The organism is Tsuneonella rigui (assembly GCF_003958625.1).
Classification (GTDB): Bacteria; Pseudomonadota; Alphaproteobacteria; order Sphingomonadales; family Sphingomonadaceae; genus Tsuneonella; species Tsuneonella rigui.
This window is the reverse complement of sequence record NZ_RSEL01000028.1, coordinates 1-57,671: the sequence shown is the minus strand read 5'-3', so window position 1 is coordinate 57,671 and position 57,671 is coordinate 1. Positions and strand designations below refer to the sequence as shown.

General features: G+C 63.7%; 51 protein-coding genes and 1 tRNA gene (1 of these 52 running past the window's edge). 31 read left to right on the top strand and 21 right to left on the bottom strand.

Features of this window, described 5'->3' with window-relative positions; genetic code table 11:
* The 4 genes from ELY12_RS11875 to ELY12_RS11860 form a co-directional block, all read left to right on the top strand.
* Positions 1-755 carry the 3' portion of a DSD1 family PLP-dependent enzyme gene (locus ELY12_RS11875; protein ID WP_126176926.1) on the top strand. The gene continues 388 nt to the left of window position 1, outside the view, so the window shows 755 of its 1,143 coding nt (coding positions 389-1,143); its start codon lies off the left edge, out of view; it ends in the stop codon at positions 753-755.
* 144 nt (positions 756-899) lie between these two features.
* Positions 900-2,975 (top strand): CHASE3 domain-containing protein, encoded by a 2,076-nt coding sequence (locus ELY12_RS11870; protein ID WP_206435825.1) that lies wholly within the window; start codon positions 900-902, stop codon positions 2,973-2,975.
* Positions 2,972-3,328 carry a response regulator gene (locus ELY12_RS11865; protein ID WP_126176924.1) on the top strand — a complete coding sequence of 119 codons (357 nt, stop codon included), beginning with the start codon at positions 2,972-2,974 and terminating at the stop codon, positions 3,326-3,328. The genes ELY12_RS11870 and ELY12_RS11865 overlap by 4 nt, the downstream gene beginning before the upstream one ends.
* Entirely contained in the window at positions 3,325-3,591 is a 267-nt protein-coding gene (locus ELY12_RS11860; protein WP_126176923.1) for an Hpt domain-containing protein, read from the top strand. The genes ELY12_RS11865 and ELY12_RS11860 overlap by 4 nt, the downstream gene beginning before the upstream one ends.
* On the opposite strand, the gene ELY12_RS11855 is transcribed toward ELY12_RS11860, so the two are convergent.
* The 9 genes from ELY12_RS11855 to ELY12_RS11815 form a co-directional block, all read right to left on the bottom strand.
* A complete protein-coding gene (locus tag ELY12_RS11855; RefSeq protein WP_206435824.1) occupies positions 3,588-5,030 on the bottom strand; it encodes a glycosyltransferase family 2 protein in 1,443 nt (480 codons plus the stop codon). The two genes, ELY12_RS11860 and ELY12_RS11855, sit on opposite strands and share 4 nt — an antisense overlap.
* Positions 5,027-6,058, bottom strand: coding sequence for a HEAT repeat domain-containing protein (locus tag ELY12_RS11850; RefSeq protein WP_126176922.1), 1,032 nt, complete (start codon positions 6,056-6,058; stop codon positions 5,027-5,029). The genes ELY12_RS11855 and ELY12_RS11850 overlap by 4 nt, the downstream gene beginning before the upstream one ends.
* Positions 6,055-7,071 (bottom strand): YaiO family outer membrane beta-barrel protein, encoded by a 1,017-nt coding sequence (locus tag ELY12_RS11845; RefSeq protein ID WP_126176921.1) that lies wholly within the window; start codon positions 7,069-7,071, stop codon positions 6,055-6,057. Before ELY12_RS11845 ends, ELY12_RS11850 begins: the two co-directional genes overlap by 4 nt.
* Positions 7,068-7,451: a response regulator transcription factor gene (locus ELY12_RS11840; RefSeq protein WP_126176920.1), complete on the bottom strand. Its 384-nt coding sequence runs from the start codon at positions 7,449-7,451 to the stop codon at positions 7,068-7,070. The genes ELY12_RS11845 and ELY12_RS11840 overlap by 4 nt, the downstream gene beginning before the upstream one ends.
* Positions 7,452-7,668: 217 nt before the next feature.
* Positions 7,669-9,747: a TonB-dependent receptor plug domain-containing protein gene (locus ELY12_RS11835; protein ID WP_126176919.1), complete on the bottom strand. Its 2,079-nt coding sequence runs from the start codon at positions 9,745-9,747 to the stop codon at positions 7,669-7,671.
* A gap of 10 nt (positions 9,748-9,757) precedes the next feature.
* Positions 9,758-10,492, bottom strand: coding sequence for a hypothetical protein (locus ELY12_RS11830; protein ID WP_126176918.1), 735 nt, complete (start codon positions 10,490-10,492; stop codon positions 9,758-9,760).
* 103 nt (positions 10,493-10,595) lie between these two features.
* Entirely contained in the window at positions 10,596-12,368 is a 1,773-nt protein-coding gene (locus ELY12_RS11825; RefSeq protein ID WP_126176917.1) for a M56 family metallopeptidase, read from the bottom strand.
* Positions 12,368-12,742: a BlaI/MecI/CopY family transcriptional regulator gene (locus ELY12_RS11820; RefSeq protein WP_126176916.1), complete on the bottom strand. Its 375-nt coding sequence runs from the start codon at positions 12,740-12,742 to the stop codon at positions 12,368-12,370. The genes ELY12_RS11825 and ELY12_RS11820 overlap by 1 nt, the downstream gene beginning before the upstream one ends.
* Before the next feature lie 112 nt (positions 12,743-12,854).
* Positions 12,855-14,762 (bottom strand): CocE/NonD family hydrolase, encoded by a 1,908-nt coding sequence (locus ELY12_RS11815; RefSeq protein ID WP_241229839.1) that lies wholly within the window; start codon positions 14,760-14,762, stop codon positions 12,855-12,857.
* A 490-nt stretch (positions 14,763-15,252) separates the two neighbouring features.
* Here ELY12_RS11815 and ELY12_RS11810 point away from each other — a divergent pair, with 490 nt between their 5' ends.
* The 17 genes from ELY12_RS11810 to ELY12_RS11730 all read left to right on the top strand — a co-directional run bounded on the left by ELY12_RS11810 (position 15,253) and on the right by ELY12_RS11730 (position 31,607).
* Complete coding sequence (locus tag ELY12_RS11810) at positions 15,253-16,581, top strand: site-specific DNA-methyltransferase (RefSeq protein ID WP_126176915.1); 1,329 nt, start codon at positions 15,253-15,255, stop codon at positions 16,579-16,581.
* The gene (locus ELY12_RS11805) at positions 16,581-17,408 is read left to right on the top strand and encodes a DUF5681 domain-containing protein (protein WP_126176914.1); all 828 of its coding nucleotides are present in this window, start codon (positions 16,581-16,583) and stop codon (positions 17,406-17,408) included. The genes ELY12_RS11810 and ELY12_RS11805 overlap by 1 nt, the downstream gene beginning before the upstream one ends.
* Before the next feature lie 498 nt (positions 17,409-17,906).
* Positions 17,907-19,151: a cytochrome P450 gene (locus ELY12_RS11800; RefSeq protein WP_126176913.1), complete on the top strand. Its 1,245-nt coding sequence runs from the start codon at positions 17,907-17,909 to the stop codon at positions 19,149-19,151.
* Positions 19,152-19,372: 221 nt separating this feature from the next.
* The gene (locus tag ELY12_RS11795; RefSeq protein ID WP_126176912.1) at positions 19,373-20,311 is read left to right on the top strand and encodes a LysR substrate-binding domain-containing protein; all 939 of its coding nucleotides are present in this window, start codon (positions 19,373-19,375) and stop codon (positions 20,309-20,311) included.
* 108 nt (positions 20,312-20,419) lie between these two features.
* The gene (locus tag ELY12_RS11790; RefSeq protein ID WP_126176911.1) at positions 20,420-21,223 is read left to right on the top strand and encodes an enoyl-CoA hydratase-related protein; all 804 of its coding nucleotides are present in this window, start codon (positions 20,420-20,422) and stop codon (positions 21,221-21,223) included.
* Positions 21,220-22,134, top strand: a complete 915-nt coding sequence (locus ELY12_RS11785) for a hydroxymethylglutaryl-CoA lyase (protein ID WP_338142064.1) — start codon at positions 21,220-21,222, stop codon at positions 22,132-22,134. The genes ELY12_RS11790 and ELY12_RS11785 overlap by 4 nt, the downstream gene beginning before the upstream one ends.
* Positions 22,135-22,154: 20 nt before the next feature.
* Entirely contained in the window at positions 22,155-23,327 is a 1,173-nt protein-coding gene (locus tag ELY12_RS11780; RefSeq protein WP_126176909.1) for an acyl-CoA dehydrogenase family protein, read from the top strand.
* Positions 23,328-23,479: 152 nt separating this feature from the next.
* On the top strand, positions 23,480-24,637 hold the full coding sequence (locus ELY12_RS11775; protein WP_126176908.1) for a CaiB/BaiF CoA transferase family protein: 1,158 nt from the start codon (positions 23,480-23,482) through the stop codon (positions 24,635-24,637).
* Between the two features lie 176 nt (positions 24,638-24,813).
* On the top strand, positions 24,814-25,458 hold the full coding sequence (locus ELY12_RS11770) for an RraA family protein (protein ID WP_126176907.1): 645 nt from the start codon (positions 24,814-24,816) through the stop codon (positions 25,456-25,458).
* The gene (locus ELY12_RS11765) at positions 25,455-25,853 is read left to right on the top strand and encodes a RidA family protein (RefSeq protein ID WP_126176906.1); all 399 of its coding nucleotides are present in this window, start codon (positions 25,455-25,457) and stop codon (positions 25,851-25,853) included. Before ELY12_RS11770 ends, ELY12_RS11765 begins: the two co-directional genes overlap by 4 nt.
* 280 nt (positions 25,854-26,133) lie before the next feature.
* Positions 26,134-27,468, top strand: coding sequence for a Rieske 2Fe-2S domain-containing protein (locus ELY12_RS11760; protein WP_164549495.1), 1,335 nt, complete (start codon positions 26,134-26,136; stop codon positions 27,466-27,468).
* Positions 27,465-28,658: a Gfo/Idh/MocA family protein gene (locus tag ELY12_RS11755; protein WP_126176904.1), complete on the top strand. Its 1,194-nt coding sequence runs from the start codon at positions 27,465-27,467 to the stop codon at positions 28,656-28,658. The genes ELY12_RS11760 and ELY12_RS11755 overlap by 4 nt, the downstream gene beginning before the upstream one ends.
* On the top strand, positions 28,655-28,936 hold the full coding sequence (locus ELY12_RS11750) for a 2Fe-2S iron-sulfur cluster-binding protein (RefSeq protein ID WP_126176903.1): 282 nt from the start codon (positions 28,655-28,657) through the stop codon (positions 28,934-28,936). Before ELY12_RS11755 ends, ELY12_RS11750 begins: the two co-directional genes overlap by 4 nt.
* Before the next feature lie 16 nt (positions 28,937-28,952).
* On the top strand, positions 28,953-29,942 hold the full coding sequence (locus ELY12_RS11745) for a DODA-type extradiol aromatic ring-opening family dioxygenase (RefSeq protein WP_126176902.1): 990 nt from the start codon (positions 28,953-28,955) through the stop codon (positions 29,940-29,942).
* 13 nt (positions 29,943-29,955) lie between these two features.
* Positions 29,956-30,615, top strand: coding sequence for an RraA family protein (locus tag ELY12_RS11740; protein WP_126176901.1), 660 nt, complete (start codon positions 29,956-29,958; stop codon positions 30,613-30,615).
* Entirely contained in the window at positions 30,612-31,271 is a 660-nt protein-coding gene (locus ELY12_RS11735; protein WP_126176900.1) for an RraA family protein, read from the top strand. The genes ELY12_RS11740 and ELY12_RS11735 overlap by 4 nt, the downstream gene beginning before the upstream one ends.
* A gap of 21 nt (positions 31,272-31,292) precedes the next feature.
* The gene (locus ELY12_RS11730; RefSeq protein ID WP_241229837.1) at positions 31,293-31,607 is read left to right on the top strand and encodes a 2Fe-2S iron-sulfur cluster-binding family protein; all 315 of its coding nucleotides are present in this window, start codon (positions 31,293-31,295) and stop codon (positions 31,605-31,607) included.
* Positions 31,608-31,667: 60 nt separating this feature from the next.
* Here the strand turns inward: ELY12_RS11730 and ELY12_RS11725 are convergent, their stop codons facing one another.
* Complete coding sequence (locus tag ELY12_RS11725) at positions 31,668-32,750, bottom strand: NAD(P)-dependent alcohol dehydrogenase (RefSeq protein ID WP_126176899.1); 1,083 nt, start codon at positions 32,748-32,750, stop codon at positions 31,668-31,670.
* Positions 32,751-33,137: 387 nt separating this feature from the next.
* Between ELY12_RS11725 and ELY12_RS11720 the strand changes: the two genes are divergently transcribed.
* Positions 33,138-34,136: an amidohydrolase family protein gene (locus tag ELY12_RS11720; protein ID WP_126176898.1), complete on the top strand. Its 999-nt coding sequence runs from the start codon at positions 33,138-33,140 to the stop codon at positions 34,134-34,136.
* A 40-nt stretch (positions 34,137-34,176) separates the two neighbouring features.
* Here the strand turns inward: ELY12_RS11720 and ELY12_RS11715 are convergent, their stop codons facing one another.
* From ELY12_RS11715 to ELY12_RS11705, 3 genes are all read right to left on the bottom strand, one after another.
* Positions 34,177-35,475 (bottom strand): MmgE/PrpD family protein, encoded by a 1,299-nt coding sequence (locus ELY12_RS11715; RefSeq protein WP_126176897.1) that lies wholly within the window; start codon positions 35,473-35,475, stop codon positions 34,177-34,179.
* 216 nt (positions 35,476-35,691) lie between these two features.
* Positions 35,692-36,975: a spinster family MFS transporter gene (locus ELY12_RS11710; RefSeq protein ID WP_126176896.1), complete on the bottom strand. Its 1,284-nt coding sequence runs from the start codon at positions 36,973-36,975 to the stop codon at positions 35,692-35,694.
* Positions 36,976-37,050: 75 nt separating this feature from the next.
* Positions 37,051-39,294: a TonB-dependent receptor gene (locus ELY12_RS11705; RefSeq protein ID WP_126176895.1), complete on the bottom strand. Its 2,244-nt coding sequence runs from the start codon at positions 39,292-39,294 to the stop codon at positions 37,051-37,053.
* 331 nt (positions 39,295-39,625) lie between these two features.
* Between ELY12_RS11705 and ELY12_RS11700 the strand changes: the two genes are divergently transcribed.
* From ELY12_RS11700 to ELY12_RS14365, 7 genes are all read left to right on the top strand, one after another.
* A complete protein-coding gene (locus ELY12_RS11700) occupies positions 39,626-41,839 on the top strand; it encodes a TonB-dependent receptor (RefSeq protein ID WP_164549494.1) in 2,214 nt (737 codons plus the stop codon).
* Positions 41,836-43,287, top strand: a complete 1,452-nt coding sequence (locus ELY12_RS11695) for an aldehyde dehydrogenase family protein (RefSeq protein ID WP_241229873.1) — start codon at positions 41,836-41,838, stop codon at positions 43,285-43,287. The genes ELY12_RS11700 and ELY12_RS11695 overlap by 4 nt, the downstream gene beginning before the upstream one ends.
* A 115-nt stretch (positions 43,288-43,402) precedes the next feature.
* On the top strand, positions 43,403-44,623 hold the full coding sequence (locus tag ELY12_RS11690) for an NAD(P)/FAD-dependent oxidoreductase (RefSeq protein WP_126176893.1): 1,221 nt from the start codon (positions 43,403-43,405) through the stop codon (positions 44,621-44,623).
* 68 nt (positions 44,624-44,691) lie between these two features.
* Entirely contained in the window at positions 44,692-46,188 is a 1,497-nt protein-coding gene (locus tag ELY12_RS11685; RefSeq protein ID WP_126176892.1) for a CoA-acylating methylmalonate-semialdehyde dehydrogenase, read from the top strand.
* Positions 46,189-46,613: 425 nt separating this feature from the next.
* Entirely contained in the window at positions 46,614-47,117 is a 504-nt protein-coding gene (locus ELY12_RS11680; RefSeq protein WP_126176891.1) for a DUF2924 domain-containing protein, read from the top strand.
* Positions 47,117-48,835, top strand: a complete 1,719-nt coding sequence (locus tag ELY12_RS11675; RefSeq protein WP_126176890.1) for a recombinase family protein — start codon at positions 47,117-47,119, stop codon at positions 48,833-48,835. Before ELY12_RS11680 ends, ELY12_RS11675 begins: the two co-directional genes overlap by 1 nt.
* Before the next feature lie 114 nt (positions 48,836-48,949).
* Positions 48,950-49,111, top strand: a complete 162-nt coding sequence (locus tag ELY12_RS14365; RefSeq protein WP_164549493.1) for a hypothetical protein — start codon at positions 48,950-48,952, stop codon at positions 49,109-49,111.
* On the opposite strand, the gene ELY12_RS11670 is transcribed toward ELY12_RS14365, so the two are convergent.
* Together ELY12_RS11670 and ELY12_RS11665 are read right to left on the bottom strand one after the other, a co-directional pair.
* Positions 49,112-49,330 carry a hypothetical protein gene (locus tag ELY12_RS11670; RefSeq protein WP_126176889.1) on the bottom strand — a complete coding sequence of 73 codons (219 nt, stop codon included), beginning with the start codon at positions 49,328-49,330 and terminating at the stop codon, positions 49,112-49,114. It lies immediately after the preceding gene.
* A gap of 3 nt (positions 49,331-49,333) precedes the next feature.
* Positions 49,334-50,401, bottom strand: coding sequence for a Leu/Phe/Val dehydrogenase (locus ELY12_RS11665; RefSeq protein ID WP_126176888.1), 1,068 nt, complete (start codon positions 50,399-50,401; stop codon positions 49,334-49,336).
* A gap of 125 nt (positions 50,402-50,526) precedes the next feature.
* On the opposite strand from ELY12_RS11665, the gene ELY12_RS11660 reads away from it, so the two are divergent.
* On the top strand, positions 50,527-50,994 hold the full coding sequence (locus ELY12_RS11660; RefSeq protein ID WP_126176887.1) for an Lrp/AsnC family transcriptional regulator: 468 nt from the start codon (positions 50,527-50,529) through the stop codon (positions 50,992-50,994).
* 339 nt (positions 50,995-51,333) lie between these two features.
* Here the strand turns inward: ELY12_RS11660 and ELY12_RS11655 are convergent, their stop codons facing one another.
* The 6 genes from ELY12_RS11655 to infA form a co-directional block, all read right to left on the bottom strand.
* Complete coding sequence (locus ELY12_RS11655; RefSeq protein ID WP_126176886.1) at positions 51,334-52,143, bottom strand: DUF2971 domain-containing protein; 810 nt, start codon at positions 52,141-52,143, stop codon at positions 51,334-51,336.
* A gap of 595 nt (positions 52,144-52,738) precedes the next feature.
* Positions 52,739-52,814 (bottom strand) — tRNA-Phe (locus ELY12_RS11650).
* Positions 52,815-52,910: 96 nt separating this feature from the next.
* Entirely contained in the window at positions 52,911-53,084 is a 174-nt protein-coding gene (yacG, locus tag ELY12_RS11645) for a DNA gyrase inhibitor YacG (RefSeq protein ID WP_126176885.1), read from the bottom strand.
* Entirely contained in the window at positions 53,081-54,040 is a 960-nt protein-coding gene (locus ELY12_RS11640) for a ribonuclease (protein WP_338142063.1), read from the bottom strand. The genes yacG and ELY12_RS11640 overlap by 4 nt, the downstream gene beginning before the upstream one ends.
* Positions 54,041-54,178: 138 nt before the next feature.
* Positions 54,179-54,748, bottom strand: coding sequence for a Maf family protein (locus tag ELY12_RS11635; protein ID WP_126176883.1), 570 nt, complete (start codon positions 54,746-54,748; stop codon positions 54,179-54,181).
* Positions 54,749-54,761: 13 nt separating this feature from the next.
* Entirely contained in the window at positions 54,762-55,007 is a 246-nt protein-coding gene (infA, locus tag ELY12_RS11630) for a translation initiation factor IF-1 (protein WP_057883479.1), read from the bottom strand.
* A 221-nt stretch (positions 55,008-55,228) separates the two neighbouring features.
* On the opposite strand from infA, the gene ELY12_RS11625 reads away from it, so the two are divergent.
* Positions 55,229-57,671, top strand: a 2,443-nt coding sequence (locus ELY12_RS11625; protein WP_126176882.1) for a TonB-dependent receptor plug domain-containing protein, incomplete at its 3' end; no start/stop codon positions are given.

The window sequence follows — 57,671 nt, the reverse complement described above, 5'->3', positions numbered from 1 at the left end:
GGATCGACGCGGCTCTGGCCGGGGCGGACGCCACGCTCGACGTGATCATCGACATCGATCCTGGCATCCGCCGGACCGGCGTTGCTTCGCCCGATGCGGCGGTCGAACTCGCGCGCACGATCGCCGAATGCCCGCGCCTGAACTTGCGAGGAGTCCAGTTCTACTGCGGCATGCAGCAGCACATCGAGGAGTTCGCCGCACGCAAGGCGTCGATCGAGGAACGCACGGAATACTTACGCAGCGTGATCGCGGCGCTCGACGAAGTCGGCTTCGGGCCCGAGATCGTCACCGGCTCGGGCACCGGCACTCACGCCATCGACCTCGCGCTGGCCGTGTTCACCGAGTTGCAGGCCGGCTCTTACGTGTTCATGGACACGCAGTACCTCGATTGCGATCTCGACGGCAGCGGTGCCGTGCCGTTCGAAACGGCGCTGGCGGTCGACACGCGGGTGGCGAGCGCGAACCACGAGGCGCTGGTGACCATCGACGCGGGCTTCAAGTCGCTCTCGACCGACGGCGGTTCTCCGCGGGTCGCGGATGGAGCACCGGCCGACACCGCCTTTGCCTTCATGGGCGACGAGCACGGCGCCTTGATCGCACCCGAAATAGGCCAACGCCTGCGCCCGGGCGACGCGGTGACCTTGGTAGTACCGCACTGCGATCCGACGGTGAACCTCTACGACAACTATCACGTGGTGCAGGACGGTACGCTGGTCGACATCTGGCCGGTCGGCGCCCGCGGCCGCGCGCGGTAACTGGTCGAACCGCGATCTGGTGACATCCCGCAGCCGAAAATTACCGAATTCGTAACCATGTTTGCCCCATCGCGGATGGGTAACCGACGGTCCGAGGCACCGATGCTCAAAGGCACTGACATTCGCCGCGGCCTGGCAGGCCTGATGCTTCTGGCTATCCCGTTGGGATTGCTCGGTTTCCTGATGCTCATGCGCGGCGAGTTCCGCGACGTTCGCGAACTGCGCGCGCTGGTCGACCAGTCGGTCGAAGCGCGGGCGGAGCTTGCCGAGCTGCTGGTCGAGCACCTTAATGTCGAAACCGGCCAGCGCGGCTACGTGCTGACCGGCAAGCGCGAATTCCTGACGCCCTACCAGGAAGGTAAGGCGGGCATCGCCGCTACCTTTGCCTCGCTCGAGGACGAGGGCCGCCGCGAGCCGGCGATTGCGCAAGGCATCGCGCGGCTCAAGCAACTGTCGCAGCGCAAGCTCGCGTTCGTCGACGGCAATATCGCACGAATGCAGGCGGGCGACACCGCGGGAGCGCGCCAGGCTGTGGCCGAGGGCGAGGGCAAGCGTCTGATGGACGCGATCCGGGCCGAAGTCGGCCGGCTCGACGATATCGAGCGCGCGCGCTTGCCGCAGATCATCAACTCACGCGACCGTTCACGCGAGCGGATCGAGCAGACGACTTACCTTCTACTCGGAGCGTTCTCTCTGCTGCTGGCGCTGGTGGCGATCGTCACCGGACGCGCGATCCGCGAGCGGCAGCGCGAGTTCGCGCGCGCCAACATGCTCGCCGAGCGCAACCGGGTGATCCTTAACGGCACGGTCGACGGGCTGCTGCTGCTGGACCACGACGGCTTCATCCAGGGCGTCAATCCCAGCATCGAGCGCCTGTTCGGCTTCGACGAGGCGCACCTCGTCGGCAAGCATAACACCTACCTGATGGCGACTCCGCCGAAGCTCGAAGACAGCGTTGCCTGGCTGCACTCGGTCGGCAGCGCCGGGGTCAGCGGGGCCGGGCGGCAGATGGAGTTCACCGGGCGCCGCCGGGACGGGACGATCTTCGAAACCGACGTCGCCATCAGCCGAATAGAGTCAGGCGAGAACAGCTACGTCGCGATCATCCGCGACGTGACCGACCGCAAGCGGATCGAGGGAATGAAAACCGAGTTCGTCTCGACCGTCAGCCACGAATTGCGCACGCCGCTGACCTCGATCGGCGGATCGCTGGGTCTGCTGGCGTCGGGCGCGGTCGGCCCCCTGGGCGAGAAGGCCGCGCGGCTGGTGCAGATCGCGCACAGCAACTGCGAGCGGCTGATCCGCCTGATCAACGACATCCTCGACATTGAGAAGATCGAGTCGGGCAAGATGCATTTCGACATGCGCCGCATGCGGGTAACACCGCTGATCGACCGCGTCGTCGCCGCCAACGCCCAGTTCGCGGCCAATCACGGGGTCACGCTGAAGGCGCAGCCGCCCGCTTGGCCGATGGTGGTAGAGGGCGATGCCGACCGGCTCGAGCAGCTCGTCACCAATCTCGTCTCGAACGCGATCAAGCATTCGCCGCGCGACGGAACCGTCGAGCTGATTGCCCACCAGCATGGGCAGAGCGTGCGGATCGACGTGTGCGACCGGGGCGGGGGCATCCCGCAGGAATTCCGCAGCCGGATCTTCGGCAAGTTCGCGATGGCAGACGGCTCGGACAATCGCGCGCGCGGAGGGACGGGTCTCGGCCTGTCGATCGCGCGCGAGATCGCACAGCGGCACGGCGGGACGCTAACCTTCGCCGATCGCGCCGGTGGCGGAACCACCTTCTCGGTCGACCTGCCGATCATCTGCGAAACCGCCGCCGAGCGCGCCGCTGCCAAGCCGGGCCTGCCCGCGGTGCTGCATGTCGACGATGATCACGATTGCCTCGACGTCGTTGCCAGCGCGTTCGAGGGCAAGGCGGCGGTGGTTTCGGTCGCCACGCTGGAGGAAGCGCGCCGCGCGATTGCCGCTCGCCGATTTGCCGCCGCGATCGTCGATGTCAGCATGGCACCCGAGAATGGGCTGGAACTAGTGCCTGAACTGCGCGCGTCGCAAGCCGGGCTGAAGGTGCTGCTGTTCACCGCGATCGATGATCCCCACGCCGAGGGACGGGTCGATGCGGTGCTGGTCAAGAGCCGCAGCTCTATCGAGGATCTGGTCCGGACGACCATGCGTATGGTCGGGGACGCCGAAAGGAATGCCGCATGACCCGGGTGCTCTACGTCGACGACGAGCCCGACATCCGCGAGATTGCCGAGATGTCGCTCTTGCTCGATCCTGAGTTCGAAGTTCGCACAGTGGCTTCGGGCGCGGAAGCGCTCGGCGCCGCGACCGAGTGGTCGCCCGACATCATCCTACTCGACGTGATGATGCCCGGAATGGACGGACCCACCGTGCTTTCGCGGCTACGTGAGGAAGGCATCGCCACCCCGGTGCTGTTCGTCACCGCGCGCGCGCAACGGTCCGAGATCCAAGGCTTCGCCACGCTCGACGCCAAGGGCGTGATCGCCAAGCCGTTCGACCCGGTCTCGCTCGCCGCGCAGGTGCGCGCGTTCCTGTGAGCGGGATCGAGAGCAAGCTCGCCGAGCTTGCCGCGCGCTTTGCCGCGCGCGCCCCGGCGGAACGCGCCGCTATCGCTGAGGCGCTCGCGGCGGGTGACACCCAAGAGGTGATCGATCGCGCGCACAAGCTCGCCGGGATCGCGGGCATGTTCGGACATCACGAGGTCGGGCAAGCGGCGCTCGCACTCGAGGAAGCGGCGATGGCGAGTGAGGATTGCGCCCAGCCGGGAGCGGCCCTGCTGGCGCTTCTCGACCGTCTTTAGGCCGCCGTCGCCCCGCCGAACCCCTTGCGGGTCATCGTGCCCCAGCTCTGCTGCTTGCGCAGGAACTGCCACCAGCCCTGCAACCGCCACAGGTTTGAGAGTTGGCGGTAGCCGAAGTTCTCGATCACCGCGATCAGCGCCAGGATTGCGATCTCGCGCGCCCGCGGGAAGCGGCGTAGCTGCACTTCCTCGAGGATCAGCGTCGCCACGCTGACGAACACCCCGAAGGTGAACGTGACCGACAGGAACGCCAGCAGCCACGGCAGCGCGAGCAGGCCCAGGCCATAGAGCAGCGGCACCAGGATGTAGCCGAGGATCTCCACCAGCGGGCCGATTACGTCCACCAACAGGATCTGCCCGAATCCGATAAACCCGATCCGCCCGTATCTGGGATTGAAGCACATCGCCTTGTGCTTGGCGAAGCATTCGAGCGCGCCGCGCTGCCACCGGCTGCGCTGGCGGCCGAGCACTCTTGCGTCCTCGGGGCACTCGGTCCAGCAGACCGGCTCGGCGATGAAATCGATGCGGTAGGGCTGCTTCAGATCGCGCATGTGCCGGTGGAGCTTGAGCACCAGCTCCATGTCCTCGCCCACAGTGCCGTGGCTGTAACCGCCGACCTCGACCACGCGTTGGCGCTTGAACAGCCCAAACGCGCCGGAGATCACCGTCAGCACCTGCATCTTGCCCAGCGCGAGGCGGGCCATCAGGAACGCGCGCAGGTATTCCATGATCTGCACCAGCGCGAGGAAGTTACGCGGCAGGCGCACCTCGGTCACGCGGCCGGAATCGATCGTGCAGCCGTTAGCGATGCGGATCGTGCCGCCCGCCGCTACCGTGAGGTTCGGCTCATCGATGAACGGGCGCACCACGCGCAGCAGCGCGTCGGGCTCGAGGATGGAGTCGGCGTCCATCGCGCAAAACAGCGAGGTGCGGCAGGCGTTGATCCCGGCGTTGAGCGCGTCGGCCTTGCCGCCGTTCTCCTTGTCGATCACCAGCAGGCGGGGCAGTGCAGGGCTGGCGTAGAAGCCGCGGATGCGCGCGTGGCCGACCTTGTCGTCGACGTAGCGCTCGACCCTTTCCAGCCCGAACTCCTTGATCACCCGGACGAGGGTGCCGTCCTTCGAGCCGTCATTGATCAGCAGCACCTCGAAATCGGGATACTGCAGCGCGAGCAGCGAGCGGACGCTTTCGACCACGGTCAGCTCTTCATTGAACGCCGGGGCGAGCAACGAGATCGGCGGCGCCTGGTCCGAATAGCGGCGCCACAGCGTCGCGCCGCGCGGCACCGGCGGGCGGTTGGACAGCGCGAAGGCGGCGAACACCAGTTGGACGATGTAGAACGCCACCTGCAACAGCCCGGTCACGATCACCACCAGCGCAATCGCTTCGGCAGAGGTGGTCATCCACCCCTCGGCCCAGGTGAGGCCCGAGAGATTCACGCGAGGCCCCGTTCGGCGAGCGTGGCCTTGGCGGCTGCGCGCGCTGTCGGGGCAGGGTCGATCGCCGCGCGGTGCAGCGCGAGCCGTCCGGCGGAGCCGAGGCGGGCGAGCGCCTCGCCAGCACGGAAACGGACCCACCACTCATCGTCGTCGAGCAACTCCGCCAGCCGCGGGACAGCCGCCTTCAGCGCCGAGCGGCCGGCAGCTTCAGAAGCCGAGGCGCGCACTTGCCAGGAAGCGCTGTCGAGCCCGGTCAGGATCGCATCGTGCCCGGCGGGATGGCCCAACCGGCCGAGCGCGCGGAAGATGCGCGGCTGGAGATCGCTGTCCTCCCCCGCAGCCTCCGCCATCCACGCGACCAGCGGGGCGTGATCGACTGCGCCGCTCTCGGCGAGCGCATCGGTCGCCGCGAGCTTGGCGGCGTCGGGCAGGTCGAGATCGTAGAGCAGCGCCTCGACCGCCTGCGGATCGGTCTTCACCAGGTCGCGCATCAGCGAAACCATCAGCAGCGAGTTCTCGCTCGTGCCGATGCCCAGCTTGCGCACCAGTTCGCCGGCAGGCGGCGCGCGGCCTTCCTGCGCCAGCGCGAGCGCGGCGCCGAGCCGCACGTCGGGGCTGGGATCGGCCAGCGCGACCTTGGTGACGGCAGGCGCATAGTCGGGGAACATCGCCAGCGCTTCGGCCGCGACCAGCCGGTCTTGCGCGGTACGCGAGCGCAGCCGCCGGGCCAATTCCTCCGCCGCGCCGGTCGCGGTCGCCGCGGTGACCAGCGCCTCGCGATCGGTGCCGCGTACGAGTTCGGCAAGCTCAAGGGTAAGGGTCGCCGCGACGCTGCGGGCGAGCTTCGAATTGCCGACATCGGGCGTCTCGCCGCGGATCATCGCGGGCAGCAGCTTGCGGCGCATCTCCTCCCGCCGGCGCGCACTGCCTTCGGTGATGACGCGCGCGAGCAGCAGCCCCGCCACTCCGATCAGCGCGACGGAGCAGAGCAGCAGCGAAAAATCCCACAGCGAAACGAGCGTGGTCAAAAGTGCGCCTTCACACCCAGCCGGAATTCGGTGCGGTCGAACCCGCCATCGCGCCACTCGCGGGAGAGCGAGCCGGTCACGCCGAAGCGATTGCCGAGCGGGGCTTCGACCCCGCCGAACAGCCCGGTGACGCGGGTGACCACCCCCAGATCGGTGTCGGGACCGTTCGAGACGCCGCCGAACACGCGCCAGCCGGCGGCCGGCACATAATCGCCACGCAGCAGGCCGCCCACTTCCAGCGGCCCGTCGTCCGCCACGGTGCCGATCCCGCGCAGCGTGATCCAGCCTTTCCCGCCAGCGAGGTACTGCACGACGCCCGGGTTGATCGTGACGACATCCTGCAACGGGAAGCGCTGATAGGCGCCGTCGAGCGTCAGCACGGTCGCGTTGCCCTGCGACAGCCGCACGTCGATTCCACCGCCGACCTCGATCTCGGGGCGGAAATCGGCGTTGGGCGTGCCGCCTAGATGCGCGCGCAGCCAGATGTTGTCGGACGGGTGAAGGCTCACGCGGCCGACCAGCTCGACATCGTCGAGGCCGAAGCGATGGTAATACGCCGCGCGAGCGCCGAGGGTCGTTCGTTGGCCTGCCGGAACCTGCAGATCCGCCGCGACTTCGGTCCAGTCGCGCGCGCCGCCGGTCAGGTCGCTGAGCGCACCCTCCAGCGAGAAGATTCCACGATGGGAGTCGTGCGGCGCCCCCCGGCGCGCGGCTACCGCCGCCAATCCTTCGCGTGCGTCGGCATAATCAGGCGCTTGCCGCAGGACCGCCTCGAACCCCGCCTGCGCGGCGTCGAGATGGCCAAGCGCGAGCTCGGCATAGGCGAGCTGCAATTGAGCGTCGGCGTCGCCGGGACGCGCGGCCAGCCAGCTTTCGAGCAACCGCTTGGCCTCGGCTGGCCGTCCGGCCTGCCTCGCGGCGACCGCGGCGTCGTAGCCTCCGGGCGCCTGCGCTGCGACCGGCACTGCTGCCAGCGCCACGGCAAGCCCGCAGCCAAGCGCGATGAACCTCATACCTTCTTGCCCGCCAGCAGTCGTCCGAGGCGGATCATCAGTTCCTCCGGGAGGAACGGCTTCACGAGGTAATCGTCCGCCCCGAGCTCGAGCGCGCCGACGACATCGGCCTCGCCCCGCCGCGCGGTGAGCATGATAACCGGCGTTTCGGCGTACTTGGCGCTCGCGCGCATGCGGCGGAGCACCTCGAAGCCATCGTGCACCGGCATCATCATGTCGAGCACCACCGCCTGCGGCTCGGCCTCGTCGAGCTTGGCCAGCGCCTCGCGCCCGTCGTGCGCGACCACGGTCTGGTAGCCGCGCGCGCCAAGGCGAAACTCGAGCAGTTCGGTGAGGAGGGGCTCGTCATCGGCGATCAAAACGACGGGTGAAGCTGTCATGCGCCTGGCTCTAGCCTCGCGAGGGTGTTGGTTTGGTTAAGAGCGGTATAACAAATGATACGCTGTCCTCGGGGGCGAGGGGCAACAGCGCATCATCCGCTCGGGCGCTCAAGCGCAATACCTTGGCGAGGTTAGCTAACGAATATTGCAGGCAAATCTCGGCGATCCGTTCAACAGGCGGGGTGAACGGTAGCCAAGGATGAGGGTTCCACTCCGGCTAGAAGGTGCCGCGCACGGAGAACGAGAACACCGGCCCGATCAGGCGATCGCGGCTCTCGATCGTTTGGATCGGGGTTGCGCCGCGCAGTCCGGCATAGGTCACCCGTTCACGCCGCGAGCGGGCGTTGAGGACGTTGCCGATCTGGGCACGCACGGTCAGCCCGAACACGTCCTTGTTCTCGACGAAGGCCGACGCGAACACGGGCCCCTCCCATACGTGATCGACCGAGTTGCTGCGGTAGTTGGGCTGGTTGTGCGAATAGTTCGCCTCCGCGCCCCAGGCCCAGTTGCTCTCCGGGATATCGTGCCGCAGCGCGATGCTCGCCTGGGTGTCGGTGAAGCCGCTCCACTGGCGGGTCTCGCCAGTGAACGGGTCGCGCAGGGAGGACTTCTGGTACACGAAATCGGTGTCGATCTTCATGCCCTTGATGCCCGCAGGATCAAGGTTGATGGTGTTGGTGAGCACCACCGCGGCGGCCCACGATTTGGGAATATTGCCGACCGACTCCCCGCCCGCGACCGGGATGACGTCGACGAAGTCCTCCACGTCGCGATAGATCAACCGCAGTTTGCTGGACCCCCACGGGCCCCACTTCTTGTTGATCTCCGCCTCGTAGCTCCAGTCCTGCTGCGGGCGCAGGTCGTTGTTGCCGGCGTTGGCATTGCCGTCGTTAAGAAAGGCGCGCGCCAGGAAGTCGTAGAACGACAGTTGCAGCACCCGACGGCGAATCTTGAGCGAGGCGTCGAAATCGGGGCTGGGGGTCCACGCGAACGAGAGCGTGCCCTTGGGGCGGAAGAAGCTGCGCGTCAGGCCATTCGCGCCGGTCTGCGAGATGGTCGAATGCTCGGCCCCACCGACGATCTGGAACGACAGCGTGTCGGTGATCTTGTGACCGAAGCTGAGCAGTCCCTCGTAGCGATCTTCGGAAACTCCGCCGGTCCCCTCGGGGAAGGGGATTTCAACAAACTCGCCAGACGGGTCGAGCGTGAACAGCCCCGCGACGTTGTCGAGCGTGTTGAATGCCGCCTCGCCCGAGAGCTGCCAGTCGCCGCCCAGCATCTTCCAAGTGTACTCGCCGCGCGCGATGGTTTCGCCCAAGTCGCCGGTCTGGGTGAAGCGGTCGCCGATGTCGGTTGAGCCGTCGGCGAAGGAAACGCGCGACTGCTCGAAGTACGGTTCGTGGCTCAGGCGCCTCAGGCCGATCGCCTTCAGGCGTCCAGGGCCGAGGGCAAACTCGTAGTCGCCGCCCAGTTCGTAGTTCCAGCTGTCGCTCTGCTGCCGGAACACGCGGAAGCGCTCGGGCAGGCCGGGCGAGGTGCGCTCGCCTTTCTCGAGGTAATGATCGTGGATCAGCTGGTAGTGCGCGTTGGCGTGGCCGACGCTCGACCCGGGGCCGTCCCAGGTCACCTTACCCGACAGCTTTGGGGTGTCGTAGTGGGTGTCCCACACGTCGTAGCGGCGCTCGACCAATGCCCCGGCACCGTTGGTAATGAGTGTCTCGCCGCCCGCGCCGCTGCGCGCGGAGTTGTCGTTGTTGAGGCCGATCTCGTACTCGATCGCACCGGTGCGGCCGCTGACCGACACGTCGCCGCGAGTCAGCAGCGGATCGGTGTAGTGCGCGCGGAACTGCGGCTTCCACGAGAACTGGCCGGAGAAGTTGTCCGCCCGGAACACGATGTTCGCGACCTGGCCCGACAATCCCGGGATATCGAGCGTGGCGCCGTCGAGGATCTCGATCCGCTCGACATTGTCTGCCGGAATGCGGCTGAGCAGGGTGCCGAGGTCGTCGGACTTCGATGACGGGCGCTGGCCGTTGAACAGTACGTTGCCGGTCGCCTGCCCCAGTCCGCGCAGCTGCTCGCTGTCGCGAATGGTGAAGCCCGGCACCTGGCTCAGCATATCGTACGCGTTCTTCGGCGCGTAGCGGACGAAATCGGCCTTGGTGTAGACCTGGCCCGAGCGCGGCGCCGGCTGCGCGGTCGGCGCGGGTGCGTCGCCAGTCTCGGGAGCGGTTTGCGCCAGCGCGGGCGTGCCCGCCACCAGCGCGAGGGTTGCGACCCCTGAAAGCAGTTTCATGCGTCCTGCCTCAGTTCTGCGCCGCGGCGTTCATGCGCCGGGCGTATTCGGGGGTCACGCCGACAGCCTTCATCGCGACGACGTCGTCCGCCTTGGGGTGGTAGCCGGCGTCCGCCAGCGCGCGCAGATAGTCGGCATCGACCTCCAGCGCGCGGCAGGCGATCGCGTCGTCGAGCTTATCGAGCGTAAGACCCGCGACCTTGAGGCTGGCGACGTATTCCGGGGTCACTTCGAGCGCCGCTGCGGCGATCACATCGTCGGAGGATTCCGGCGCCACGCCTTCGCGGGTCAGGCCGTCGATCAGGGCGCGGTTGGCGCCCAGCAATGTCATCGCCAGCAACTCACCGTCCCCGTCGGGCGCGAGGTTGCGGGCGCGCAGCTCCGCCTCGAATGCCTTGTCGGCGGCGAAGGTGCAGGACCCGCGGCCTTCATACGCGTCTTCGTTCGAACCGAGACAGGTCAGTATGCCCGGTTCGCGGTCGAGCGTGAAGGCGACCGACCCCTGCGAACCCAACGCGGCGCGGATTGCATTGAGATCCGCCTCATTGTCGAGCGAGAATGAGGTGTTGCTGGTGTCGTGGCGAAACTCGATCGTCGGCGCGCCACGATCGTCGTTGGCGGGTGAAACAGACCAAGTGATCTCGGGCATGTCGCCGGCGCGGGCGGTCGTGGCGGGGCCCGCCAAGGTGGCTGAGCCGAGCAGCAGCGCGGTGGTCAGCGCGGCGATCTGGGTCACGGTCTTCATGGGAAGCTCCTCTCCTCTTCGGGCCGGCGCAGGGCGAGCGTCAGGGCTCGCCGGCGGGCGGCGTTTTCTCGGTTACTCAGCGGGATGTCAGATCAGGCGGCGGCTATTCGTCGTCGGGATCGTCGTCGGGTGGCGGCGGATTCCTGGTGATCGCGGTGCTCACTGTCCCATCGGGGTTGCGGCGGCTGGCGTAGACGCCGTCCGGTCCGATGATCGCCGTGGCGCCGTCCCGCACCGCGCGGATGGTGCCGGGCCCGCGGGTAACGCTCGGCGGCGGACCGCGCCGGCCCAGCACAGCCTGCACCGCGACCACATCATCGGGCTCGCTCACGTTCATGCCCGACGAACGCATCGTGCGTATGTCGCTGCCGGTCACCCCGGTTGCGCGCATGCTGGTGAGATCATCGAGCGTGACATGCGGGAAGTAGGCCCGCATCTCTTGTGCATAGGCGGGCGTGACGCCGACGGCTCGGGCGCCGATCACCTCATCGAGGTCGGCGCGCCGGTCGAGGCCGCGCATCGCCCTTGCGTAGCTCGCATCGACCCCCACCGCGCGCACTCCGATCAGGTCGTCGGCGGTCACGCTGTTGCCGAACACGCCGCGCATCTCGGCGACGTATTCGGGGGTCACGCCGGTAGCCTTGATCGCGACCGCGCTATCGGGATCGATGTAGCCATGGCTGTCGCGCGACTGGGCGAGCTCGGCCGGGGTCACGCCGACCGCCTTCATCGCGATCAGGTCATCGGTGGTCAGCGGCTTACCCGCGAGGTGCTGGGGCGCCGCGCCCTTGCCCCCGACGCCAACATGCCGCTCGCCGATCGAAGGCGTCTTGGCGTCGTCGACCGCGCGGGTGGCAATGGTGGTGAAGGCGGCGAGCGGCGCGGCGATCGCCAGCACCGCAACCAAGCTCAGCGCGCCCCAGCCGGTGCGGACCGGCCCGCGCCGGACGTTGGCGTCGAGCACGCGGACCACCCGGCGGCGGAGCGAGTTCTTCGCCGGTGCCACCCCGTGCGCGGCGATCAAGGTGCCGCTGTTGTCGTGCCGAGCGGCGTTGACCAGCAGCGTCGCGTAATCGGACCCGGCGATGTCGGCCAGCAGCACGGTGTCGTCGGCGGCTTCTTCGCGCAGCTGGTGGCTCTCGCGCGCCAGCATCCACACCAGCGGATTGAACCAGAACAGCGCGCAGGCGAGGCGGGCGATCAGCAGCTTGGCCCAGTCGAGTCGGGCGACGTGCGCCAGCTCGTGGGCGATGATCGCTTCCGCGTCGCCGACCGCAGACACCGCGCGCGGATCGAGCAGGATAGTCGGGCGGAGCACGCCCCAGCTGATCGGTGAGCGCAGTTCCTCGCTCACCAGCAGCGCGGTGCCGTGCTTGAACCCCATCCGTCGCTGCGCACCGGCCAGCGCAGACAGCCAGGCGCCGTCGACCAGCACCTCGGCCCGGCGGCGCATCGCGAACAGGCGCATGACCGCAAGCAGCATCATCCCGAACATCACCGCGAGCGGCAGGGCATAGACCCACACCGCCAGCGTCTCGGGCGAAGGTGCGACGAACGGCGCCGCCGCCACGGGGGCGACGGCGTCGCTCGCAGGCACGGCCACCGAAGGGACACCGGCGGCCGGCTCAAGCGTGGTTTGGGGCATGACCAGCGTGGTCGCCTCCGCCGCGAACATCTGCTGCGGCAGCGGCGCCCATTCGGGCAGGAGGATGGAGGCGGCGGGCAGCAGCAGTACCGCGAGCAGCCCGAAGTGCGCGATCAGCGAGCGTTCGGCGGGGCTGCGGCCCTTGGCGAGGCGCAGCAGGCCGAGCGTGATCCCGGCGAGGACGAGCGACTTGAGCGCAAGGCTCGTCAGCAGCGAAGCGGTCAGCACCATTACTTCCTCCCCTGCCGCGCGCGGGCGATCAGTTGTTCGAGCTCGTCGAGCTCGGCATTGTCGAGATTGTCCTGCATACCGAGCAGGGCCGCGGCGGCACTGGTGGGCGAGCCGTTGAAGAACACCCGCACCACCTGGCCGAGCGCCGACTTGCGGGCAGCTTTCTCCGAAACGCTGGGCGCATAGACGAACCCGTGCGCGCCCTGCGAGCGCTCGACGAAGCCCTTCTTCTCGAGCCGCTGCAGCATCGCGCGGATCGCCGAGCCGGACACCTCGTCTTCCAAGGCATCGCCGATCTCGCCGACCGTCGAGCCACCGCGTTCATAGAGGATGTCGACGATCTGACGCTCGCGCGGGGGCAGGTTGGACAGCATCGCGAATCACCTCAAGTGCTACATTTGTAGCGGTGCTACATTTGTAGCGTGAGCGATGCAAGCGCTAATCTGCGGGCGCGCCGAGTCCTCGGTCGAGGCGGCGCCCGGCTAATCAATCCTGGGCGATCGGCAGCCACACGGCGCTCGGCGCGTCTCCGCCCCGGCGGATGGTTTCGGTCGCATTCGCATAATCGGCCGGCTTGGCCGACATGATCGACGGCACCCAGGTCTGCGGGTTGCGGTCGTAGAGCGGGAACAGGCTCGACTGCACCTGGATCATGATCTTGTGACCCGGAAGGAACACGTGATCGACGTTGGGCAACGACCATTGGAAGGCATAGGTCTTGCCCGGTTCGAGCGGGGCCGGGGTCGAGAAGCCGTTGACGTAGCGCCCGCGGAAGATCTCGATGCCGATGCCGAGCTGGTAACCGGCCATCTTCGGATCGGCCGTGTTCTCTTCGGGATAGACGTCGATCAGCTTGACCACGAAGTCGCTGTCGCGGCCGCTGGTGGCGGCTCGGAGGTCCACCTTTGGCGCGCCCATGATGTGCACCGGCTTGTCGAGCACACCGGTTGAATAGCTCAGCACGTCGGTACGGCCGTCGACGAAGCGCTGGTCCTGCACCAGCCACGTGCGCCATTCGTCGCCCTGCATGTGGATCGGGCGCGGCAGGAAAGGCACCGGCTTGGCCGGGTCGGACACGTAGCTGTCGCTGCCCGCGGCCGGCTTGGCCCACGACAGGCCGAACCCCTTGTCGAGGTACAGCGGGGTGAGGGTGCCCGCCGGCCATTCGCGCGACACTTCCCACCGCTGGTCGCCGGTGGCGTAGGTCAGCACAGGCGGGGTGTCGCACGCGGGCGCGTTGGTCTTGAGGTGACAATCGAGGAACGGCTTCATCCAGCGCGTGCGGAATTGAAGACCGGTGTCGCCTTCCCACTTGAGCGGTCCGAGCTCTCGCGCTTCGTAGTTCACCTGGGAATGGCGCCAGGGGCCGATGACCAGGCTAAGCATGTCGTTGGCGGCATCCTGCTTTTCCAGCGCTCGATAGACCGCCGGCGCGCCGTAGCTGTCTTCCTGGTCCCATTGGCCGACCACCAGCATGGTCGGCACGGTGAGCTTGCGTTCTGCCAGAAGCTTGTCGAGCGCCTGGCTCTGCCACCAGGCGTCGTAACTGGGGTGCTCGAGCACCTTGCGCACGACCGGAAGGTCCAGCAGTCCATAAGCCGCCGCGTAGTCCATCGCCGATCCCGCCTCGAGATACGCGGTGTATTCGTCGCCGTTGCCCTTGGGCACGCTGCCGCCGCCGTTCTTCACCGTCTGGCCGAGGTCGTAATCGAACCCGAAGGTGCGGAACGCGCCGTTGTGGAACCAGTCGTCGCCCATCCACCCGTCGACCATCGGGCTCTGCGGCACGGCGGCCTTCAGTGCGGGATGAGGATCGACCAGGGCCATCAGCGAGGTGAAGCCGAGGTACGACGAACCGGTGATGCCGACTTTGCCGTTGCTCTCCTTCACGTTCTTCACGAGCCAGTCGATCGTGTCGTAGGCGTCGGTGGCGTGATCGACCTCGGTTGCATTGAGGGGCCCGCGCAGTGGCCGGGTCATCACGTAGTCGCCCTCCGATCCATGGAGGCCGCGCACGTCTTGATAGACGCGGATATATCCGTCGTTGACGAACTCGGCGTCGGCGATGGGCAGTATCTCTTCGATCTTTTGACTGCGGCTGCGGCTCGTCGCTTTGGCCGCGTCATACGGCGTGCGGCTCAACAGGATCGGCGCATCCGTAACGCCCTTGCGATGGACGATGACGGTGTAGAGCTTGGTGCCGTCGCGCGTCGGGATCATCACCACCTTGCGCACGAAGTCGGCCTGGGGACGAACCCAGTCGTAGTCCTTCACCTGCTCGTTCAGCATCGTGTCGGACGATGGGGCCGTCTGAGCGGCAACGCCCGGAGCGAGTAGAGCAAGAGCGAGCGGCGCCAGCATGAGACTGCGGGCGATCGGAGGGCGTTTCGTCATAGTCGAAACGTCACGCCTATTGCGTGCCGGGTCAACCGATTCCGGCGACCCGAGCGGGCCGCGTCAACGTCGTGCAGAAGAGTGTGGTGCGCCAAGCAGTCTGGAGCGGATCAGTCTCCGACCCTGTTTTCCCTGATTTACAGGGAATCTACAGGGAAATTGACATTTTCCGGGCCGGTTTGGCGTTCACGAACCGTCTGCAACCCGCAGAATTCCGCCATTTCCTGATGCCAATTCCCTGCGCACGGAACAGGGAATTCACCCGCCCCGAACAGCGACCGATTTCGCGCAAACAGCGAAGCTTCCGCGTCAAACAGCGAACGGGCATCGGTTGCTGGGTGATGGCTGCAAGATAGTGGAGACTGCGGATCATCGATCCTAACCCGGTACCGAACCAAGTGCGCGTTCCCTCTTCGTTCTTGACATTTGGCGGTGAACGTGATAAAGGGCGCGCTTCAACCATCGCCGTGAGGCAGACGGAGGAACGAGCATGAACTACCCTGCCCAGCAGGTGATCGAACTATCGATCGACCTATTGAAGCCTTACCCGCGCAACGCGCGGACCCACTCCAAAAAACAGATCAAGCAGATCGCCTCGTCGATCCAGCGCTTTGGGTTCACCAACCCGGTGCTCGTCTCGGACGCCGGCGAGATCATCGCCGGCCATGGCCGGGTCGAGGCAGCACGCCTGCTTGGCCGCAAGACTGTTCCTACGCTTGCCATGTCGCATCTCTCTGAGACCGAGCGGCGCGCCTATGTGCTGGCCGACAACAAGCTGGCGCTCAATGCCGGGTGGGACAAGGAGATCCTGGCGATCGAGCTCCAGGCACTGGTCGATCTCGACTTCGACGTCGAGCTTACCGGGTTCAGCCTGGCCGAGGTCGACCTCGCGATCGACGATGCGCGCGAGGCAAGCCTCGACGGACCAATGGAACCAGAAGATGCGGTGCCAGCGGCGTGCGGCGAACCCGTCACCCGGATGGATGATCTTTGGCAACTCGGTCGCCACCGCCTGCTGTGCGGCGACACGCGTGACGGAGCCGGAATGGACCGACTGATGGCCGGCGAGCGCGCCGACCTCGTGTTCACTGACCCGCCGTACAACGTCGCCATCGACGGCAACGTTTGCGGGCTGGGCTCGGTCAAGCACCGCGAGTTTGCCTTCGCCTCGGGCGAGATGAGCCAAAGCCAGTTTACCGGGTTCCTGACCGAGACGCTGGGCAACACAGCACGGGTCATGCGCGACGGCGCGATCGCGTTCGTGTGCATGGACTGGCGGCACATGGGCGAGCTGCTTGCCGCCGGCAGCCAGTGCTTCACTGAACTCAAGAACCTGGTGGTCTGGAACAAGACCAACGGCGGGATGGGGGCGTTCTATCGCTCTAAGCACGAGTTGGTGTTCGTGTTCAAGCAGGGCACGGCAAGCCACACCAACACGTTCGGCCTTGGCGAGACCGGGAGGTACCGCACCAACGTCTGGGACTACGCCGGCATCAGCTCGATCGGCGCCAACCGCTCCGACGAGTTGGCCATGCATCCCACGGTCAAACCGGTCGCGCTCATTGCCGATGCTATCCGCGATTGCTCCAAGCGGGGCGAGATCGTCCTCGACGGGTTCGGCGGATCGGGCAGCACGCTTATCGCCGCCGAGAAGACCGGGCGCTGCGCGCGGCTCATCGAGTACGACCCGCTCTACTGCGACACCATCATCCGCCGCTGGCAGGATTACACCGGCAAGCGCGCAAAGCTTGTCACCACCAACGACTGCTTCGAGGATGTTGCTGACGCTCGACGTGGCTTTGGTCTGGAGGCCGCATGATGAGCGCGGTCGACGAGAAGGACGACGGCAATGATCTGCCGGTCCCCTACAAGGTCGGCTACGGCCGCCCGCCGGCAGAGCACCGGTTCCGCAAGGGCAGCTCGGGAAACCCACGGGGACGGCCCCGCGGTGCGCACAACAAGCCCAAGGTCGACACCGGCGTCGGCATGCGCGGTGCCGAGGCATACCTGCGCGAGGAGGCCTATCGCACGGTGACCTTGCGCGAGGGCGACCGGGTCATCGAGCTGCCGGCGATCCAGGCAGTGTTCCGGGCGATGGGAGTGTCAGCCCTCAAGGGCAACCGGTTCGCCCAGAAGACCTTGAGCGAGATGGTCACCAAGCTCGAGCGTGATGACTTCAGTTCGAAGCTAGAGGCGTTCGGGGCATGGGTGAACTATAAGCACGAGTGGACCGAGGCGATCGAGCGCGCGAAAAAGACCGGTGCGGAGCTGCCGCTGCCGATCCCGCATCCCGATGATGTGATCCTCGATCCGTACACGGGCGATGTGAAGTTCACTGGACCGATGACGAAAGAGGCGCGTGATCGTCTCGATCATGCGCTCGCCCGCCGAGCCGAGGCGCAGGACAATGTCAATTCCTACGCGGACCAGTACAAGCAGCTGCCCGATGACGACCCCTTAAAGCCACATTACCTCGATGATTGGCACTGGGAGCAGCGGATGTTCGACCTCATCAACGATGCCGTGACCGAACGCTACAAGGTCAAGCTGGAGAACCGGTCGTATCGGGAAGGGGCGTCGCGGTCGGGCAAGGCGCTCGAGGAATTGCGGGAGAGCAAGAAGCTTCGGGACGAGTATATCGAGTGAGTGACTGAGCTGACGTTCGTATGTCTGGAATTGGGCCGTCTAGGGACTGACAGCATTCGGGACGGGCCTATCGAAAGCGGCTGTTTCACGACCCAAGCTGCTTCTGATCGGCGCTAATCGTCTTTGTCAGAGAGCCAACCTCGTGGCGGCCGCCGCGGGGGAGAATCACCTCAGAGCAAATATTGGAATCTCACTCTGAGCGAGTCCGGTAGTAGGATTCCTTCGGACCCGTTCGCGAAAGTCTGCTTAGCGCATCCGTGACTCAGAAGTGGACTGTCTCCGGCCAATTTGCATGTACCATAGTAGGGGCGCCTCCCAGGGAGGCGCCGCCACCGATGAGATCTTCCCGTTCTATTCCATATGCGAAATCGATGGCCCTATAGCTAAAGAATGTTACCCCCCCGTATTGGGCTGCGCTTATCTCAACGAAAAGAGCGCCCGTTGCGGAATATAAATTGTCTGCAACCGATCGAGCGTCTCGACGAGGAGAGTAGATAATTGTCCCGCGATAATGCCATCGTCGATGTAGGCATTTATTCTGACCCGGAGCGATATCATGCTCTATTCGCCGATCTGCGACGCGAGGAGCCGGTGCGCTGGACGGAGCCTGACGGCTATCGCCCATTTTGGGCGGTCACCCGGCACGCGGACATAGCCGAGGTTCAGCGCAAGCCGGACCTGTTTTTGAGTGCGCCCAGGACAACACTTAATACGATCGAGGCCGAGGAGGCCATCCGTGCGGCAACGGGGCGCCATCAGGCGCAGCGCACCGTCGTGTCGACCGATGGCGAGGAACACCGCGCGCTGCGGGAAATCACGCGTGAATGGTTCCTGCCGGCGAACGTCAAGAAGCTCGAGGAAAAGATCGCCGCGATCGCTGAGCGCCATGTTGACATACTCCTCGATGCCGGCAACCGATGTGACTTCGTGAACGAAGTCGCGGTCTGGTACCCGCTTCGCGTCATACTCTCGATCTTCGGGCTTGAGGGCGACGCCCAGGCGGAAGCGAAGCTACTTCGGCTGTCAGCGGAGATGAATGGCTCGCTCGATCCGGAGACGCGGCGAAGCCTGTCGCAGGGCGAGCACATGCTGATGGTCGTGCGCGAGATGTTCGATTTCTTCGCGCCTATCGTGGAAGATCGCCGCCGCGCGCCACGGGACGACCTAGCCTCGGTCATCGCAAACGCCCAGCTAAATGGCGCCCCGATCGACGATCTTTCGGTTTACTCCTATTATTTGACGGTCACGGTCGCGGGCCATGACACCACCAGTGCCTCGATCGCCGGCGGGTTAGAAGCGCTGCTGCGCCGCCCTGAACAGATGGCCAAGTTGCGCGCCGATCCTAAGTTGCTGCGCACTGCGGTGGACGAGATGGTGCGTTGGACCCACCCGGTGAAGCATTTCTTTCGCACAGCGGCCGCCGACTATGAACTGCGCGGGCAGCAAATAAAGGCAGGTGACTCGCTGTTGATGTGCTATCCCTCGGCGTGCCGTGACGAGGAAGTTTTTGAGGATCCGTTTGAATTCCGCGTCGATCGCGCGCCGAACCCGCACCTCGCCTTCGGCATCGGTCCACACGTGTGCCTTGGCCAGTTTCTGGCCAAGGTGGAGATGACCGCTTTCTATCGCACCTTTCTAGCGCGCATCGATGACCTCGAATTGGATGGCGAGCCGGTTCAGAGTCAGACATTGTTTATGGGCGGACTTCGCCATCTCCCTATCCGCTATTCAGTCCGCGCCTGATGCAGCAACCACGCCGGTTTGTCGCCGATACTGCGAACAGGCACCGCCAACTCACGATCGGTTTTACCAGCGGGGGAAGGCTGGCGGCGAGCGCTTGGACGAGCGTGGGATAGGCCGCACGGTCTGATAGATACTGCGTCTCTAAAGTCGTGGTCGCGGATCGTGGGACTTTGACACGGACGGACGTTGCACGCAGATCGGCTGGAGGAGATTCTAAGCTCATGGAAACCCGCCGGCTGCGAGCATTCATCAAGATGGTAGACACGGGAAGCCTCACCAGGGCTGCCGAGGTTCTTGGGATCGCGCAGCCAGCGCTCAGCCAACAAGTTATGATGATGGAGGCCGATTTTGGCACGCAGTTGCTCATCCGAAGCCGGCAGGGCGTGTCGCCCACCCCTGCTGGGCGGGTGTTGTACCGTCACGCGCAGATCATCTTGCGTCAGCTGGAACAGGCGCACAGTGAGGTATCTCGCGCCGTCGATGAACTTTCGGGCACGGTCCATATCGGACTGCCACTCACGGCCGCGGCGATGTTATCCGTGCCTTTGCTTGAAGCGGCAGCGGAGCGCTATCCCAACATCGTTTTATTTCTTGCCGACGGACTGCCGGGCAATTTGTTGAACGAGTTCACCATGAACGGGCGCGTCGATATCGGGGTGCTCCCCGGCAACGTTTCGGCCACGGGCGTCACGGTGCGGCCGCTGCTGCGCGAGCGATTGGCGCTGGTTGTCGCCGTAGATTCCGAACTCGGCCAGTCGACCGACCCGATCGGCATGAAGCGTCTGGAGGGGCGGGCACTGGTCCTGCCGGAGTCCACCAACCGCGTGCGACAGGCGGTGGACGCCGCCTTCGGGTCGATTGGAGTTGTGCCCACGGTAGTGGCGGAGATGAACTCGGTCTACAGCCTCGTCGCTGCCGCAGTTGCCAAACTCGGCGCTGCAATCGTCCCGGCAGCGGCGGTTGTCAGTGATCCGCGCATCGTGACGCGCCTGCTGATTGAACCCGAGATCGAGCGCCCGCTTCATATCGCTTATTCGAACGCCGCGCCGCTGATGCCGACGGTCAAGGCGATATTTGACCTGATCATCGAGGTGACGGAGCGGTTGGTTGCCACCGGGCAATGGTCCGCAGCCCGACTTGGCAACGAGGGTTCGTCATAGCGAGGGCTTATCGAAACAGGCTCAAACGCTATTTGGCGTTAGGGGGTGAAACCGGCGTATCAAAAGGGAAGGAGTTCGCGCGGCGCATCGGAGGAGTTATCGCAAGCGATGAGCACGGATGCGCCATCTTTTGCTACGCTTCAGTGCGAAGTTCCTGAGCCGCACACCCTATTGGTACGGTTCGACCGCGTGGATGCGGCTAACGCCCTCAATACCCAAATGGCGCGCGATATCCTTGCCCTCTTCAGTGCGATCAATCTCGACCCTGGGGCGGTCCGCTGCATTGTCATCACGGGAGCGGGCGAGCGTCATTTTTGTGCCGGTGGCGATTTGAAGGAGCGCGACGGCATGGATGATGCGGCATGGCTGTCGCAACACGTGCTGTTTGAACACGCGTTCCATGCAATTCTCGACTGCCCAATACCGGTCATCGCTGCAGTGAACGGCGCGGCCTATGGCGGTGGGTGCGAGCTCGCGCTGGCATGCGACTTCATCTATGCCGCCCACGGCGTGCGCTTCCGCCTGCCCGAAACGACGCTGGGTATCATCCCCGGCGGTGGCGGTACGCAGACGCTCACGCGCGCAGTGGGTCCGGCGCGGGCCAAGGAGCTTATCCTCGCGGCGCAGCCTTTTGCCGCAGAGCAGGCGCTGGAATGGGGCATGGTCAACCGCGTGGTCCCGCGGCACAAGTTGCTCGACGCCGCGATCGCAACGGCGCGAACGATCGCCGCCGGTGGCCCGATCGCCGTCCGGCAGGCGAAGCTGGCGATCATGCGCGGCGGCGAAGTGGATCGACGCAGCGGGCTGATCATCGAGATCGCTGCCTATAACCAGACCGTGCCAACCTGGGATCGGCGCGAGGGCATCCGTGCGGCGATCGAGCGGCGCGCGCCAGCGTTCAAGGGGCTGTGACGCCGGTGCCCTCGACTGTGCGTCTAACCGAAGTCGGCATGCGAGACGGTTTCCAGATGGAAAGCCGCATCCTATCGGTCGAAGCGAAGGAGCACATCGGTCGGGGGTTGATCGCGGCTGGCCTACGGCACATCGAGGTGACATCGTTTGTGTCGCCCGCTGCAGTACCCCAGCTAGCCGATGCTCCCCAGTTGGTCCGACGCCTACGCGGCTTGGGTGCGGAGCTTAGCGCCTTGGTCCCTAATGTGAACGGCGCGCGGCGCGCAGTGTCAGCGGGCATCGACCGCATCACGGTTTTTGCTTCCGCAAGCGACACTCACAACCAGAAGAATGTCCGCCGCAGCGTCACTGAAAGCCTTTCGAGGCTGAAAGAGATCGGCGAGATCGCGCGCGACGGCGGAGTCCCACTCAGCGGCGCGGTAGCGACTGCCTTTGGTTGCCCGTTCGAAGGCGACGTCGCGCCCGCGGCCGTGCTACGCGTCATCGAAGGCTACGCCGCAATGGGCGCCGATGCGGTATCACTCGGTGATACGACCGGTATGGCCACCCCCCCGATCGTCGAGGCGGTAGTCGGCGCTATTCGAGCGCACTTCCCCGATCTGCCGATCGCGCTCCATTTTCACAACACCCGCGGGATCGGATTAGTGAACGTCACGACTGGCCTTGCACTAGGTATCGACCGGTTCGAATCTTCCATCGGCGGACTGGGCGGCTGCCCTTTCGCAGCTGGCGCGACCGGGAACATCGCGACGGAGGACCTAGTCTACTTGCTTAACGAATTAGGCGTTCGGACCGGAATCGACCTGCCAGCATTAATCGAGACGGCAAAGGAGGTCGAGGCTGCCTTCGGCCGGACCTTGCCTGGCCAGGTCATGAAGGCGGGGCCGCGCCTTGAGCGAGCCTCCGCTTAACTCTGCATGGTAGGACCCAGATGGACGACGTGACAATGTCCGCAGCGCCGGACTATCCCGAACTTCGCGACGCGGTGCGGCGCATCTGCGCCGATTTCCCGGGAAGCTATTGGCAGTCCCTCGAAGAAGATGGCGCTTATCCCGAGGCGTTCGTCAACGCCTTGACCGAGCAGGGCTATCTTGCGGTGCTGATCCCCGAGCAGTATGGCGGGTCGGGTCTGCCACTCCGCGCTGCAGCAGTAATCCTCGAAGAAATTCACGCCATGGGCTGCAACGCTGGCGCGTGCCATGCCCAGATGTACACGATGGGCACGTTGCTGCGGCACGGGACCGAAGCGCAACGGCAGGAATATCTGCCGCAGATTGCAGCGGGAAAGCTGCGCCTCCAAGCCTTTGGAGTGACCGAGCCCACGACCGGGTCGGACACGACTAAGTTGCGCACGGCGGCTGTGCGGGACGGGGACGAATATGTCGTCAACGGGCAGAAGGTGTGGACGTCGCGCGCATTTTACTCCGACTTGCTGTTGCTGCTCGCCCGCACGACGCCGCTCGACCAGGTCGAGCGCAAGACCGAGGGGTTATCGGTATTCCTAGTCGACATGCGCAAAGTTCTGGGCAACGGTCTAGAGATCCGGCCATTGCGAGCAATGGTCAACCACAACACAACCGAAGTCTTCTTTAACGACATGCGCATCCCCGCTTCGAGCCTGATTGGTGAAGAGGGGAAGGGTTTCCGTTACATCCTAACTGGTATGAACGCGGAGCGCATCTTGGTGGCGGCGGAAAGCCAAGGCGACGGCCGCTGGTTCACGGAGCGGGGAGTAAACTATTCGAACGAGCGCGTCGTGTTCGATCGGCCGATCGGAAAGAACCAGGGCGTGCAATTCCCCATTGCACGCGGCCATGTCCAACTTCAAGCTGCCGAACTGATGCTGAAAAAGGCCTGCGCGCTGTATGACGCTAAGCAGGATTGCGGCGCCGAAGCAAACATGGCCAAACTGCTCAACTCCGAGGCCGCGTGGGCCGCGGGCGAAGCGTGTCTCCAGACTCATGGCGGATTTGGCTACGCTGTCGAGTATGACGTCGAGCGCAAATGGCGTGAATCGCGTCTTTATCAGATCGCTCCGATCTCGACCAACCTCATCCTCGCGTATGTCGGCGAGCATATGCTGGGAATGCCACGATCCTATTGAGGCTGAGGCCCATAAGCTCCCCTGATAGCGCTAGCATCACTCTGTATTTTTTGGCGAGACCTCGGTTCGCTAGCCTCTCAAATTAATTGCAGTTCTACGGCGGGGGTTCCTGCCGTGATGTGCTCGCGAACGCGAATAGGAGCAGTGTTTTCATGGTCGAGTCCGCGAATACGTCTGCACAGCCTTTGCTTGGACTGGTGGTGATCGAAATCGGTCACAGCGTGTCCGGCCCCTATGTCGGCCAGATTTTCGCCGACCTGGGTGCCACTGTCATCAAGATCGAGAATCCGAATGGCGGCGACGATGCGCGAAGCTGGGGGCCGCCATTCTGGGAGGGACAGTCCGCGGTTTTTCAAACGTTGAACCGGAACAAGCTCTCGGTCAGCCTCGACCTGAAGAATCCTTCCGACGTGGCCCGGCTTGTCAAACTCGCCGCCACTGCGGACGTGCTCGTCCAGAACCTGCGGCCTGGCCTAGTCGAAAAGCTAGGTATCGGCCCCGATGTACTGCGTCGCGCGAATGACCAGCTGATTTATTGCAGTCTGGGCGCGTTCGGCGATGTGGGCCCGCTGCAGCACCATACGGGCTATGATCCGCTGGTGCAGGCCTTTTCCGGCATCATGGCGGTGACGGGCGAAGCGGAGCGGCCACCAGTCCGCGTCGGCCCTTCGATCATCGACATGGGCTCTGGCCTGTGGTGCGTCATCGGCATCCTCGCGGCGCTTGCCCGACGTGCGCAGACTGGCGAGGGGTGCGCCGTTAGTACCTCGCTCTATGAAACCGGCCTGGCATGGATGAATATCCCGCTAGCCAACAGCATGGCGTCCGGTCGCGATGCGGGGCGGAGCGGTTCGGAAACGCCGATGCTCGCCCCGTACCGTGCGTTTCGCGCGCGTGATCGCTATCTGGTGATTGCGGCGGGCAACGACAATCTGTTCCGTCGCATGTGCAATGTGCTCGGCAAGCCGGAATGGGCCAAAGATCCGCGATTCATGGCCAACGCTGACCGGGTGGGCAACCGCACCGAGCTCAACCGCCTGATCGCAGCTGAGATCGGGAGCCGAGACGCAACCGAGTGGGTGGACGCATTGACTGCCGTGGGCGTTCCTTGCGCGCCTCTGCAGTCTCCGACTGAAGTGATCGAGCACCCGCAGACGCACGCGCTGGGCATGCTTCAGCCCACTCCCGACGGTAAAATGTCGCTGGTAGCGCTGCCGCTACGCTTCGATGGGATGCGCCCGCAGGTTCGCACAGCCGCGCCAGAATTGGGCGCGGACAATGGTAAGGTCGAGCAATTGGCACGGCGTTGAGAGCATATCGGCTTTGAAGGTGACGTCGTGATTTTACAGGGACCCAACATGATGCTGGCTAGGGTACGGGGCCGCGGGGGCAGCAAACTGCAATGGCGGTCTTGGCGCTCGATGGAGGCGACGCCTGAGGTAAACGAAAAACCGACCTTGGTCGAAGAGGTCACAGGGGCTGTTGGATGAGCATATCCGATGCACTGATCACCCGGGCAGCCCGGAGTTCTACGGCAACCTTGCACGAGGCGGCAGGGCGCATTGGTTCGCTCCCTTCCTCCATCAAACCGCATGCGCCCGGGGTAACCGTGTGCGGCCGAGCCTACCCAGTGCTTTCGCCGGCGGGCGATAACCTTTGGTTGCACCACGCGATCTATGCCGCGGCGCCGGGCGACGTTCTTGTTGTCTCAACCGACGACGCGGAGTTTGGCTATTGGGGCGAAGTAATGGCCGTGGCCGCACAGGCGCGCGGGCTGGCCGGGCTTGTGATCACTGGAGGTGTGCGCGACACGCAGCAGATACTTGCGCTGGGATTCCCAGTTTTTTCGATGGGAGCGTGCATCAGGGGGACAGGTAAGAATCTCGCTGGTCATGGGTCGCTTGGCGAACCCGTCACGATCGGTGACGTGCACATCAACCGGGGTGACCTGTTGTTTGGCGATGACGACGGCGTTGTGGTGCTGCCTGCGCAGGCGGCGGAGGCGGCGATTGAACTAGGCGAGTCACGTGACAAGAACGAGCGAGAGATTTTCAGTCGGTTGAAACGGGGTGAAACGACACTTTCTATCTACGGTTTGAAGACCCCTGCTCGCTTGAAGAACCTCGCGTGAGCCGGCGAAGCGTCGACGTTGCCGGACTGGCACATGGCAGCCTGCCGATTCCGACTGTGTCGCGTATTGGTCCATTCGTCGCAACCGGAGGCATCCGGGGCGTTGATCGTGTGAAAGGTGATATTCCTGACGATCCGCAGGCGCAAGCCGACCTGATGTTCGACAATCTCGCCGCGGTCCTAGAGGCGGTGGGAGGTCGACTCGCCGATGTCCTCAAGGTCACGGTATGGCTGCGAAGCGACGAGCTTCGCCCCATCATCAATGCGGGCTGGCTGCGTAGCTTTCCCGACCCACAATCCCGGCCCGCCCGGCATGTCCTGATCTATGACTTGCCGCCGAGTATGGCGATCCAGTGCGAGGCACTGGCGGTCCTGAGCGATGCAAATAAGCCCTGATTATGTTTCTATTGGGAGTCAGTATTTCCGAGCGTCAAGGTCGGGGGATAGACAGAATTGGATCCATGCGAGGTTGAGAAGGCGGAGGGGTCAGGTCACGGTAGGCAGCGGTTTATACCTTCCCTGGCGCACCATCCGGACTGGCGCCGTCTCGTAAAGCTGCCGTTCTTCGACCGCTTGCGGAAATGCGCCTAACCAGACCCGCTTCGTTCGGCGTGACGATTGCGTCTGATCAGTCGCGCAAGTTGCCGGTCGGCAAACTACGGAAGAGGCTGTTATGTTGACCAAAGAAGATAACCATCTGCTCGCCAGCACCAGAGCGGGAACGCCAATGGGGGAACTGTTCCGGCGCTTTTGGCTGCCTGCGGTGACGAGTGCGGAACTCGAACGCGACGGCGCGCCGGTTCGCCTGCGAATTCTGCATGAGGATTTACTCGCCTTCCGCGATTCAAACGGTGACACCGGGATTATAGACGCGTTCTGCTCACATCGGCTAGCGCCGCTGTATTTTGGCAGGAATGAGGAATGCGGTATCCGTTGCCCCTATCACGGGTGGAAGTTCGACGTTGACGGCAACTGCGTGGACATCCCCAGCATCCCGCGGGGCAACAACGAGACCGCGCGCAGCCGGGTAGGCCTCAAATCCTATAAAACGCGCGAAGCGGGTGGGGTGGTCTGGGTCTATATGGGTCCCAAGGATCGACAACCGCCGTTCCCGCGGTTGGAAATTGCGATGGTGCCCCCCGGTCATTCCCATGCGTCCCGGTGGATCCAGCGCAGCAATTGGCTTGCCGGGCTCGAGGGGGAGCTCGACAGCGCCCACATCAGCTGGCTGCATCGCTTTTACGCGCCCGAAGCAAACCCAATTAAGGGCGGCGGTACCGAGACGTTTGACGACGCGGCGCCGGACATCACTCTTCGCGAAACGGATTACGGCTTTCTGTATGGCGCCCGTCGCGCCCATGCCAGCGGGGCGAACTACTGGCGCGTCACACAGTGGATGGTGCCCATGTTCAGTCTCATCCCCCGCGGTGTGGGTGAGTTCGCCGAAGGTGGCGGAAGGGCCTGGGTGCCCATCGACGACGACAATGTAACGACGTTCAACTTCTATTACCGTGTAGATCGTCCAATTAACGAAGACGAAAAGAGCTACATGGCGAGCGGAGTTGCTTTTCCGCCTCGGCTGGAGCGTGGCATCGTCCGGCTGGGCGAGGCCGCGCCGATCGATACCTATCTACCGCAAGCCAATGTCGACAACGACTATCTGCTCGATCGCGCGTTGCAGAGCGGCTATAACTTCACTGGCATCTGGGGGGCGAACGAGCAGGATCGCGCGCTGCAGGAGTCGATGGGTATGGTCCCAGGCTCAAGGGTGGTCGACCGCACCCGCGAGCATCTGGTGGGTTCGGACGAGGCGATTGGCCGGATGCGGCGGCGACTGATCGGCATGGCGCGCGCGCTTGCCGAGGGAAATGAGCCTGCGGAGCCCTTTCGCGCCGATTTTGGAGTCCGCGCGATAGGTAAGCTTTCCGACATTGCTAACTTCGATGAACTTCGCAGCCAGCATATCGAGGAATTCACGGTGCCCCAGAGGTCCGAAGAGCCAGCGCAGTGAATGCTGCTGCTGATGATCGTATCGGGATCGGCATGATCGGTCTTGGCATGGCGGGGGCCGTCATGGCGCCCGTCATCGCCGATCATCCGCACATGCGCCTAGTCGGGGCTTGCGACCTTCAACCGCTCGTGCGTTCGCGATTTGAGCAGGAACGCGCGCTGCCGACATTCGATAGTGTGGAAGCGCTGTTGGCACTTGACGCTGTCGAGGCGGTCTACATTGCGACGCCGCAGCAATTCCACGCGCTTCACGCGCTGCTGGCGTTGCAGCATGGTAAACATGTGGTGGTCGAGAAGCCCATGGCGAGCACGCTCGCCGAATGCGATGCGATGATTGCGGCCGCGGAACAGACGGGCGCGACGTTGATCGTCGGTCACACTCACGCCTTCGACCCCGGCGTCTCCGCCATGCGAGCACTTATCGCGTCTGGCGAAGTGGGTGAGCCCGTGCTGCTTAACATGTTTAACTACACCAACTTCCTCTATCGCCCCCGCCGCCCGGAAGAACTTGACCCCGCACGAGGCGGAGGCGTGATTTGGAACCAACTGCCTCACCAACTCGACGTTGCAAGAATCGTCGTGGATCGCCCGATCCGGTCCGTTCGTGCGGCGACGGCCGCTCTAGACCCAAGCCGCCCGGTGGACGGGCTAGTCAACGCCTTTGTCGAGTTCGAGGGTGGGGCGACGGCGGCCCTAATCTATAGCGGTTATGACCGGTTCGACAGCGACGAATGGTCCGATTGGATCGGATCGTCGGGGCAGCAGAAGGAAGCGGCGCATGGGGCCGCCTTGCGCGCCTTACCCAGGCACCCTGCTGACGAACTGAACACGCGCCGGTCTGCATGGAGTTATGGTGGTGAAAAAATGATGCCGTTCCCGCGCAAGGGCCTGCCACATTTCGGGCAGATGATAGTCACCTGCGCACGCGCCGATGTTCGGCTCACCGCGCACGGGCTGACGGTCTATGATCGCAACGGCGTGCGGGAGGTCACGATTCACAACGACGATGCCCGGCCAAGCCATGTCGCCGTGTTTGATGAGCTATGGAACGCCGTGCGACGCGGCGTTCGGTCCGTTCATGACGGACGCTTCTCGCGCGCCACAGTGGAAGCAGGCTTGGCGATCGCCGAGTCGGCGCGAGTAGGAGCCGAGGTGGTATTGAGGGCGACAGGGCGGGAAGTCCGGGCATGACTGCCCCCCCGGCCGAATTTCTTGTCCGCGTTGCCAGCAGCGGCGCCGTGGTGAAGGTCGGCCGTCATGATACTATCCTGCGGGCGCTCGAGCGGATTGGCGTTGTCGTTCCGCATTCCTGTACGGCCGGCACATGCGGGATTTGCGAGACGCGCGTGCTGGCAGGCGAACCGCTTCACCGTGACCAGATCATCGACCGGCGATCAGACGATGCGATGCTGCGGATCATGCCGTGCTGCTCGCGCGCGCGGTCGTCTGAACTGACGCTGGACCTTTGATGCGGGAGTTTCAACCATGAGCGAGATCGTGCTGGGTCTCGGGGCTTCCCACTCACCTCTGCTCACGTTCGGCGTCGATCTCTGGATCGAGAAGGCCGAAGATGACATGCGTCGCCCGCTCAATCTGTCGGACGGCCGCTATGTAACCTATGCTGACTTGCTCGAGAAGGTCGGACCGGTCTACGCTGAGGCTGCAACCCGGGACAATCTTCTCGTGCAGGAGCAACGCTGCCAGGCGGCGCTCGACAAGATGGCCGACGCTTTGGAGGACGCCGCGCCGGACGCGCTGATCGTGATCGGTGACGATCAGGCCGAATTATTCAGCCTAGCCAACATGCCGGCCGTTTCGATCTTCTACGGGGATGAGATCATCATGCACCCGTGGAGCGAGCATGCCGAATCCATGCCGAACTGGAAGGCGAGCGCTGCAGCGGGCTATGGCATGGACCGAGCGCGTCGCTTCGCCGGCGCCCCGGATTTAGCGGTGGCTGCAATCGAGGGATTGATCGCACGCGAGGTCGACATCGGCGCGTCGAACGAAGTGGTTGATCCGAATGTCGCCGGCTTCGGCCACGCCTATGGCTTCATCGCCACGCGTTTGTTTCGAGGGCGCGAGATCCCGATCCTGCCAGTTTTGCTCAACACCTATTTTCGCCCCAACGTGCCCAGTGCCGCGCGCGCCTATGACATCGGGGTCAAGCTCGCGGAAACGCTGCTGGATTCGGACGATTTGCGATTAGGCATCATCGCATCGGGTGGCCTCAGCCATTTCGTGACTGACGCCGACCTTGACCTGGGCGTGCTGCACGCAATGCGCGACAAGAACGAGGCCCACCTGCGCAGTGTCCCGCGTGAGGCTTTGCTCTCCGGCTCGTCGGAGATTTTGAACTGGATCATGGCAGCGGGTGCCCTACGCGACCTGCCGATGTCATGGATGGAATACATCCCCATCTATCGTACGCCGGCCGGAAGCGGGGTCGGCATGGCGTTTGCCATCTGGCGCTGATCAGGAGCAGAAGATGAACGATTTCGTTGCGCGGCTGCGTGCGCTCGACAGCTGCGCGGTGTCGGACGCCATCGACGCCAGCGGCCTTTCCGGGGTGGCGCAGGGCCTACAGCGATTGTCCTCCGATCGCCGGATCGCTGGCCGCTGTGTCACGGTACAGCTTGCGCCCGACAATGGCGTTCGCTCACCACGTCACCTCTGCACGGCGGCAGTGGAAGCCGCAGGTCCGGACGATGTGATCGTCATTGAACACGGCGGCCGGACTGATGCAGCAGGCTGGGGCGGCATCCTCTCGCTGGCGGCGTCGGCACGCGGCATCGCCGGCGTTGTGATTGACGGCGCGGCGCGCGATATCGATGAGAGCCGCGAACTTGACCTGCCGCTCTTCGCGCGCGGTGGTACGCCTAGCACCGCGCGCCGTCGCGTCGTCGAGCAGGACTGGAACATCCCCGTAACGGTTTGCGGCCTGTCGGTAAGGCCAGGCGACTATGTCATCGCCGATGGGAGCGGCGTCGTCTTCATTGACCAATCCGTCGTCGCCGATGTCATCACGAAAGCGGAGCGAATCGCCGGGCGCGAGCGCCTGATGGCGCACGCCGTGCGAAATGGCCGACCCATATCGCAAGTGATGGGCGCCGATTATGAAACGATGCTCGACAAGGGTATAGCATGAACGACGCTCATCTCGACGCGCTACGAGCGCTGAGCTGTACCGACATGAGTGATGCGATGGATCGCCTTGGCATTCCCGGTCAGTGCCTTGGAATCATGCCGTTGGCCCGTAGCTTCCGCCTCGTGGGTCGGGCCTGGACGTTGCGCTATGGCCCGGTCGGCCAGGACAGAGGGACGGTCGGCGATTATATCGACGACATCCAGCCCGACGAGGTGGTGGTGCTGGACAATCAGGGCCGGTTGGACGCCACTGTGTGGGGTGACCTCCTGACATCGACGGCCTCGCGCCGCCGTGTAGCGGGAACTGTCATCGACGGGGTCTGCCGCGACCTAGATCGCGCCTTGGAGGAATGCTACCCGATCTTTGCGCGAGGGAACTGGATGCGGACCGGGAAAGACCGTGTACGCGTCGAGGCAACTCAGGAGCCCGTCACGATCGGCGGAGTACGGGTTGAGCCGGGCGACTATCTGCTCGGCGATGGTGACGGTCTGGTGAGTGTGCCGGCGATGCGGATCGGCGAGGTCGTTGCCGCCGCGCAGGAGATCGCGGCCGCCGAAGCACATATTCGCGAGGCCGTCCAAGGAGGGCGTTCGCTCCGTGAAGCTAGAACTGCTTACGGCTACCACAATCTGCAGACGCGTCGCGACGACCGCTGAGTCTCAGGGAACGTATCAAACGTGAAGATAAATCTTACGACACGCGAGGGTGATCAGCTGATCATCGACGGCACGCCGGGACTGTCGCTGATGGAGAATATCCGCAATGCCGGCATCGACGAGGTACTCGCGCTATGCGGCGGTTGTTGTTCCTGCGCGACGTGTCATGTGTTCGTCGAAGTCGACGCTGCGGCTGTGCTCGCACCGGTAAGCGAGGACGAGTTTGGCCTCCTCGACGGTTCCTCTCACCGCAACGAACGGTCGCGACTGTCCTGCCAAGTGGTGATCACCGAAGCGATGGACGGCATGGCGGTCGTCATTGCTCCGGAGGACTGACGACCCAGCGACAGAGGTCAGGCGGCACCCGCAGTCGCCAACGAGGTCGAGCGAACTGTTCTAGAAAATTAGAATAGGCTTGATTGTTACGCCGCTGCGAGCATCGTTCACGGCGTTCTCCATTTCGTCGAACGGGTAGCATTTTGAGATCAGCTCAAGCGGCAATCGGCCCTCGGCGTATAGATCGACCAGATGCGGGATAAAGGTCGCAGGATGGGAATCTCCTTCAGTAATCCCCATGATCTTCCGTCCTGGGACCAGGAAGGGCAGGGGGACTGACACTTTCGCGTCCCGCGGGCTACCGCCCACAAAAGCAAACGTCCCGTTAGAGCGCAGCTTTTCGATAAGCATGTGAATGAGATCGGGGTTGCCCGTCGTGTCAAACGCGACATCGACCCCACCCAGAGAGTCGATCACTGCAGACAAGTCTTCGGTCGAAGTATCGACGACCATGCTGGCGCCTAGCTGGCGCGCGATATCGAGCCGGCTCCCTACGCGATCAACGGCGACTATCGTATGGCAACTGCGGAGCTTCGCAGCCATGATTCCAGCTGCCCCTACCGCACCTACGCCGCAGACGACCACTACCGATTGAGGATGCGGTTTGAGCACGTTGAGGATTGCACCCGCGCCGGTTTGAACGCCGCAGCCAAGGGGTCCGAGTAGCCGTAGATCGACATCATCGCGAACCTTCACCAAGCTCGCTGCATTGACGACGGCATAATCGGCGAACGATGACTGCCCAAAGAAGAAGCCCGCGATATCCTCTTCAAATGGCGTAGTTCCATCAGCCCGATGGCCGGCGAGATTCAGCTTACCAAATTCGTGGCAGTAGGCGTCATGGTCCGACTCGCAGTTGAGACAATCTCCGCAAGCCGCGAAGGTCAGCACCACATGGTCCCCCTTGGCGACGTGTGCGACGCCGGGACCGACTTGTTCCACAATCCCGGCGCCCTCATGGCCGAGAACGGCGGGCAGGGGAAACGGCGCATATTGCGCGGCGATGGCGAGATCGGTGTGGCAGATGCCCGTCGCAACCAGGCGAACAAGAACTTCATTCTCGCGTGGCGCCCCCAGGCGCAGCGTTCTTTTCACGAAAGGACCGTGTGGCTTTTCGACGATCTGAGCCTGAATTTCTAGCATCTCGATCTCCCGCGTAGTCTCTCTCGGAGGTAAGCCTGCGGATTTCAGTCGCTCGCGACCAATAGCATCTTACACTGGTCACATCGGCGGCGCTTATCTGCGAGGAACCAAATGGCGGATCTCCTGCTGTGATCGAAACGCAGGATATAAGCGGATCTTATGTGCATATCGACACACAGTATTTTTTTGACGTGCGGGGAGGCGGTTAGGGCAGGAGGATAGGCTTCAAGCCACCGCTACGCTTCCACTTCGGAGAATGAGACAACCACGAGCGCAACTTTGAGCCACGCGCAGACGCGTAACGGTCGTACAGCTGTCTATGCGCCCGGATCCTTTTGTGGCCGAGAACGCACCGACGCTCCGATATATACTAGATGGAGTTGATTGATGATCATCGACAGTCATGCCCACATAGTGATGCCTGACGAATTGTACCGTCACTTTGTCGAACTTGTTTCGGCTCGCGCCAACCCAGTGCTCCGTCAGAATTACGCCGGTCCTAGCGACGAGATTCTGCGCAAGGCGACCGAAGGCCTCATCCGGTTGATGGACAAGAACGGTACCGATGTTCAGTTCATCTCGCCTCGCCCGTACATGATGGCGCATTCTACCAAACCGTCGAAAGTCGGGCTGGAGTGGAACCGATCGGTGAACAACGTGATCCACCGACAAGTCCAGATGTTCCCGGACCGACTGCGTGGTGTAGCGGGGTTGCCGCAATATCGCGACGCGAGCCCCGAGAACTGTCTGGAAGAGCTGGAACGCACCGTCAACGAACTGGGCTTTGTTGGTTGTCTGCTCAATCCCGATCCGACTGAGGGCGATGCAACGCCGCCGCCGGGACTTGGCGATCCGTTTTGGTATCCCCTTTACAAACGGATGGTCGCGCTCGACGTACCTGCACTGATCCACTCCGCCAGCAGTTGTTGCCCGCGCGAGTCCTACACGCTCAAATTCATAAATGAGGAAAGCATCGCGATCATCTCGCTACTGGAATCGCGAGTCTTCGAAGATTTCCCAAAGCTCAGGATCGTGGTCGCGCACGGCGGCGGGGCCATTCCATACCAAATGGGCCGGTTCCGTGCATGGACGCTGCGCAGGAAGGAGCCCGAGACGTTCGACCAAAAGCTGCGCAAGCTATATTTCGACACCTGCAACTATTCCAAGGATTCGCTGGAGCTGCTGTTCCGCACCGTGGGCGTGGACCGTTGCTTGTTCGGCACTGAGAGCCCGGGGACAGGCAGTGTTCACAACCCGGAGACCGGCTTCGACTTTGATGACCTGAAGCCTCTCATCGAACAGATCGACTGGCTGAGCGATGATGACCGCCACGCGATCTTTGAAGGGAACGCCCGCAAGGTGTACCCCCGCGCGTTCATGGACTGACGTACTGATGATTTGACGTCGGCGCTCCACGCGCCGGCTTTCAGCGCGTTAGTTCATCCACCCCGGCTTCAAATTCCGCGTAGGTGATCGAGGGCGCGGCGCGGCCGTAAACTTCAAGGCAGTCGCGGAACTTGTCGATCATTTGTTGGTCGGTCGCAGGTGCCTCGGGTGAGCCGGGATAGGCGTCGCAGACCTGCTGATCGATCAGCTTGTTGCCCGCCAGGATCGAAAGGGTCACGGCGCCATTGTTCAGGCCGGCCGGCGTGGTGGTTTCGAGTGGTTCTTCGATGACCGTGATCCGCGCCATCATGTCTCTGATCGTGACCCGATCGATCGCGTCGGCGGTAAAGTCGGACAGCACGACGCGGCCTTGCTGCAGCGCAACCGCGGTCACATAAGTGGCGCAGAATTTCGCCTCGTTGCCGTTCTTCGGATCGATAATCTGCAAGGGCCGCATGGTGCCGTAGGGCACGTCGAGCGTGATCCTCGCATTGTAGGGGAGTGTGTCGCCGACCTGCCGATGGGCCGCGATCGCGGCGCCGATCATGCGATGGGTTGCATAGCAACACGGGTAAAGCTTGCGCGAAATGAGCCGTTTGTCGATAGGGAACCGAACCTTCGCCGCGCGCAGCGCCGTTTCAGGATCACCGTACAGGTCGAAATATCCGCGCGGGCCGAAGACATCGTGCGCGCCGGTAACTCCTGATTGTGCCAGCCGCGCCGCCCGCACCGCGGCTGCCGCAGCGAATCCGGCATGAACGGGCTTAGACAGCGTCCCAAAGTTCCGCTGCAATCCTCCGCACTGAGCAGCTGCAAGCGCCAGCGCATTCCGCAAGGTCGCTTCGTCCCTTTCGAATAGATGGCAGATTGAAGCGACTGCCGCGATTGGTCCGATCGTTGAGGTCGCATGCCAACCCCGGTCGTAATGATTGAACCCAAACGCATCGCCCAGAGCGGCATTTACGGCATTGCCGATCGCCAGCGCAGGGAGGACGCGCGGACGCACCTGCGGCTCGCGGGCCGCAATGGCCAGCAGCGGCGGTACCGCAACGGCAGACGGGTGCGTGACGCTCGTCAGCTGAACGTCGTCATAGTCGAGAGAGTGGGCGGTTGTCCCATGCACAAGCGCCTCATGCTCGATATCGAGTCCAGACCGTCCGTAGCGGGGGTCTTCGCTGGCGCCATAAGCGCGCCGAACCGCCTGGCTTGAGGGCTCGTACCATCCTGCCAGCGAAACTGCGACCGTGTCGGCCACAGCTGTCCGCGCCTCGCGTAGCGCGCACCTATCTATCGTGCCGGTCTGCACAAACTCACATAGGCTATCCATGAAGGCGGTCATTCGCAGGATCCCTGTGAAGTGCGATCAGTCCGGCCCGAAATGCGGTCGGTACGACGGCGTGGTGGCAGCCTCACCGCGACTGGGTGAAATATCGTTCGAGGGTATGTCATCCCTGTGCCGCTGCTCCTTCGGGAATACAAATTGCACCAGTTTGGACCAAGCAGATACGATACAAGAACAACGGTCTGGCTGTTCGAGCGCGATCGCCGTTGCGGGTCAGTGCGTTGGCGCGGGCCCGGTGATACGGTCGGCGTCTTCACGCATGGTACGTGCTGCGATCAGGTACAGAACCGTCGGGATCAAGAAGATCGGAGTGGCCATCAGCATAGCGGTGCGTAGCGATTCATCATCGCCTCTTGCACTTAAGAAATGGCTCAACGCCCCAATCGCCTGCGGACCAAGGCCCAAGCCGACGAGGTTTACCATCAACATCTTCCATGCAACGGACGTGGCGCGCATCTCGATCGGCACTAGCGACTGGATAATCGAGCTGGTCGATGCGCTGAAAAACATGCTCAACAAATAGGCAAACGCGTACAGCCCGATAAGAAGCGGGGCGCTCGACGTCAGCAAGCTCGCGATTGCGAAGCACATCGCGACTGCCGATGCGATCGCCGGTATCCAGATCGTCCAACGAAGATCGCGCCTCATCAGGCGATCGCAGAGATAGCCGCTCACCAAGGCGCCAACTACGCCAACGCCGCCCAGCACGGGGCCGAGCAGCAGGCCGATCTCGGCCGGCTTCATCCCATAGGACCTTGCGAGCAGCGAAGGGAGCCAGATGGAATAGCCGTAAACACACGCGCTCGAAACGCCCGCGCCCAGCGCGATGAACCGAAAGGAGCGAATCCGCCACAAGATTGCGGCGCTGGTCCAAAGAGAGGACGTTTCTGATTTCGCCGATATGCCATCGCTCGCGCCGCGTACCGGCTCGCGGACAGTGAACCAGAAGACAGCGGAAAAAAGGATCCCCGGCACACCCGCAACCAGCATCGCGGTCCGCCACCCCCAGTGCTGCGCAACGTATCCTCCGATGACCAGCCCCAGCATAACCCCTAACATGGCCCCGGCGCTGGTGACGGCTACCGCGGTCGCGCGCTGTTCTTTTGGGAAAGTGTCGGCGATCATCGACAAGGTCGCCGGCGTGAAACCCGCTTCCCCAATTCCCACGCCGAAACGCCCCAGCAGAAGTTGGAAAAAGTTCTGCGCCAAGCCGCAGGCAGCAGTCATCACGCTCCAGACCGCCATTGAGATTGACACGATTGCCCTTCGCGATTTGCGGTCAGCCAAGGCGGCAATTGGAATTCCGAGCGTGGCATAGAATAACGCGAATGAGAGTCCGGACAGGAATCCGAGCATCGTATCGCTGAGTAGGAGGTCTTCCTTGATGGGCTGAAGTAAGATACTGATGATCTGCCGGTCGAGGAAGTTAAGCGAATAACCGATTAACATGACGAATAGCAGGTAGTAGCGGTATTCGCGCGATTCCTGCGCCTGCACGTTCTGCTCTCCTTCAGCTTCCCTGGGGCCTTGATGACCAGACCGGCGCAAATGCGCAGTTCTCTTGGGGCCGCTTTAAAATTTCACACCGATGCTGGCACCATAGGTGCGCGGTGCGCCCGCAGTTCCGGCATCGCCCAGCGAGGTGCTGACTGCAGAATAATATTGTTCGCCGAACGCGTTTCGGATCCATAAGCGAGCGCGATAGCGATCGTCCCTAGAGGTCCAGCTGAGTTGAGCACTCACAAGGTCATAGGCCTGCTGCCGGATGCGGTTGTCTGGTTCGAAAAAGAAGCCTGAATTGTGGTAAAGAGATGCGTCCATCTGAAAGAGTCCCACCGGTGTGTAGAATTGGTATGAACTGCCGATGGTCAACGTGAGCTTTGGCGAGCGGATCATTGTGTTGCCGGCAGCGTCGATCGCGCAGGTCGTGTTGCCGCCCGTGCGCGGTCCCGGCAACGGCGATGGCGGGTTAGTTGCACAGGTTGCTGGGCTGGGGAATGTCGCCGGCGCATTTGGGAAGCGCCGGTATTCCGCATGCAGCAGATTGGCGTCGGCGCGCAGCGTTAGTCCTTGGACTGGCAGGGCGACCACCTGCGCATCCAATCCATACACTTCTGCAGACGCTGCGTTGAAAATCTGCGACGTGCCCGCTGTTCGCACCACCAATTGGATGTTTTGATAGTCGTAATAGAAGCTTGAGAGGTTTACCCGCAGCTTTCTATCGAGAAAGTCATTTTTGGTACCAACCTCATATGCGTCAATCTTTTCAGGCGCTACTGCAGGATTTGTCGTATTGTTGAGGTTATAAACTCCGCTCTTAAAACCTCGACTGTAGCTCGCATAAAGGATCGAATCGTCGCCGAGCCGTTGGTTGACTGCAAGGCGCCATGTGGGCTGCGACCATGTCTTTTCGGTATCGATGACGTTGCGGACGCCAACGCCTGTCTCGTCTCGCGCGACCAGCGAACGCGTGTCGCTGGTGTAGCGGAAGCCGGTCGTTACGTCGGTCGTTTCGCCGAGCGGGATGGTCGCCTGCGCGTAGCCTGCGATGGATTGCGTATCCATCTCGCCGAAGCGATTGAGATAACCTCCGAGTGCCGCCTGAGACGAGCCAGTGAAGGTCAGCAGCTGTTCCGCTTGCGCGGTAAAGTAAAATGCGCCCATCATCCATTTAATTTTGGAGGACGCAGGAGACTGTACCTGGAGTTCCTGACTAAATTGGCGCAATGAGCCATCGGGCGCTCCAATTGAACTGAAAAGCGGTGTAGAGTCCTGATCCGCGAGGAAGAAGCTATCATATTTACGCAGGGCAGTGATGCTCGTCACACTGACGGAATTGAAGTCTTTACGGATGTTGAAACTGCCTCCGTGCGACTTGCCCTTGTTGTAAGGATCGATTTCGCTGTTGATATCGTAGAACCCACCCACGTTTCGCGTTCCGCCGGCGCCTACTGCTCCAGGCACGATCTGTCGCGCGGTGCTCTGCGTTTCGAGGTAATTGGCATAATCCCCCGCGACCCGGACCTTGAGGGTTTCATCGATCTGCCAAAGCAGGCTCGACCGCACCGCCAGGCTCCGCGACTGGTTAGCCTCGTTTCCTGTAAACCGATTGATGCCAAAGCCTTGATCCTGGTTGTCGACATGAAAAGCCAGATCGATCGCGACATTGTCGGAAAGGCCGGTGGTACCATACAGGTCGGCGGTGAGCGTGCCGTAGTTACCGTACCCGATCTCCGCCTCGGCAACCGGGGTGAAGGTGGGCTCCCGCGTAACGATCTGTACCAAACCGCCTGTCGCGTTGCGGCCAAACAAAGTGCCCTGCGGTCCCTTCAACACTTCTATGCGTTCGATATTATTGAAGGACAGGAACCCTGCCGGCATGGCCGCGATGTACACGCCGTCGACATAAACCGCATTGCTTGATTCATCGCCAGTCGCGCTGTTCTGTGTGCCGACGCCCCGGATATACAATTGCGGCGTACCCAGCGTGCGCGTGATCGTCACGCCAGGCACTACGACGCTCAGATCGGCGGTATTCTTGATGCCCTGTGCCTGTAAGGACTGCGCGGTTACGGCGTTGACCGTGATAGGCACACGCTGCAGATTCTCTTCGCGGCGCTGGGCTGTTACTACAATCGCTTCTAGCTCCGATCCGTTGGCCTGAGTTTGGTCGGGCGGAGCAGACGTTTCCGCCGAGCCCTCAGCCGACGTTGGGAGTGGCGCGTCCTGCGTGTGCGCGGATGCGCGGTCGGCCAGAGCCACACTGGACATCGCTGCTGCTGCCAAAAGACCTTGCCGAAGCTTGCTTGCGCGCATTCTCACCTCTGCCCGTGCGCGCGTTTTCTCGAACGCGCCTGCTTATTCGCCGGTTTGGCTAACAGGAGGCCCCTCGCGACGGAAATACCGACGCCGGATGCCAATATAAGCTCCGATTATGCGATGATGCGCGCGTCAAACCCGCGACTGACCGGTGCCTCCGATCAGCCGGATCAGCAGGGTACGCGGATGCACCACAGGTGCCCGCAGATCATCGCGACAGCTTATGGATCGATGTTAATCCAATATTTCCAGATGCCTGACTTCGCTCGATATCATCGCCAGTCGCGTATCGAGAGGTCGAAACCTGATGCACAGCATGGAGGGGAATATGGTTTTCGAAAGCAGGCTTTCGCGGCGAGCCGCGTTTCTGATTTCGGCGGGTCTGACAGGTGTTCTGTATCCAGCTGGCGCCTCTGCTCAGGTTGGAGCGCCTGAAGAGCAGCAACAGAATAGCGGCGGACTGGAAGAGATCGTTGTGACCGCGCAAAAGCGTGGTGAAAACCTGCAGTCGGTCCCTGTAGCTGTGTCGGCAATCACCGCGAGCGGCGCACAGGAGCGCGGTGTGTCGAGCACACTTGACCTGCAGCAGGTCGTGCCGAACCTGACTATCGCGCATTCGGGCCAGTCTCCGGCCATCTTCCTGCGCGGCGTAGGAACACAAAACACGACGGCGGGCGAAGAATCGAGCAATTCGGTTTATGTCGACGGCGTTTATTACAGTGCGCTGCCGGCTTCGCTGCTCTCGCTCAACAACATTGAGCGGATTGAAGTGCTAAAGGGACCGCAAGGCACGTTGTTCGGTCGCAACGCGACCGGCGGCCTGCTTCACATCATCACCAAGGAACCCTCCCGCACGACAGAGGCGAATGCAAGTATCGGCTACGGCAATTACGAGACGGTCGAGGCGCAGAGCTATGTCACCGGTCCACTGAGTGAAACGCTCGCCGCGGACCTGTCGGTCTATTATAAGGAGCAATTCGACGCCTGGGGCACCAATCTGACCAACGGCAAGGATGTCTATACCGGCGGCCAGTATGGCGTCCGCTCGAAGATGCTGTGGACGCCGGGCGACGCCACGCGGGTCATCCTGTCCGGCGATACATCGCGCAGCAGCGATTCGTTCACCGCGGCTGCGGCGATCCTGCCGGGGGCGCTCGGGCTGGGCGGGCAGCCGCATGGGGGCGGCTTCTATGATATTACGAGCAATCTCCAGCCCTATTCTAGAATCAAGAATTCCGGCGTCAGCCTGCGCGTGGAACATGAGTTCGACTTCGCACAGCTTGTCAGTCTGAGCGCTTATCGCGACGTCCGTGTGCGGGTCGATACCGACCAAGATCGCGTCGCGCTTCGGCTGGTCGATGCCCTGATCCGAAGCAAGACCGAGCAAGTGAGCCAGGAACTCCAGTTACAGGCATTGCCGTCGAGCCCTGTGCAATGGATCGTCGGTGCCTTTTATCTGAAGTCCAAGGCCGATCTCCATCCCTTGGAGCTGGCCGGCGGCGCGCAGGCTGCGATCGGCGGTTATGTGCAACGTTACGCAGTGCAAGACACCAGCTCCGTCGCAGTTTTCAGCCAAGCTACGGTGCCGCTCGGTGCGCGCACGAATGTGACCGCCGGCGTCCGCTATACCATCGATCACCGCGATCTCGACGCCTATGACATAACCGGCGTGTCCGCACCTAACCGGGTGAATGTCGTCAATAAGGATAAGACGTTTCGAAAGCTGACCTGGCGCCTCGCTGCAGACCATCATTTCACCGACGATGTAATGCTGTTCGCCAGCTACAGCCGGGGTTTCAAGAGCGGGGTGTTCAACTTGTTCGCTCCCACCGGGCCGGCGGTGAACCCTGAGGTGCTCGACGCCTACGAAGTCGGTCTCAAAACGGAGCTGCTGGACCGTCGAGTCCGCTTCAACACCTCGGTCTTTCACTATGACTACGACAACATCCAGCTGCTACAGGCGATACCGGGCGGCGCGCGCATCCTCAATGCGGCGCGGGCACGCGTGCGCGGGTGGGACAATGAGTTAACCGTCGCGCCCACCACCGGCATCACGTTGAACGCCAGTTTTAGCTTGCTCGACGGCAAGTATACCAGCTTTCCGAACGCACCGGCGACCTTCCCGAGCCCGGCGACCTGCACCACGAGTCCGCCCTCGCAGCTGCCAGGACCGCGTACGGGCGGAAACACAACATGCGCGATCGATGCGTCGGGCAATCAAATGATCCGATCGCCCAAGGCAACTCTGTCGCTAGGCGCGACTTATGAACTGGATACTAGCGCCGGTAAGTTCGCAGTCGCGGGGAACTACTATCACAGCTCCAGCTATCCATTCGAGCCGGATGGCCGTTTGCGCCAGCCGGCCTATGATACGCTGAACGCCCAGGTCAGCTGGGCGCCTACTGAAAACTATCGGATCCGGGTCTGGGGCCGCAACCTCACCAAGACCAAGTATTACCTCAATCTCATCAGTTCAGTCGGCGACGTGTATCTTCCCGCCGCGCCCCGCACTTACGGGATCTCACTCGATTGGACGATGTGATGGTGGCTGGAACCGCGCTGCCAATGTTGATCGACGATTTGTGGATCGACTCGACTGATGCGGCTCCGATCGACGTTGCCAATCCAGCCGACGGAACGATCTTCGCACAGGTCGCGAGCGCAGGCCCGCGTGAGATCGATCGCGCTGTTGCCGCGGCGCGTGCGAGCTTTGAGGACGGGCGGTGGAGTGCCATGCCGCCGGTCGATCGGACGCGAATTTTGCTGCGCGTTGCGGACGAGATCGACGCCAACAGTGAGACGCTGGCGATGGAAGACTGCCGTAACAACGGCATGTTGCTGGCGATGGCCGAACGCACCGTGGCACTGGCGGCGGACTCTTTCCGCTATTTCGCCGGCTGGGTGACCAAGGTTCACGGGCATACGTCGGCAGTCGCTCTGGGGAATCAGTCGTTTCACGCTTATACACTGAAGGAGCCGATCGGCGTGACCGCCCTGATCGTGCCGTGGAATGCACCGTTCCTGTTCGCCGCGCAAAAGGTCGCCGCAGCGCTGGCGGCGGGCTGCAGTATCGTACTGAAGCCGGCCGAGGAAACACCGATCAGCGCCTTATCGCTGGGCCGCATTCTCCTGGCGGCAGGCTTACCCCCGGGCGTGGTGAACGTTGTTCCCGGGATTGGAGAGGTCGCCGGAGCCGCCTTGGCTGCGCATGGCGATATCGACAAGGTTGCATTCACCGGATCGACGGAGGTCGGCCGCGCGATCGTGCGCGCGGCGGCCGGCAACCTGAAGCGCGTTACGCTGGAGCTTGGCGGCAAGTCGCCGGTCATAGTTTTCGACGATGCAAACCTTGATGAGGCAGCCGCCGGCGCGGCGGGTGGAGTCTTCTCTAATGCGGGCCAGGCGTGCATCGCCGGATCACGCGTCTACGTTCACCGACACATTCATCAGGCTTTTCTCGACCGGACCGTCGCTCAAGCATCGCAGCTGAAGCTGGGCTCAGGCGCCGACCGCACGACGCAGATGGGGCCGTTGATTTCCGAACGCCAGCGGCAACGCGTATTGGGTCTGGTCGATGGCGCGGTCGAGGAAGGGGCGACGCTGCTCACCGGCGGCGGCGTGCACGGCACGATTGGCTATTTCGTGCAGCCAACGATCCTAGGCATGCTGCCGGGGAACGCGCGCATTCTGCGGGAAGAGGTTTTTGGCCCGGTCATGACCGTGATCCCTTTCGACGAAGTCGAAGAGGTGGTCGGCTGGGCGAACGACACCGAATATGGGCTGGCAGCTGCGCTGTGGACCCGCGACATCGGTCGCGCGCACAGTCTCGCCAGAAGAATGCGCGCGGGCACGGTGTGGCTGAACTGCCAACGCGTGCTGGACCTTTCGATGCCGTTCGGGGGCTACAAGAGCTCGGGCTGGGGCCGCGAGAACGGCTGGGAGGGTCTCGAGGCGTTTCTACAGACCAAATCAGTATTCGCTGCCCTTTAACTTGATTAGGACCGATGGTCGACGATGCCCCCGCCTTCCAAGTCAACAATGTCGGCGTTGTCGGCGACCTCTTCTGGATCTTGCTAGAACTGATCGAAACGCTGTGAGGAAGTCGATGCGCTATGACATCGTTATCGTGGGGGCAGGGCATGGCGGCGCGCAGGCGGCAATAGCGCTGCGCCAGAACAAGTTCCAAGGCAGCATCGCGGTGATCGGCGAAGAACCTGAGCTACCCTACGAGCGCCCCCCGCTGTCGAAGGAGTATCTTTCTGGCGAGAAAGTGTTCGAACGCATTCTGATCCGCCCCGCCGCTTTCTGGAAAGAGCGCCAAGTTGAGATGCTGCTTAATCGACGCGTGGTATTGGTCGATGCGGGTGCGCGTAGCGTCACGACCGAAGACGGCGGAACCTTCGGCTATAACCAGTTGATCTGGGCAACGGGCGGCAACCCGCGCCGGATCGCTTGCTCAGGTAATGACCTTATCGGCGTTCATTACATCCGCACGCGGGCAGATGCCGACCAGCTGGTGGCCGCGCTGGACGACGTCGAACAGGCGGTGGTGATCGGTGGGGGCTATATCGGGCTCGAAGCAGCCGCAGTACTCTCGAAGCTCGGCAAGAAGGTGGTTTTGCTCGAAGCTCTCAATCGCGTGCTGGCGCGCGTAGCAGGCGAGGATCTCTCGCGCTTTTACGAGGCCGAGCATCGGGCGCATGGCGTGGATGTTCGGCTGTGCGCGGCGGTCGAATGCATCGAGGGCGAGACCTACGTCACCGGCGTACGAATGAATGATGGAGAGGTAATTCCGGCGCAGATCGTGATCGTTGGCATTGGCATTGTGCCGGCAGTTGAGCCACTGATCGCCGCGGGGGGGGAAGGCGGCAATGGCATCGCGGTCGATCAACAGTGCCGGACCTCTCTGCCCGATATCTTCGCAATCGGCGACTGTGCTCTACACGCCAGTAAATTTGCCGATGGCCTGCCCATCCGACTCGAGTCGGTGCAGAATGCCAACGACCAGGCAACGCTGGTTGCCAAGACGATCATGGGACAGGACCTCGCCTATGATGCAGTGCCGTGGTTCTGGTCGAACCAGTATGACCTTAAGCTGCAAACGATCGGCCTATCGACTGGACACGATGCGACGGTGCTGCGCGGGGATCTCGCGAGCCGCAGCTTCTCGGCCATCTATCTCAAGGAAGGCCGCGTCATTGCGCTCGACTGCGTCAATGCGACGAAGGATTATGTGCAGGGCCGGAAACTAGTGGTCGATCGTGCTGCCGTCGATCCGGGCCGGTTGGCGGACAGCGAAACGCCATTAAGGGACCTGCGGAGCTAGCTCCAGAGCAGAATTTAAGATGGCTCTCTATCCGAAGCCAATGTGTACCGTTTCTGGAAGAGGTTATGATGCGCGATATAGACCACTTCATGGTCGGCGGCTTGGCAGGCGCTGCGGCCCGGTACAAGGACGTGCTTAACCCGTCGACCGGCGAGGTCCAGGCGCGCGTCCCGCTGGGCGATGCCGCATTGCTCGACCGCGCGGTCGAAGCGGCGAAGAAAGTCCAGCCCGAATGGGCCGTCACCAATCCCCAGCGCCGCGCGCGGATCATGTTCGCCTTCAAGCAGCTGGTGGAAGCGAATCGGGATGAACTCGCGCACCTGCTGTCGAGCGAACACGGCAAGGTGATCGACGACGCGCAGGGCGACATCCAGCGCGGGCTCGAGGTGATCGAATACGCCTGCGGCATCCCGCAAGTCTTGAAGGGCGAGTACACCCTCGGCGCCGGCCCGGGGATCGACGTCTACTCGGCGCGCCAGCCATTGGGCATCGGTGCAGGCATCACCCCGTTCAATTTCCCGGCGATGATCCCGATGTGGATGTTCGGCATGGCGATCGCGGCGGGCAACGCCTTCATCCTCAAGCCGTCGGAGCGCGATCCCAGCGTGCCGGTCCGCCTCGCCGAGCTGTTTTTGGAAGCCGGAGCGCCCGAGGGCCTGCTGCAGGTGGTCCACGGCGACAAGGAAATGGTCGACGCGATCCTCGACCACCCCGACATTGCCGCGGTCAGCTTCGTCGGCTCGTCCGATATCGCGCACTACGTGTACAAGCGCGGTGTCGCGGCGGGCAAACGCGTGCAGGCGATGGGCGGGGCAAAGAACCACGGCATCGTCATGCCCGACGCCGATCTCGACCAAGTGGTGAACGACCTCGCGGGAGCCGCATTCGGCTCGGCGGGCGAGCGCTGCATGGCGCTTCCGGTCGTTGTCCCGGTGGGCCAGGATACCGCCGATCGCCTGCGCGAGAAGCTGATCCCGGCCATCAACGCGCTGCGCATCGGGGTATCGACCGACAAGGACGCGCACTACGGCCCCGTCGTCACGCCCGAGCACAAGGCGCGGGTAGAGGCGTGGATCGACACCGCCGAAAAGGAAGGTGCCGAAGTCGTCATCGACGGGCGCGGATACAGCCTGCAGGGCCACGAGAAGGGCTTCTTCATCGGCCCCACGCTGCTCGACCGGGTCACGCCCGAAATGGAAAGCTACAAGGAAGAGATCTTCGGACCCGTCCTCCAGATCGTGCGCGCGAAAGACTTCGAGGAAGCGGTGCACCTGCCGAGCGAACACCAGTACGGCAACGGGGTCGCGATCTTCACCCGCAACGGCCATGCCGCGCGCGAGTTCGCCAGCAGGGTCAACGTCGGCATGGTCGGCATCAACGTGCCCATTCCGGTTCCGGTTGCCTACCACTCGTTCGGCGGTTGGAAGCGCAGCGCATTCGGCGACACCAACCAGTACGGGACCGAGGGCCTGAAGTTCTGGACCAAGGTCAAGACCGTGACCCAGCGCTGGCCCGACGGCGGCGGAGACGGATCGAACGCTTTCGTTATCCCCACAATGGGGTGAAGATTTCAGTTAATTGCCCCATTGATAATTCTGCGATCAACAAACTGGCGCCTGACATCAAAGCTGCCGGGCGCCCTTTTTTCCCTTCGCGGCAGCAAACGCCCAAAGTCCTACTACTCAGATGTAGCAGGCGAATTCTCCCTAAGCTATAAGAATGAGCACAATAAATCTCCCGTGTCCTTTGATCAAACTTAGGCATTTCTTGCTGATCGGTCTGACACTCGACTGTTACGTTCTGGGCGAGCGAGGCATCAGCTCGAACGACTGGGATCGGGGCACAAAGCAGCCGCCTAAAGAAAGGACTGGCTACCGCTCCGATACCGAGCGAACAGTCTCTCCAGCGAGTCTCCGCAAGACTGAGAAACCTGGCAATTGCCGGGTTCGATCCAGTGGCCGCGGTCGGCGGTCATCGATCGGAGATCCCAATGGCCTTTACTCAAGGTCCCGCGCAGGCGCCCGCGCCGCCCCAAGCGGCGCCACTCAGCGAGTTCGTTGCACTCCTGACTGAATCCTCGCTGGAGGATCTGCGCCAGAGGTGGCGCTCGGCCCACCCTGGCGTGGTTATTCCCAAAGGTCTTTCGCGAGACCTCATGATCCGCGGGATCGTATGGAACGATCAATGCTCCCGCTATGGCGGGCTTCCGGCCGACACCGAGCGTGTCCTCGACAAGATGGCGCGCCAGCTAGCGACGTCGGGCACTCTCGATGTTGAGCGCTCCGTCCGCCCCAAGACGGGCACCCGCATTATCCGCGAGTGGCGCGGCAAGACCTACGTCGTCGAGGTGGCCGATGACGGCTTCCTCCATGACGGCGCCAGGTATGCTTCGCTCTCGCACGTCGCTCGCGCCATCACCGGCACTCGCTGGTCGGGACCCCGCTTCTTCGGCCTGAAGCCCCGCGACCAAGCGAGCGGCGAGGGCGAGGGCTGATGTACCGTCCGGATGATTGCAGCCGTGGGCTACCGACCACCAAGACCGTCCGCGCGGCTATCTATACCCGGGTCTCGACCGACGAGAGCCTTGGCATGGAGTTCAACTCCCTCGACGCTCAGCTCGAGGCCTGCGCCGCGTACATCACCAGCCAGCGTCACGAGGGCTGGCAGCGGGTTCAGACCCGGTACGATGACGGAGGCTACTCTGGTGGCAGCATGAAGCGACCGGCGCTCGAGCGCCTGCTCAGCGACGTCAAGGCGGGGCTGATCGACGTGGTCGTGGTCTACAAGATCGACCGCCTCACCCGCAGCCTCGCCGACTTCTCGCGCATCGTCGATGTGCTTGATGCACACAATGCGAGCTTCATCTCGATCACACAGGCATTTTCGACCACCACCTCGATGGGCCGGCTCACGCTCAACGTGCTGCTGAGCTTTGCCCAGTTCGAGCGCGAGGTCGGCGCCGAGAGGGTGCGCGACAAGATCGACAGCTCGAAGAAGAAAGGCATGTGGATGGGCGGGGTGGTTCCGCTCGGCTACGACGTCGCCAACCGCAAGCTGGTGATCAACGAGCGGGAGGCCGAGACCGTCCGGCTCCTCTTCGAGCGCTACATCGCGCTGCGCTCTGTGACTGCGCTCCAGAGCGAACTTGCCGACCGAGGCATTCTATCCAAGCGCACGGTCGGCAAAAGCGGTCTTGTGAGAGGGGACGGGCCGTTCACCCGGGGCGCCCTCTACAACCTGCTCGGTAATGTCATTTACCTTGGCGAGATTGCGCATCGGGGGCAGCGCTACCCCGGCCAGCATGAGGCGATTGTGGAGCTCGCGGTGTTCGAGGAAGCCCAGACGATCCTGGCGCAGAACCGGAGCGAACGGCGTCGGGGGCAGGGGGTTCGCGAGCCAAGCCTCCTGACCGGACTGTTGTTTGACGAATGCGGCGGCCGCTTGACGCCGTCGCACACCAGCCGGGGAGCGCGGCGCTTCCGCTACTACGCGGGGCCACGGCCCGTGGACGGAGCGAAGCGCCAGCTACGAGTACCTGCCGGGGAGATCGAACGCATTGTGCTCGCCAGGCTGTCTCAGTGGCTGCTAGATCGACACTCAGCGGTGACTGCGTTCACAGACGCCGCGCCGGACGCGCTCGCTATTGAAGCTGTGCTTACGACTGCGTCGGCCTGCGCAGCCGAACTTGGTCGGAGCTCTCCGGCCCATGTACGTGAGCTTCTGCTCGCATTGGTGACCAGGATAACGGTCGGCGATGGGCGGATAGCGATCGAGGCCAATCCAGCAGCCCTTTTCGACCGTGCTGGCTTTACGATCAACAATCCGGTGGCCCGGGTATCACTTAGGTGCGAGTTCCAGCTCGTTCGTCGTTCGAAGGAAGTGCGGCTGACGGTCGCGCCCAGGCTACCCGCCTCACAGCCGCAGGCGGACCCCGCCCTGGTCAAGCTCCTCGTCAAGGCGCATGCTGCCCGGCAGGCTTTACTCGCCTCAGGCGGGCGCAGCCTGGCCGAGGTCAGCGAGGCCGAGGGACACGAACCGCATTACTTCGCAGTCCTGGTGAAGCTGTCGTATCTGGCGCCGGACATCACCGAGGCCATCCTTGAGGGTCGGCAGCCGGCTCGGCTGAACCGGCAGCAGCTGGCTCGCATCCGGCAGTGGCCGATGGAGTGGGCCGAGCAGCGTACGCTGGTTGCGGGGTTTGCGGGACTTTAGTCTGGGAGCCGGTATGCGCGCCATTCTCCGTCATTCCGGATGAAACGGCGACTGTCTGAAAGCGGCCCCTCGATTCCGTGCGTCAACTTCGACAGGATCGGTCTGCCCGAAAGGGTGGCGATCCTCGAAAACCATTTCGCGCCGCAACGTCCCGATCTCGAGCGCGACGCCGGGCTGAGCACCCGGCGCTTCGACCGCCGGGTTGACTTGTGGGCGTTCGTGATCCTTCACGCTGCCGGCAAAGCGCAGCTGCTGGAGCTAATCTTGGGCGCCTGACTAGGCCCCCGAAAGCTCGACCGAGTCTACGAGCACCATCGCGCGCGCCTTTTCCGCGATAAGCTCTGCTCGCTTGGCGCAGGCGTCCACCTCGACCCGGTAATCCCCATCAATCAAAGTGATCGCTGCGCCGGTGACCACCGCACCCTGCTGTGCCAGCAGGTTGAGCAATCGCACAGGCAGTTCGAGCGAACCCTCCCCTTGAACGATGAGGCGCACGGCTCAGGCCGCAGCAGCGAGCGGGCTGCTGCGAGCCGCCGCGATCTTCTGGCGGGCGAGGCGATTGGCGGCCGCGTGCGGCGCCAGACCCGCCGCTTCGGCAAGATCGAGAACCCGGACCAGCCGATCCGCCGTCCCTTCGATCAGTGCGGCCGCTCCGGAGGGAGTCCAACCCAGGTACTCGGCCGCGACGTTGATGATTCCGCCGGCGTTCACGACGTAATCGGGGGCGTAGAGAATGCCGCGATCCGCCAGGCGCAAGCCGTCCTCGGCATCGGCGAGCTGGTTGTTGGCGGCGCCGCACACTACCCTTGCCCGCAACTTGCCGACTGTGTCGTGGCGGATCACTGCGCCCAACGCACAGGGCGCGAAGATTTCGGCCTCCGCGGACAGGATGCCGCCCACACTTGCGACCGTTGCCCCGGTGGCGACGGCCACGCGGGAGACGGCAGCGGAATTGACGTCGGCCACGATCAGCCGCGCCCCGGCCCCGTGCAGCATGCCGGCCAGAGCGGCCCCGACGTGGCCGACCCCCTGAATCGCGACCGTGCAGTCTTTCAAGGGACGCTCGAGCCGCCGTTCGGCGGTAACCTGCATCGAGAGAAAGACGCCGCGCGCGGTCCACGGCGAGGGATCGCCCCCTACTAGGCCCGATCCGCGAACCGGCAGGCCCGCGACGTAGCGCGTTTCGAGGGCGACAGCGGCCATATCCTCAGGGGTCGTCCCGACATCCTCGGCGGTGAGATACGAGCCTTTGAGCTTTTCCACCGCCCGCCCGAACGCGCGGAACAGGCCGCGGCGATCGAATGCCCGATCGGGCGCGCGCATGACGGCCTTTCCGCCTCCGAGCGGCAGTCCGGCGAGGGCGTTTTTATAGCTCATTCCCTCGGCCAGCCTGCAGGCATCGGCTGCCATCGCGGTGCGGTCGGCATATGACCAGAGGCGGCAGCCCCCCGCCGCCGGCCCGAGCGCGGTCGAATGAACGACGATGATTGCATCGAGGCCGCTCGCTTCGTCGCGGACGATCCGAACGTCCTCGGGCGGCAAAGCATGGTCTGTATCAAGGGTCATCTCGGTCTCCTGCGATCGGTCAAAGGGCTTATGGCGAAGGGGCGAGGGAGATTGTGACCTTTTTCTTGCCTCGAAGCGCGTATCTCGGCTAGTTTTGACCCAATAATTTGAGAAAGCCGGTTAAAATGTTCCAGATGGACGCCTTCGAACGCAAGATCATCCGGGAGCTGCAACGCGACGCCAATCAAACGACGGCCGAGATCGCCAGCAAGGTTGGTCTTTCACCCTCGCCGTGCTGGCGCCGGATAGACCGGCTGGAACGCGAGGGCGTCATTCGCGGGCGCGTGGCGATCATCGATCGGCGCAAGATTGGCTTGAGTGCCCATATTTTCGCGCAAGTGCGACTGAACGCGCATGGCCGCTCGAACCTCGATGAGTTCAGCGCGGCCATCCAGTCGTTTCCGGAAGTTCTCGACGCCTACGTACTGATGGGTCAGACCGACTTTATGCTCCGCATCGTCGCGAGCGACATCGATGCGTACGAGAAATTCTTCTTCGAAAAGCTTAGCAAACTCCGCGGAATCCAGGAAATCACCTCGACGGTCGCGCTTTCGGAAATCAAGTCGACGCTGGAACTTCCCTTGGGCGAGTAGCTAACACATTGCGTCAAAGAGGCGTCTCGAAGGGCGCACTTGCCCGCCATCGAGTGTCTAGGTCCGCTAGCGGCCGAGAAGCTGCCCATCGGCTAAGCGCCCAATCTCAGTCATTCTGGTTATCGCGGTGGGCGCTCGAAACCAGCCGTTCGTCCAGGGCAGCTCAGTGGCGGCTTCGCGCCCTAATCTCGGTCATTGGAGTGGTTGCTCTTTCAACCTGAAGCTGCCGCTCCGTCAGACAAACGTCGAGAGCAGCCGCGTTCGTCGCAGGCAGCCTGCGCTGGCGCCAATTTAGAAGCCGCACGCTTGGCCTCGCCGGACCCACCGTGCCTGTTGGAGTTAGCTGACTATCACCTCAGGGCGGCTTGAAAAAGCATGCTTGATGAAGTCCAAGGCGAAGTGGCGGTCGCTCATCACCGCTTGGCGGACCTGCAGCTCGCCGTCTCGAGCCGCCACCAGCCCCATCACGAACTCGCGGTCTTCATCGGCTATCCGTGCGCCGAGTACGACCCCGGTGAGCGCCGCTGCCGGGAACGCCTTCATGCCCGGCCCCCCTCTATAATCGAGCATCCTGCGCTCGCATTCATACTCCCAGACCGAGGCTTTGGTCAGGATGGCGTGCTTAAAGTTCGCATCGTCGCGGGCCTCGGTTATCTCGAACGTGGGCCTATCGGGCGTGTAGATCACGTCGAAAGCGATGAAGACCGGATCGAGCAACTCTTGAAACTCGTATGCGACGCCACGATGCGCGTCGGCATAGTGCGCCCACAGCAGCGGACAGGCGAGATCGGTGGAGAAACAGCAAACCCCGCTCGCGGCCATCCACTCATGAAAACCCTGCTCGACACGCTCGCGTGGGCGTACCTCGCCCTCAGCGATTAGCTGGCGTGTCACGCTCTTGCGCTGATGCTTGGGGGCGTCCGGCATCATGCGGCGAACCAGTGAGCGCATGTAAACGTGTCTACCGAGACGCCCACGCCCGAAGCGGAAGACCGGGTTGCAATCGAAGGGATCGTTGAAGTTGTTCGGCGACTGCCAGAACATCCTATTGTGCAGGATGATATCTTCAGCGGTCGATCGACCGAATGGCTCGCTTAGCGAGCGGAAGCGGTAAAGCTTAGCGAGCTTGTCGTCTTCATCCTCGGCCATCCATGAGGAAATAGAGGGATGGTGGCGCCACAAGAAGGCGCCGCCCGCATATCTCCACAATGCTGAGCAGCAGTCGATCCTCACCCGGCCGCAGGTCCACCTATTCACTGCGCTTGGCGACACTGCGAGCGCCCGCTCGCAGCGCATCGGCAGCGCGGGTCGAGGTGCGCGCCCATTCAACCTCGGCGCGAATTGCTACCATCTCACCGCCTCGATTAGCCTCGTCGCAGCCCAAGCGATCCGCCGGTCGATCCATCCAGGGAAGGTGCTGTAGCGAGGCGTCACCCAGTCTCGCTCGGTCACCTCGGGCGTTACCACGCATTGACGGGAGATCATGTTGGCTAGTCCTGGTCTTCACGCGAATGTTTGAACCCAAACGACTTGTGGCCCGCCCGCGCCCAAGAGCACTCGGTCTGCTATCGGCCCATTAGCGGCCGATGCCTCAGCAGAGATCAGCGGAGATTTCGACGCGAAGGAGATAGCCGTCGTGACCGCGATGGATGGGCTAAGGCTAGGCGCTCTGGGGTCAAGTACGCGCAAGTCCGCCGCTTTCAGCGAGCGTGTGCCGGAGAAAGTCTCTGCGGATAAGAGGTAGTGGTGCCTCGGGGCGGATTCGAACCACCGACACTGCGATTTTCAGTCGCATGCTCTACCAACTGAGCTACCGAGGCAGGCACTGCTCGCACCGGGTCAAGGCGACCCGGGCGGTTGGCGAGGCGGCGCTATGGCCAAGGGCGAACGCCTTGGCAAGTGCCTCAATCGCGCCTTCAGTCGAGCGTGCGGTCGATGTCCTCCGGATCGGCCGGTGGGCCAGGCACGGCATAGGTATCGTTGAACCAGCGCGCGAGGTCGCGGTCCTTACACCGCGTCGAGCAGAACGGCGCGTGCGCCTCGCTGCGCGGCTTCTTGCAGATCGGGCATGGGCGAGGCGCGGCGGTCATCGCGGCACGATCTGGGCATGGCCCGGGAAGAGCGCAAGCGCGGGATCGGCCTGTACGCGCACCTCGCGGCCGGTGCGCCGTTCGAGTTCGCCGAGCCACTCCGGCCGAAGCGCGGCAATCACCGCCGGGCTTGCGGTCAACAGGATAGCTCCCGCGCTATCCAGCGCCTCCGCCGAACGCAGCAGCTTGCGCGCGGCTGCGCCGGCGCGGTCGAATGCCAGTCGGTGCAGGAGTGAGGGCCGCTCACTACGCGCGACCATCTGGACGAAGCCGAAGCCGTTCATCGCGGTGCGCTCGTGATCCCAGTGTGACAATGCCATGCCCAGCGCCGCGTCGACTGCCTTGCGGTCCTCGCGCGCGGGCAGGGATGGGAAGTCGATGCCGATCGAACCGCCGAGGTCGAACCGTGCGAGCGCTTCCCGGATTGGCGGGATGGCTGCAAGCGCGAGGAGCCGCGCGGGAAGAGTTCCATCGACGTCGATAAGGGTCATCGCCGCTGTCGGCGCGAACTCGAGTGCACCTCCGGGGAACGCGACAGTACCGTCCCATGCCTCGGCCCAGATCTCGTCCCACGCAGAATCGGGAAAGCGGCGGAAGACGCACGCATCCGCCAGTGCTTCGGCTAATGACGGCGCGGGACGCGGGCCGGCATCGGTCGGACGCGCGTGCGCCAGCTTGCCGCGCGATCGTTCGCGGAGAGCGGTGCGGGTGACTTCAAGGCGCAGGGTGGCGCCTTCGCTGGCCTCCTTTGGCAGGCGATCAACTAGCGCCTCCTCGCCACCAGCAAACCGCGCCCGCCCGCGCGAGGAGCCCTTGGCGCGCTCGACGAGCACCGCGTCGGCCACCAGTCCGGCCTCCAGCCCGCCAGGCCAGCGCAGCCGCGCCGCTACCGCCCGGTCGTTGTGGTAGAGCAGCGCCCGCTCCTCGCCGATCCCCTGCTCGATTAGCCAGGTCATCAAATCCTCCCCGGCACGGGGAGGGGGACCGCGGCGGCGCAGCCGGCGTGGTGGAGGGGGCCGTCCGCACGCGCTGCGGTTACCGCGGGCCCCCTCCACCATGCTGCGCATGGTCCCCCTCCCCGTTCCGGGGAGGACTTAGGGGACATCGAAGCCCGCGGCCTTGAGCAGCGCGCGCGTTTCGTAGAGCGGCAGGCCCACCACGCCTGAGTGGCTACCCGCAATCCACGCGATCAGGCCCTCGGCCGCGCCCTGGATTGCGTAGCCACCCGCCTTGCCGTGCCACTCTCCGCCATCGAGGTAGGCGGCGATCTCTTCGCCCGAGAGCCGCTTGAAACGCACTTGCGTCTCGCTCAGCCGCTCGCGCACCGTACCGTCGGGCGAGCATAGGGCGATCGCCGAAAGCACGCGGTGCCGACGGCCCGACAGCAGTTCAAGGCACGCACGGGCGGTCGCTTCGTCCTCGGCCTTGGGGAGGATGCGGCGGCCGGCGGCGACGACGGTGTCGCCGGCCAGCACGAAGGCATCGGACGAGGCAGCCGCATCCGCCTTCTCCCGCGCCATGCGCAGCGCATAGTCGCGCGGCAGCTCGGCCTTGTACGGCGTTTCGTCGATGTCGGTGACGACAATGCGGGCGGGCTCGATCCCAAGCCGCGCGATCAGCTCGCGGCGGCGCGGACTGGCGGATGCGAGGATGAGCGCGGGCATGAGCCCGAGCGCTTTACTGCGGCCCCGGGCCGCCGCGGCCAGGCATGAAGCGGTAGGTGATGCGCCCCTTGGTCAGGTCGTAGGGAGTCAGTTCGACCAGCACTTCGTCGCCGGTCAGCACGCGGATGCGGTTCTTGCGCATCTTGCCGGCGGTATGGCCGAGGATCTCGTGGCCGTTCTCGAGCTCCACCCGGAACATCGCGTTGGGCAGCAGCTCCACTACCTTGCCGCGCATCTCGAGGAGTTCTTCTTTGGCCATGCGGTTCGTCGGTACCTTGTATCGGGTTGGTAGATTGGCGGCGCCCATAGACGGAGGCGTCTCAAAAGGGAAGCGCCGCCTGCGTGGCTCCCTGTGGTCATCTGCGGGAAAGCTTTGCGCGACAAAAAGTTACCCGACCGTGGGTTGCGCCTCCACCTACCGTAAGTAAGTCCGAAGCTCCGGGGGGAGCCGGAAGGAAAAGCAGAAGGATACCCCTGGTCTTGCGTTCGCTGTACCCTGTCTCGCTGCTGGCCGTCGCGCTGGCCGGTCCCACGCTGGCGCAGGACGCCGCGCCGGTCGCGCAGGAAACCGCCCAGGAGGATACGCCCGTCGCAGCCGATGATCAGGCCGCGACCGGCGGCGAGATCGTGGTGACCGCGACCCGTCTGCGCGGCCAGGTCGATACCGACAGCCCGCCGGTGCTGGAACTGGAAGAGGCGGACATCGCCGCCTATGGCTCGGGCTCGATCGCCGACCTTGTCGCGCAGCTTGCGCCGCAGACCGGCTCGGGGCGCGGACGCGGCGGACGCCCGCTGATCCTCGTCAACGGCCAGCGGATCAGCAACTTCCGCGAGATTGGCCGATTCCCGCCCGAGGCGATCCGCAAGGTCGAAGTGTTGCCGGAAGAGGTCGCGCTGAAGTTCGGCTATCCGCCCGATGCGCGCGTGATCAACTTTATCCTCAAGGATTCGTTCTCTTCGCGCACGGTCGAGCTCGCCACCCGCATGCCGTTCCGCGGCGATACGGCGGTGAGCGAGGCGGAAGGGTCGCTGCTCACCATCGCCGGACCGCGGCGGGTCAACGTCGGGATCGACTACACCCGCACGACTCCGCTGACCGAGGCCGAGCGCGGGGTGATCCAGGCGCCGAGCACAGATCCCACGGTGGCAGGGGATGCCGATCCCGCCGCCTTCCGCACGCTGGTCGCGCGCGACGAGAAGATCGAAGGCGACGTGACTTTCACCACCGGCGTAGGCGGCGAAGCGTCGGGTAAATCGTTGACCTTGAACGGCCAAGTCAGCCGCGACGTGCGCACTTCGCTGTCGGGGCTCGATACCGTGTTGCTGACCTCGCCGACAGGCGCGCAGGCGCTGCGCACGATCGATGCCGATCCGATCACCCGCCGCACCGCGACCGACAGCTATTCACTCGGCGCGGGGTTCAATGCCGCGCTCGGCGATTGGCAGCTGTCGAGCACGCTCGACGCCAACCGCACCGATACCGACAGCCGGGTCGACCGCCGGCGCGATACCAGCGCGCTGATCGCTGCCGCGGCTGCGGGCACGCTCGACATCACCGGCGCGCTGCCGACGGTGGCCGGCGCCGGTACGGACCGCGCGCTCAGCCGCGTGTGGTCGGCCAGCCAGAAGAATACGCTCTCGGGCACGCCGGTGGCGCTGCCGGGCGGCGAGGTCAACGTGACCTTCGACGCGGGCTACGACTGGACCCGCATCGAGAGCCAGGACACCCGCACCACCGGCGCGACACAGCTCACCCGCGGCGATCTCAACGCCGGGGTCAACGTCAGCGTCCCCATCGCCAGCCGGCGCGAGGGCTTCCTCGACGCGATCGGTGACTTGTCGGTCAACTTCGGCGGCGGGATCGATCACCTGTCGGACTTCGGCACGCTGACCGACTGGAACGTCGGGGCGAACTGGAAGCCGGTCGAAAAGCTGTCGCTGCAGGGCAGCTACACCGTGCGCAAGGTCGCGCCGGGGCTCAGCCAACTGGGCGGGCCGACGATCGTCGACGTCAACGTGCCGGTGTACGATTTCGCCACCGGGCAGACGGTGCTGGCGAACGTCACCACCGGCGGCAATCCGAACCTGCTCGAGGAAACCCAGCGCGATATCAAGCTGTCCGCGAGCTACGATCTCGACTGGTTCGACCGCGCGAACGTGCGGGTGGAATACTTCCGCAACCGCTCGGAGAACACGACCGAGAGCTTTCCGCTGCTGACCCCCGCGGTCGAGGCGGCGTTCCCCGGCCGGGTAACCCGCGACGCGGGTGGCAATCTCATTTCCATCGACCGGCGTCCGGTGACTTTTGCCGAGCGCAGTTCATCGCGCATCCGGTACGGGATCAACCTGTTCGGCAAGGTCGGCAAGCCGTCACCGCAGAGCGAGGGGCAGGGCGGCGGGCGCGGCGGGTTCGGCGCGCTGATGGCGGCCGCGCAGCCTGCCCCGGCGGCACCCGCGGCGACGACCGAAGCGCCCGCTGGCCGCGGTCAATTTGACCCCACGCGCTTCGCCGAGATGCGCGCCAAGTTCTGCGCTGCGCCGGCAGGACAGGTGCCCGACCTTTCCGGCCTGCCGGAGCGGATGACCGAACGGCTCAAGGGCCCCGACGGCCAGATCGATCCGGCCAAGATCGCCGAAGCGCGCACTCGGATGTGCAATGCCGACGGCACCCCGCGCACCGATGGTGGCGGGATGGGCGGTGGCCAGCGCACCTTCGATCCGGCGCGCTTTGCCGCGCTGCGCACAGCGCTGTCGTGCGGAGTCGAGGGCAAGGACGTCGACATAGCTTCGCTGCCGCCGGAGATCGCGGACCGGCTCAAGGGGCCCGACGGCACGATCGATCCGGCACGCCTCGCCGAGTTCCGCACCCGCATGTGCGCGCTGCCGGCTGACGGCAGCGGCGGCTTCGGCGGACGGCGGCGCG

Excerpts from the sequence above, each read along its gene's own strand:
- ELY12_RS11790 (WP_126176911.1), top strand. The coding sequence starts at position 20,420 with ATGAGCACGGATGCGCCATCTTTTGCTACGCTTCAGTGCGAAGTTCCT.
- ELY12_RS11845 (WP_126176921.1), bottom strand. The coding sequence starts at position 7,071 with ATGAGGTTCATCGCGCTTGGCTGCGGGCTTGCCGTGGCGCTGGCAGCA.
- ELY12_RS11635 (WP_126176883.1), bottom strand. The coding sequence starts at position 54,748 with ATGCCCGCGCTCATCCTCGCATCCGCCAGTCCGCGCCGCCGCGAGCTG.
- ELY12_RS11825 (WP_126176917.1), bottom strand. The coding sequence starts at position 12,368 with ATGGTGCTGACCGCTTCGCTGCTGACGAGCCTTGCGCTCAAGTCGCTC.
- ELY12_RS11725 (WP_126176899.1), bottom strand. The coding sequence starts at position 32,750 with ATGCTAGAAATTCAGGCTCAGATCGTCGAAAAGCCACACGGTCCTTTC.
- ELY12_RS11820 (WP_126176916.1), bottom strand. The coding sequence starts at position 12,742 with ATGCTGTCCAACCTGCCCCCGCGCGAGCGTCAGATCGTCGACATCCTC.
- ELY12_RS11665 (WP_126176888.1), bottom strand. The coding sequence starts at position 50,401 with ATGACCCTTGATACAGACCATGCTTTGCCGCCCGAGGACGTTCGGATC.
- ELY12_RS11840 (WP_126176920.1), bottom strand. The coding sequence starts at position 7,451 with ATGACAGCTTCACCCGTCGTTTTGATCGCCGATGACGAGCCCCTCCTC.
- ELY12_RS11715 (WP_126176897.1), bottom strand. The coding sequence starts at position 35,475 with ATGACCGCCTTCATGGATAGCCTATGTGAGTTTGTGCAGACCGGCACG.
- ELY12_RS11870 (WP_206435825.1), top strand. The coding sequence starts at position 900 with ATGCTTCTGGCTATCCCGTTGGGATTGCTCGGTTTCCTGATGCTCATG.
- ELY12_RS11685 (WP_126176892.1), top strand. The coding sequence starts at position 44,692 with ATGCGCGATATAGACCACTTCATGGTCGGCGGCTTGGCAGGCGCTGCG.
- ELY12_RS11795 (WP_126176912.1), top strand. The coding sequence starts at position 19,373 with ATGGAAACCCGCCGGCTGCGAGCATTCATCAAGATGGTAGACACGGGA.
- ELY12_RS11680 (WP_126176891.1), top strand. The coding sequence starts at position 46,614 with ATGGCCTTTACTCAAGGTCCCGCGCAGGCGCCCGCGCCGCCCCAAGCG.
- infA (WP_057883479.1), bottom strand. The coding sequence starts at position 55,007 with ATGGCCAAAGAAGAACTCCTCGAGATGCGCGGCAAGGTAGTGGAGCTG.
- ELY12_RS11865 (WP_126176924.1), top strand. The coding sequence starts at position 2,972 with ATGACCCGGGTGCTCTACGTCGACGACGAGCCCGACATCCGCGAGATT.
- ELY12_RS11675 (WP_126176890.1), top strand. The coding sequence starts at position 47,117 with ATGTACCGTCCGGATGATTGCAGCCGTGGGCTACCGACCACCAAGACC.
- ELY12_RS11745 (WP_126176902.1), top strand. The coding sequence starts at position 28,953 with ATGAGCGAGATCGTGCTGGGTCTCGGGGCTTCCCACTCACCTCTGCTC.
- ELY12_RS11815 (WP_241229839.1), bottom strand. The coding sequence starts at position 14,762 with ATGACGAAACGCCCTCCGATCGCCCGCAGTCTCATGCTGGCGCCGCTC.
- ELY12_RS11740 (WP_126176901.1), top strand. The coding sequence starts at position 29,956 with ATGAACGATTTCGTTGCGCGGCTGCGTGCGCTCGACAGCTGCGCGGTG.
- yacG (WP_126176885.1), bottom strand. The coding sequence starts at position 53,084 with ATGACCGCCGCGCCTCGCCCATGCCCGATCTGCAAGAAGCCGCGCAGC.
- ELY12_RS11640 (WP_338142063.1), bottom strand. The coding sequence starts at position 54,040 with ATGACCTGGCTAATCGAGCAGGGGATCGGCGAGGAGCGGGCGCTGCTC.
- ELY12_RS11835 (WP_126176919.1), bottom strand. The coding sequence starts at position 9,747 with ATGAAACTGCTTTCAGGGGTCGCAACCCTCGCGCTGGTGGCGGGCACG.
- ELY12_RS11780 (WP_126176909.1), top strand. The coding sequence starts at position 22,155 with ATGGACGACGTGACAATGTCCGCAGCGCCGGACTATCCCGAACTTCGC.
- ELY12_RS11810 (WP_126176915.1), top strand. The coding sequence starts at position 15,253 with ATGAACTACCCTGCCCAGCAGGTGATCGAACTATCGATCGACCTATTG.
- ELY12_RS11735 (WP_126176900.1), top strand. The coding sequence starts at position 30,612 with ATGAACGACGCTCATCTCGACGCGCTACGAGCGCTGAGCTGTACCGAC.
- ELY12_RS11830 (WP_126176918.1), bottom strand. The coding sequence starts at position 10,492 with ATGAAGACCGTGACCCAGATCGCCGCGCTGACCACCGCGCTGCTGCTC.
- ELY12_RS11655 (WP_126176886.1), bottom strand. The coding sequence starts at position 52,143 with ATGGCCGAGGATGAAGACGACAAGCTCGCTAAGCTTTACCGCTTCCGC.
- ELY12_RS11700 (WP_164549494.1), top strand. The coding sequence starts at position 39,626 with ATGGTTTTCGAAAGCAGGCTTTCGCGGCGAGCCGCGTTTCTGATTTCG.
- ELY12_RS11770 (WP_126176907.1), top strand. The coding sequence starts at position 24,814 with ATGAGCATATCCGATGCACTGATCACCCGGGCAGCCCGGAGTTCTACG.
- ELY12_RS11705 (WP_126176895.1), bottom strand. The coding sequence starts at position 39,294 with ATGCGCGCAAGCAAGCTTCGGCAAGGTCTTTTGGCAGCAGCAGCGATG.
- ELY12_RS11805 (WP_126176914.1), top strand. The coding sequence starts at position 16,581 with ATGAGCGCGGTCGACGAGAAGGACGACGGCAATGATCTGCCGGTCCCC.
- ELY12_RS11720 (WP_126176898.1), top strand. The coding sequence starts at position 33,138 with ATGATCATCGACAGTCATGCCCACATAGTGATGCCTGACGAATTGTAC.
- ELY12_RS11775 (WP_126176908.1), top strand. The coding sequence starts at position 23,480 with ATGGTCGAGTCCGCGAATACGTCTGCACAGCCTTTGCTTGGACTGGTG.
- ELY12_RS11690 (WP_126176893.1), top strand. The coding sequence starts at position 43,403 with ATGCGCTATGACATCGTTATCGTGGGGGCAGGGCATGGCGGCGCGCAG.
- ELY12_RS11660 (WP_126176887.1), top strand. The coding sequence starts at position 50,527 with ATGTTCCAGATGGACGCCTTCGAACGCAAGATCATCCGGGAGCTGCAA.
- ELY12_RS11750 (WP_126176903.1), top strand. The coding sequence starts at position 28,655 with ATGACTGCCCCCCCGGCCGAATTTCTTGTCCGCGTTGCCAGCAGCGGC.